The following is a 45,509-nucleotide window of genomic DNA, read 5'->3' on the forward strand; positions in this document are numbered from 1 at the left end:
TCGTCCGGAACTGACGAGCGCGCACATCATCGTGTCGGGTGGCCGTGGTCTGGGCAGCGGCGAGAACTACACGAAGACGCTAGAACCGCTCGCCGACAAACTCGGCGCGGCGCTGGGCGCATCGCGCGCGGCAGTCGATGCCGGCTATGTCCCGAACGACTTTCAGGTCGGTCAAACCGGCAAGATCGTCGCGCCGCAACTGTACGTTGCAGTCGGCATCTCGGGCGCGATTCAGCACTTGGCCGGCATGAAAGACTCGAAGGTCATCGTCGCCATCAACAAAGACCCCGAAGCGCCGATCTTCAGCGTCGCCGATTACGGTCTCGTCGGCGATCTGTTCTCCGTCGTGCCGGATCTCGCGAGCACGCTGTGACGATGGATCGCGTGCCGCTGCACACGCGCCAGATCACGCTGCAAGGCTTCAGACGCGCGGATGGCCTCTACGACATCGAAGGCCATCTGCGCGACACGAAGTCATACGATCGCGATTCCCATGGCGTGATCGTCAAGGCGGGCGATCCGGTGCACGAGATGATGCTGCGCATGACCATCGGCGTCGATTTCGTCATCCGCGAGGCGAAGGCCGAATCGATCATCGTGCCGTATGTCGGCCATTGCGAAACGATCGCGCCCGACTATCGCAAGCTCGAAGGCATGAAGCTCGCGCCGGGCTTCATGCGCGAAATCAGAAACGTGTTCGGCGGCTTGCGCGGCTGCACGCATCTGACCGAACTCATCGGCGCGGTGGCCACCGCCGCATTTCAGACGATGAGCGAGGAAATCAACGCGAGCGGCACCATGCGGCCGTTCCAGCTCGACGGATGTCACGCGCTTCGTACGGATGGTCCGCTCGTGAAGGCATTTCATCCGAAGTGGTACGAGGCGCCGAAGCGCCTTTGACGCATCGGCGTGCGAGCCGTGGCTAGCGCGCGTTGCCAGCAAATGTGTATTCTCTCGAAGTCGTTCCTCGAGAGGAGCATCCGTGAAATACCCCTTGCTTCTGGGCTTCGGCATCGTCGCAATCGACGTGATCGTGTGGCGCGCGCGATTGCCCGACAATGACCTGGCCCGGCTCTTCATACGGCTCGCGCTTTTTTTTCTATTGAGCTGGGTGCTCTTTGCATCGGGTCTGAGTCCGTTCACGCAGGCGCCGTTCGCCGACGTCGTCGAATTGCACTGGGCGGGGCAAATTCTCGAAATCATCTGGTGGTTGATGGGCGCGCGCCTGCTCACGCTCTCACTCGACACGCTGCTGCTTCCACGCGCCTGGAGAAAACAGCGGCTGTTCTCGGACGTTTTCGGTGCCGTGGTGTTTCTCGCGGCGGCCGTGGCGGCGCTTGGCTTCGTGCTCGAACTGCCGGTACGCGGCCTCGTTGCGACATCGGGCGCACTGGCGATCGTGCTGGGCCTCGCTATCCAGAGCACGCTCAGCGATGTATTCGCGGGCATCGTCATCAACACGACGGAACCCTACGCGATAGGTGACTGGGTGACGATCGACGACGTCGAGGGCAAGGTCGTCGAGATGAACTGGCGCGCGACACATCTGTTGACGGGGCAAGGCAATACGCTCATCGTGCCTAACGCTGTCGCGGCGAAGGCGAAAATCACCAATAACAGCAGACCGGGCGACGTCCACGGCATATCGATCGTCCTCGAGATCGAACCCGAGGCGCGGCCGAAGACCGTGCTGGACGCACTCGGGCGCGCGCTTACCGGTTGTAATCTGATTCTCGCGACGCCGGCCCCATACGCCCGCATGAAGCGCACGACGACGAACTCGGTCCAGTATGAAGTGGTGGCCTTCGTCGACGACATGAACAAAAAGCTCGCCGTATGCAACGAGCTCTTCGACCTCTGCTACCGCCATCTCACCGCGGCTGGCGTGGCATGGCGCGCGCTGGGCGTAGCGGCGCCCGCGCTTGCATCGAGAGATGAAAAAGAAGCCTTGTTAAGACGCGTCGACTTGTTCGACAGCCTTTCAGGCGAGGAAATAACGCGGCTCGCGAAGCGTTTGTCGCGACACGAATATCAGGCGAATCATCAGATCCTGGCGCCCGACACCGTGCCCGATAGCTTGTCGATCGTGCATTCGGGCGTGCTCTCGGTCGCGGTCGTCGAAGCGGCAGGCGCTCGCGAGGTTGCTCGCATCGGGCCGGGCGAAGCATTCGGGGAAGCGGGATTGCTCGCCGGAATCGCGATGCAAGTATCGATCTCGACGCTCACGCCATCGGTTCTATTTCAGCTGGCCAAGGACGACATGACGTCGTTTCTCAAAGATCATCCGGAAGTAGCGAAGCAAATGTGCGAGCTTCTGGCGTATCGGCAGGATAAGCTCGGCAAGCTCGCGACTCCGATGCCCGCCGAGCACGAACAAGGCCACTCGCTGTTCCAGTGGTTGATCGGGAAAGTATGGAACGCGCATTCGCTGAATCACGACTCCCGAAGCGATTGAGCATACGGCTCAAGCTGCTTCAGCGGAGATGGGTCGCGCGGCCGGATCGATCACATTCTCGTCAGTCACCGACGCAAAAGCCTGAACGGCCGCGCGTGCCGCCGCTTTCCTCGTCTTGCCCGCACGCGACGGCGGCTGGCAGGCGCCGCACACGACGCCGTGCTGCAAGTCATGCTTGTGCGCGACGAACTTGCCGGTGCAGCGGCAGCAGGGCGTCAATTGCAGCATCTCCGCCTCGAAGAAACGCACGAGCGTCCAGGCGCGCGTCAGGTCGAGCACCGGTTCGGCGTCGTTGCGCGTGCAGTGCTCCAGATACAGCCGATATCCTTTGGTCAGCGCATCGAGGTGCGAGCAGCTCGCTTCGTTCTTGAGGAACAGATAAGTGTTGAAGAATAGCGACGCGTGAATGTTCGAAAGCCACGGCATGTACCAGTCCGCGGAGAAAGGCAGCATTCCCTTTGGCGGCGACACGCCTCGCACTTCACGATAAAGACGGATGAGACGTTCGCGCGAGAGCGTGAGTTCGCTTTCGAGGACCTGCATGCGCGCACCGAGTTCGATGAGCGCGACTGCGCGAAACACCTCTTGCGCTTCTTCGGTCAGGCTTTTCTTTGCAATGAGGTTCATGGAGGACGGCGCCTTAGATCAGCAGTTTGACGGGCTGACCTGCCAATAGAACGGCAGCATGCGTCGAAGCGATGTCGGCGTGCTTCGGAGGTTGCGTCAGCGCGGAGAGCAGCATGTGATCGTTGAAGCGGAACGCGCATAACAGCTGATCGGAAGAGGCGAGCTTCACGACTTGGGGCAGCGAGAGGCTCATCAGCAGATCGGCAACCTCGGCGGATAGCCCGAGGCGAAACATGCCGATCGCGCGGTCCTCGCGCAAGATTCGCTGCGCCAGGATGAGATAGGAAAGATTGATCTCTCGAATGCTTTCTTGGATTTCGAAGGTGCTCATCTTTTTAGGCCTTGATGTCTCCAAGGCTTTCGTTGCCTTCAATGATTTCAGTCTAGGCGCGCGTCTCCACCGGATCAATCGTCAGAAGATTGATTTTAATTAATCGATTAGCAACACCGTTAAAGGATTGTTATCCCGTTCTCCGGGAACGGAATATGCGCTGCGGGGCGGCCTTGTCGGGACAGGAAAGCGGCTTTGCCACGATGATCGAGCGGCAGTCGATACCGGCGGCGCTTCAGTATTCAACTATCCGGCGAGTGGCCGCCTACCGAACCTCGACCATTTTCGCGCCACAATCCCGACATGCTTCCACACGGACAGGCTATGGAACGTCGCGCACTGCTTCCCCCGTTGAATCCGACCCGGGCGTTCGAGGCGACCGGACGCCTGCTGAGTATTTCCAAGGCCGCCGACGAATTGGCCGTGACGCCCGCCGCCGTCAGCCGGCAGGTACGCACGCTCGAAGCCTATCTGGGCGTCGATCTGTTCGAGCGTGTGAAAGGACGGCTTGAGCTGACCTCGGCGGGTGCGCGGTATCTGGCGGAGTTGATGCCGCTCTTCGCAGCGCTGCGCGAAGCCACCGACAGTTTGCGTTCGTCGGAACGGCGCGCCCGCGTGCTCAAGATCCGCTCGCCCGCCACATTCGCGGTGCGCTGGCTGATTCCGCGTCTCGCGAGCTTTCATCGGCTGCATGAAAACATCGACGTGCAACTGACGACATCACCGGCTCCGCTCAATTTCGCGCGTGAGGATATCGACGCCGGCATTCAGCTAGGCGACGGCAAGTGGCCCGGTCTGCGCGTGCAACGTCTGATCGCGAACGAACTGGTGCCTGTCGCCGCGCCGTCGAGACAGGTCAAGGCGCGCTCGCAGTTACAGGGCGAAACGCTTCTGCACACGCTCGCACGCCCTGAAGACTGGACCTTGTGGCTGAAGGCTGCGGGCCTTCCATTGAGCGGGCGACGCCGCGAGATGCGCTACGAAACGTCGCTGCTCGCGTATCAGGCAGCGATCGAAGGGCACGGCGTCGCGATCGCGCAGAAGGCGCTGGTGCGCAGCGAACTCGAAAGCGGTCTGCTCGTCGCTCCGTTTTCATTCGAGCTGGACCGCGGCAATCACACATACTACTTCGCGTGGCCGACGGCGCGTCCGCAATCCGATGCACTGAAGATTTTCCGCCGATGGCTGCACTCGTTGCTCAACGAATAGCGCTCACGAATCGCCGACCCTTTAACAAAAAGTCAAAGGCTCGTTTCTAAATTGTCGATTGTCCGGAAGGCCGGTGAGTACCTATTCTCGTCGGCATGATTCGTCGCAGTGACGAGTCACGAGACAGGACAATCACAAATGCCAAGAGACAGCCTCAACGGCGTGCGGGTGATCGATTTCTCGCATGTCCTCGCCGGTCCGGTCTGCTCGATGACACTCGCCGATCTCGGCGCGCACGTCGTCAAGATCGAGCCGCCCGACGGCGAGATCGGGCGGCGCATCGGCCCGCCGTGGATCAGCGGTGAAAGCCCGGCCTTCATCAGCGTCAACCGCAACAAGTACAGCGTCGCGATCGATCTGAAAACCGACGCGGGGCGCGAAGCCGTTCGCCGCATGTTGCGCGAGGCCGACGTGCTCGTCGAAAACTTTCGGCCGGGCGTGATGGCATCGATGGGACTCGACTTCGACGCACTGCGTCAGTTGAATCCCCGGCTCGTCTACTGCTCGATCTCCGCCTTCGGTCAGACGGGCGCGAATCGCAAGCGGCCGGGCGTCGATGGCGTGATCCAGGCTGTCAGCGGTCTGATGAGCACGCTCGGCACGACGAACGCCGAGCCGCTGAAAGTCCCGATTCCCGTTGCCGACATGATGGGCGGCTATCTCGCATCGATCGCGATTCTCGGCGCGCTGCATCAGGTTCGCGCGGGCGGCGGTGCCCAGCATCTCGACGTGAGTCTCTACAACGCGACGCTGATGCTGCAGCAGATCGGCTTCGCTGCGTATTTCGCGTCCGGCCGCGAGCCGGAAAAAACCGGCAGCGCCGCGCCTTATGCATGCCCGAACGAAGCGTTCCCGACGCAGGACGGCTGGATGATGGTCGTCGCCTATCATCCGGAACGATGGCGCGCGCTGTGCGAGGTGCTCGCATCGTCCGCACTCGCAGCGGATCCGCGCTTCGCCACCAATGACGATCGCGTGCGCCATCGCAAGGCGCTGCATCACATGCTCGCGGCGCGTTTCGTCGAACGCCCGACCGCGGAGTGGATGGAACGGCTCGCAGCGCGGGACATTCTGTGTTCGCCCGTCGCAACCTACGGCGATGTCATCGAAACGGCGGAATACGCCGAATGCGGACTGGCGCAGACGATCGATCATCCGGTCGCGGGAATCATGCGTACGCACGGCTTCGCGCTCGGTCCATCCGACCGCGCAAGCGTGCCCGACGTGCCAGCGCCGCTGACGGGCCAGCACACGCTGCAGATGCTGGAGCGATACGGCTTCGCCCAAAGCGAGATCGCGGAACTGCTGAACGCGGGCGTGATCCGCCTGGGCCGCGCAACGCGCGAGACCTGCGATGAAGACCGCAAGGTGAGCGCATGAGCGCCGCGATGATACGGAGCGAACGACGCGGCCAGGTCGCGCTCGTGCGTCTCGCGTCGGATAACCCGCTCAATCCGCTGACCGACGCGTTGATGGATCAGCTCATCGACGTCCTGCTGCGCAACGAAGCCGATCCGCAAATTCACGCAATCGTTCTGACAGGGTCCGACAAGGCCTTCGCCGCCGGCGCCGACATCGTCGCGATGTCGAAGCTCGATTACGCGAGCGCATTCTCGGATGACTACATCGGACGAAGCTGGGACCGCATCCGCATGGCCCGCAAGCCGATCATCGCTGCGGTAGGCGGCTATGCGCTCGGCGGCGGCTGCGAACTGGCGATGATGTGCGACATCGTCATCGCCGCGGACGATGCGCTCTTCGGCCAGCCCGAAATCAAGCTCGGCATCGTGCCGGGCGCGGGCGGCACGCAGCGTCTGCCGCGCGCGGTAGGCAAATCGACCGCGATGCTCGCGTGCCTGACCGGCGAATCCTTCAACGCAAGCGAGGCATTGGCATATGGACTCGTGTCGATGGTCGTCGCTCGCGAGCGCTTGATCGACGAAGCGATGCGCGTCGGCGAGCAGATCGCGCGTCATTCGCTGCCGGTGATCGTCGCGATCAAGGAAGCCGTCAATCGTGCGTTCGAGTCCTCGCTGTCGGAAGGTCTGTTGTTCGAGCGAAGGCTATTTCATGCGGGCTTTGCGCTCGCCGATCAGAAAGAAGGCATGGCCGCGTTTCTCGAACGTCGTCAGGCCGCATTCCAGAACCGGTAGTTGCCGGCGAAACTATCAGGAGACTATGTCGTGTCAGCTTATTCAAACGATGCGGGTTCGCTGGTCGAGTCATCCCTCGACGACGGCGTGCTCGTGCTCACGCTCAACAGCGCAAGCGACGGCAACGCGCTGAACGTCGCGATGACAGAGGCGCTGTCGGATGCGCTCGAAGAGATCAACGACCGGCGCGACATGCATTGCGTCCTGCTGCGTTCGTCGTCGCGGCATTTCTGCACGGGTGGCAACGTGAAGGACATGCAAAGCGGCAGCGATCTGATGAGCGGCAGCGTCGAAGACGTGCGCGACCGCTTGCATCGCAGCTTGCACCGGATCACGCGCGCATTGAGCGGTCTCGATGTGCCTTCGGTATGCGCGGTCAATGGCGCCGCAGTCGGAGCGGGCTGCGATCTCGCGTTGATGTGCGATATCCGCGTGGCGAGCACGAAAGCCGTTTTCGCAGAGAGCTTCTTGCGGCTGGGACTTGTATCGGGCATCGGCGGATCGTGGTTTCTCGCGCGCATCGTCGGCTATGCGAAGGCGCTCGAACTGACGCTGACCAGCGAGTTCATCGATGCGGAAGCGGCGCTCAAGCTCGGCATCGTCTCGAAGGTCGTGCCGGAGGATGCGCTCGACACCGAAGCGTTGTCGCTGGCGAAACGCATCGCGCACAGCCCGCCGACTGCACTGCGCATGGCGAAGCGGCTCGTGCGCGAAGCGGCCGATGCATCGCTTGAAACGACGCTCGAAATGGCGGCGAGCATGCAGGCCATTCTGTTGTGCGGCCGCGAGCACAAGGAGGCTGTCGACCGGTTTCTCGCGCAGCAAGCGGCGAAGAAGCGCACGCACATGTGATGCGCCTTACGGCCACTGCGTCGATCGCGCGGGGCCTCACGAACTGAATCACAGGAGACGACCATGTCCACGACTTCCGGCGCGCGACATTCAAAGCCCGGCATGCTGCGGATCATCGCGACATCGAGCCTCGGCACGATGCTCGAGTACTACGATTTCTTCGTCTACGTCGCGCTGACATCGACGCTGACGCACTTGTTCCTGCCATCGACGGATCGCACGGTCGCCGCGATGGCGGGCGTCGCCACGTTCGGCATCGCGTATGTCGCGCGGCCGCTCGGCACGATCATCTTCAGCCCGATGGCCGACCGCATCGGACGCAAGAAGACCTTCGTCATCACGCTCGCGATCATGGGTATCGCGACGGTGGGCATCGGCTGTCTGCCGACCTACGCGATGGCCGGCCTGCTTGCGCCGATCGGCCTCATCGCGCTGCGCGTGGTGCAGGGCATCGCGCTCGGCGGCGAATATGGCTCCGCGGTCGTCTACGTCATGGAGCATGCGCCCGCGGGCCGCAAAGGCATGGCGACGAGCGTGCTGCAAAGCACCGCGAGCCTCGGCCTTTTGCTCGCGCTCGCTATCGTGTCAGCGCTGAAGTTCGCGCTCGATGCAGCCGCATTCGAATCGTGGGGCTGGCGCGTCCCGTTCCTGATCTCGGCGCCGATCGTCGCGGTGGCGACATGGATCCGGCTCGGCATGAAGGAAACGCCCGTGTTCGCGGAGATGAAAGAGGCGGGCCGTCTGTCGAAATCGCCGCTGCAGGACACGTTGTCGAGCGCGACGTCGTGGAAGGCGATTCTCGTCGCGATGTTCGGCGCGCAAGGCGGAACGTCGGTATCGCTTTATACGTCGATCGTCTACATGCTGTACTTCCTGCAGAACGTGTTGAAGGTCGATCCGTCGCGCGCGAATCTCTGCCTTGGCGTCGCTATCGTCGTGGCCGCGCCGCTTTATCCGGCGTTCGGCCGTCTGTCCGATGCGATCGGCCGGGCGCGCGTGATGCTGATCGGCATCGTGCTCTGGATACTCGCAGCGTATCCGGCATTCGCGGGCATCAGGACGAATGCGCTCGCGGGCGGCTGGGTCACGGTGACGCTGCTCGTCGCGCTGCTCGCCGTGTTGACCGCGATGATCATGGCGCCGCTGCCCGCGTTTATCGCCGAATGTTTTCCACCGCAAAGCAGGACCACGGGCTTCGGATTGTCGCAACAACTCGGCAATGTGCTGTTCGGCGGGTTTCTTCCGTTGATCAGTCTTTCGCTCGTCAATCTGACGGGCAACCCGCTTGCGGGCGTCGGGTATTCGATCGTTTCGCTGTTGCCCTGCCTTGCCGTTACCTATTTTTGGGGACTGCGGCAGGATCGGCTCATTCGTCAGCGTCATTACGAAGTGCAGTGCGCGAGCCCTGCCGACACGGCTCAATTGCCGGTACGTTGAATCGGCGATGACACGAAGCGCGGCATCGCGATGCCGCGCTTCGCGTGGTTCAGGCGAGACCGGCCATCAGCGTGTATTTCACATGCACATATTCCTCGATTCCATGATGACTGCCTTCGCGTCCGTAACCGGATTGCTTCACGCCGCCGAACGGCACCGAAGCCGTGCCGACCGAGCCGGAATTCAGAATCACCATGCCCGCCTCGAGGTTGCGCGACAGCCGGAACGAGCGGCCCAGATCGCGCGTGAACGCATAGGCGACGAGTCCATATTCGCTGTCGTTGCTGCGTGCGATGACTTCTGCTTCGGTCGAGAAGCGATAGATCGGAAAGACAGGACCGAAGATTTCGGTCGATGCGATCGGCATATCGTCCGCGACATCGACGAGAATCGTGGGCGCATAGAAGAGTCCGCCTTTCGCGTGCGCATGTCCGCCGAGCACGGCCTTGGCGCCGCGTTCGCGCGAATCGTCGACGAGCTTGCCGACCTTGTCGATGGCCGCACGATTGATCAGCGGACCGACGACGAACCGGTCCTGCAGCCCTTGATCGACCGGGATCGCTTCGACGAGCGCCTTGACGCGCTGAACGAACGCATCGTGGATGCTCGCCTGCACATACACGCGGTTCGGCGAAATGCAGACCTGTCCGCTGTTGCGCAGCTTCGCGGACACGAGCGCTTTCGCGGCTTCGTCGAGATCGGCATCGTCGAAAACGATGAAGGGCGCGTTGCCGCCGAGTTCCATCGTCATTGTCTTCAGCGTGCCGGCGCACTGCGCGGCGAGCAGCTTGCCGACCGCGGTCGAACCCGTGAACGAGATCTTGCGAATGCGCGGATCGTCGGTGATGAGTTTGCCGATCTGAACGGGGTCGCCCGTCACCATTTCGAACACGCCTTCCGGAATGCCGGCGCGGCGCGCATATTCGAGCAGCTTGTATGCGGTCAGCGGCGTTTCCTCGGCAGGCTTCAAGAGGATCGTGCAACCTGCCGCGAGCGCGGTCGCGACCTTGCGCGTAATCATCATGAACGGGAAGTTCCACGGCGTGATCGACGCAACCGGCCCGACAGGCTCTTTCGTGACGATCACCGCTGCGTCTTTCGCGTGCGTGGGGATGGTATCGCCGTACACGCGTTTCGCTTCCTCCGCGTACCATTCGACGAAGCCCAGGCCATAGTCGATTTCGCCGAAGGCTTCCGACATGCACTTGCCGTTCTCGCGGCACATCAGTTCGGCGAATGCGGTCTTGTCGGCGCTGACGAGGTCGAACCATGCGCGCAGCAGTGCGCTTCGTTCGCGTGCCAATGTGCGCGACCACGCCGGAAAGGCCGCGCATGTGCGGTCGATGGCGGCGCGCACCTGCGCTTCCGTATGATGTTCGACTTGCCCGACGAGCGTGCCGTCGGCGGGATTGAGTACATCGATCATGCTTGTTCTCCGAGGTGAGTTGACTTGCATGATCGAATGTTAGGCATATGGCAATGCGACGAGAACGCGTGATCGTCTGCAAAGCTTGCCCGATTCTATGAACACGCCTTTATCGAACTCGACGCATGAAAACGCACCGCCCGCCCAAATTGCCGACGATGGAAACCGAAGCCGCCGCACTCGCTCGCGTGCACGCTTCGATGGTGAGCCGGCTGCTGGAACTCGCGCCGAACGAAGGCTATAACGCGACGCCGATGCCGGACATTCGCCTGTTGCGATCGAACCGTCCGCTCACGCGTACGCCGGTGCTGTACGAGCCGGGTATCGTCGTCATCGCGCAAGGCCGCAAGCGCGGCTATCTCGGCAGCAAGGTGTATGTCTACGATGCGCAGCACTATCTGGCTGTCGCGTTGCCGCTGCCGTTCTCGATGGAAACCGACGCCACCGCCGACGAACCGTTGCTCGCGGTGTACGTGCGTCTCGATGCGACGCTCGCCGCCGATGTATTGCTGCAGATCGACGAGCGCAATGGCGTGGTGCCCGGCGAGCCGGGCGGCATGGCCACGACGCGGCTCGATCTCGCGCTCGGCGAAACCATGCTGCGCTTTCTCGACGCAATGCGCGATCCGCTCGAAGCCGCGCTATTGGGGCCGACGCTGGTGCGCGAGATTTACTTTCGCGTGTTTATCGGCGAGCAGGGCGCTTCGATGCGCGCCGCGCTTGACCTCGATGGACATTTCGGGCGCATTTCCAAGGTGCTGCGCAAGATCCATTCGAGCTATGCCGAGGCGCTGACGATCGAAACGCTCGCAAGGGAAGCGGCCATGAGCGTGCCGTCCTTTCATACGCACTTCAAGGCGGCCACCAATACTTCTCCGCTGCAGTACATCAAGTCGACGCGACTGCATCAGGCGAGGCTATTGATGGCGCGGCAAGGCATGACGGCTGCGGCGGCGAGCGCGCGAGTCGGCTATGAGAGCGCATCGCAGTTCAGCCGCGAATTCAAGCGGCTTTTCGGCGGCACGCCTTCGGAAGAATTACGACGAATGAAGCGGCATTTCGCGGTGCCGGAGGCGGGGCCGTCGCCTTATGTGTCGTCGCATTGAACCGACGTTCCTCGTTAAAGCTCATTGCGTCGAAGCTGCTCGTCGCGCTTCTCTTTGCATAACTCGATGAACCTCTGCACCGGCGCCGTCGGCGTAGCGCCGCGACGCGTTGCGATCCCGTACGGCGCGCCACGTCGCTCGATACGGATCGGCAGCACCGCCATCATGCCGTGCGCCTGAAAGTATTGCGCGACCTTCAGCGGCATCAGCGCAACGGTCCCCGCGCTGGCGCGCAATAACGACAACGTCGCGAACGTCGATGACGTTTCGATCGCGTATCGCGGAAAAGGAACCTCCGCGTCGTCGAAAAGCTGTTCGAGCAGCGAGCGCATCGGCAGGGCGGCTTGCGGCACGATCCACGGATTGTCCGCAAGCGCTTCGAGCGTCAGGCGCTGCACGCTCGCGAGCGGATCGGCGCCATCGACCACGAGACACACTTCCTCCACTTCGAGCGGAATGAAATCGTAAGCCTCAGGGTGAACGCTGATGCTCGGCCGCCCGATGACGAGATCGAGCAGACGCTGATCGAGCATCGACAGCAAACGCGCGCTGTTGTCCTCCCAGACCTCGACGGACACGTCCGGCTGCACTTGCCGCAGCGCACGCAGGATGGGCGCGAGCCACTCGGGCATCGAACCCATCACCGCGCCGATGGCAAGCATCCCTCCGCCGCCGCGCATGATGGCCGCAAGCTCGTCGCGCAGCGCGCCGATCTCCGAACGCACCGCGCGCGCGTGACGAATCACGCAGCGCCCGAGTTCGTTCGGCACGATGCCGCGCGGCGAACGGGCAAACAGTTCAGTGCCGAACATCGCCTCGATTTCGCGCAGCGACTTGGTCGTCGCGGGCTGCGAGAGCGACACCTGTTGCGCCGCCTTGCGCAGCGAGCCATGGTCGTCGAGCGCGATCAAAAGCGCGACGTGATTGCCGCGCAGCCGCCTCAATATCGCATCGATACTGGTTATCACCGATATAACTCCAACGTCTCACCTGATCGGAACGTTTCATTATCTGGCCGCGCCGATGCCTCTTTAAACTGGCTCGGTCGATGTTCGTCACAGCCGGGCGCTCGACGGCGCGGCTCGATCATGCCGGAACTCACGCGGCCTCGGCAAGCGCAGCAGAAATCACGCATCCACAGGAGAGAGGCAAATTGAAAAGAATCGGACTCGATGTCGGCGGCACCTTCACCGATGTCGTGATGGTGGACGACGAAGCAGGGCGCATCTGGTCGACCAAGGTGCCGACGACGCCGAAGGATCGCGTCATCGGCACGATTGAAGGCTTTCGCAAGATTCTCGAACTCTCGGGCACCGACAGCGCCGACGTATCGTTCATCGGCCACGGCACGACGATGGCGACCAACATGGTCGTCGAGGGCACCGGCGCGAAGACCGCGCTCGTCACCACGCGCGGCTTTCGCGACATCCTCGAACTAAGGCGCGTGTCGCGTCACGACCGCGCCGATCTTTACGATCTGCTGTTCGAGAATCCGCGTCCGCTCGTCGAGCGCCGCTGGCGGCTCGAAGTGAACGAGCGCCTGCGCCATGACGGCAGCATCGAAACGCCGCTCGATCACGCGCAGCTCGAAGCGCTCGCCGAAGAGATTCGCGCGTCGGATATCGAAGCCGTCGCCGTGTGCTTTCTGCACGCGCACGTCAATCCGCGGCACGAACGCGAAGCCGTCGAAACGCTGCGCCGTCTGCTGCCGGAGCGCTTCGTGTGTGCATCGCACGAAGTGAATCCCGAATCGATGGAATACGAGCGCGCGAGCTCGACGGTCATCAACGCGATGCTCGGTCCGGTCTGCGGGCGCTACATCGGCCGGCTCATCAGCGCGCTGGCGCAGCATGGCTTCGCGGGCAAGTTCCTTTTCATGCAGTCGAACGGCGGGCTCGCGAGTCCGGCCATGGTCGCCGACAAGCCGATCGTGCTGCTCGAATCCGGCCCGGCGGGCGGCGTCTCGGCGGCGATCCGCAACTGCGAGAAGAGCGAGCTGAAGAACGCGATTCTCGGCGACATGGGCGGCACGACCTTCGATGTTTCGCTGATCCGCGACTCGCGCCCCGAACTCCGCAACAAGAGCCTGCTGCACACGTACACCGTGCGCTCGCCCAGCATCGACATCGATTCGGTCGGCGCGGGCGGCGGCTCCATCGTGTGGATCGACGCGGGCGGCGGCGTGCGCATCGGACCGGAGAGCGCGGGCGCCGATCCCGGACCGGCGTGCTACGGGCGCGGTGGCACGCGCCCGACCGTCACGGACTGCAATCTGGTTCTCGGCTATATCGATCCCGACAGCTTCCTCGGCGGCGAATTCAAGCTCGATGCGCAGGCGGCATGGCGCGTCGTCGATGAAGTCATCGCGCAGCCGCTCGGCGTCTCCGTGCCCGAAGCCGCGCAGGTCGTGCGCTCGGTCGCGAACGCGTTGATGGCGCAGGCCATCCGCATCATGACAGTCGAGCGCGGCTACGACCCGCGCGAGTTCTCGTACATCTGCTACGGCGGCGCGGGGCCGGTGCACGCGGTCGATCTCGCCCACGAAATGGGTATCCGGCGCGTGGTGATTCCGCCGCTGCCGGGTCTTTTCAGCGCGTTCGGCATGACGGTCGCGGATCAGCAATACGACTATCAGCGTCCGCTGGAAAGCGATCTCGCGATGATCGACGACGCGACTCTGAACGCCGCGCTCGATGAACTGGCAGCGCTTGGCATGGAAGAGCTTCAGCGTCACGGCGTCGAAGCGCAGGGCGTGAACGTCGTGCGTCTCGCCGATTGCCGCTACGCCGGCCAGCCCGATGTCATCACGGTCGAAGTGCAGGCAGACGCAGTGGGCATCCGCGCGGCGCTCGCGCAAGCCTTCGAGGACGCGCATCTGCGGCAATGGAACTTCATCAGCAAGGACAAGCCGGTCGTGGTCGCCAACGTGCGTCTGCAACTCGTGACGACGACCGGCTGGCGCGGCTCGGTCGCGAGCGCCGATGGTGGCGCGCTGCCGCAGCCGGTTCGCACCCGCGAAGTGTATTTCGATGGCCACGCGCGCACGCTGCCGGTGTTCGCGCGCACGCAGATTCCGGTCGGCGCGACGATCGAAGGGCCGGCGGTCATCGAAGAACACAGCAGTTGCGCGGTGCTGAAGGCGTCGCATGTCGCGCGCGTCGATCCCGATCTCAATCTCGTCATCGAACTGGCAGCCTGAATTCATGGACATCGTTACTTACGAAATCATCCGCAGCAGTCTCTTCGCGATCGCCCGTGAAATGAAGATCGCGATGATGCGCACCGCCGGCAGCCCGCTCATGCACGCGAGCGGCGATTCGTCGGCGGCCATTTTCGACGCCGACATGCAGCTCGTCGCGCAAGGCAACGACATCCCGACGATGCTCGGCTCGGCCGTCATCTCGACGCGCGTGTCGGTGGAAGCGGTCGGGCGCGAGAACCTGCGTCCCGGCGACGTCATCGTCAGCAACGACGCCTATGTGGGCGGCGGCAATCATCAGCCGGACGTGCAGTTCACGCGGCCCGTTTTCGCGGGCGGCAGGATCGTCGCCTTCGTGATGACGCGCGGCCACTGGACCGACATCGGCGGACAGTCGCCGGGCAGCTATACCGTCACGACGTGGGACGTGTTCGCCGAAGGCATCCGCATTCCGCCGGTGTTTCTGTATCGTAACGACGAGCCGGTGCAGGACATGCTCAACCTGCTCACGCGAAACAGCCGCAACGCGCACGAACTGCTGCTCGACATTCAGGCGCAATACGCGGGCACGTTCGTCGGCGACCGGCGCATCGGCGAACTGGTGGCGAAGTATGGCGCCGATGCATTGCGCGACGTGATGAGCCAGAGTCTCGATCACTCGGAGAAGCTCATTCGCGCGGAGATCGCACGCATTCCGGACGGCGTGTACGAAGCGCAGGAGTATCTCGATCCGATCGAGGCGCCGGGCTGGAAACAGGAGCGGCCGCTGCTCAAGGTGAAGATCACGAAGACGGGCGATCACATCACGTTCGATTACACCGGCACCGGGCCGCAGGCGCGCGGCGGCATCAACTGTCCGCTTTCGGTGACGTGCAACAGCACCTGGTTCACCGTGAAAGCGCTGACCGATCCGGGCATTCCGACCAACCAGGGCTGCTATCGGCCGGTGACGATCATCGCGCCCGAGGGCAGCGTGCTGAACTGCCGCTATCCGGCGTCGGTGGTGTCGGGCAACACGGAGACCTCGCCGCGCGTGATCGATCTGCTGCTCAAGGCGCTTGCGCCCGCGGTGCCGGAGCGCATCACCGGACAAAGCAACTGCGCGTCGTGCGCGGGCATTTTCAGCGGACGCGATACCGATGCCGCGCGCATCGCCCGAACCGGTCAGGAGTTCGTCACCATGCACGACGTTCACGCGGGCGGCATGGGCGCGCGCGCGCAGAAGGACGGCGTGAGCGGCGTGCGCGTCTACGTGGGCAACGCGGGCAGTCAGTCGATCGAAATGATCGAAGCGACTTCGCCGCTGATGGTCGAGGAATGGTCGCTCGTCACCGACAGCGGCGGCGCGGGCCGACAGCGCGGCGGGCTGACATCGCGGCGCGTGTATCGCGTGGAATACGACGAAGCCACCTTCACCGTGTCCGGCGAACGCGGACGTTCCGCGCCCGAAGGTCACTTCGGCGGGCAGGCCGGCACGCGCTTTCTGTGCGTCGTCGAACGCGCGGACGGCAGCACGCAGGAGGTCGCGGCGAAGGGCGGACAGACGGTCGTGTATCGCGGCGATCGCGTGACCGTGCAGCCCGCGGGCAGCGGCGGCTATGGCGATCCGCGCGAACGCGATGAGAAGCGCGTCGATGCCGATGTCGCCGATGGCTACATCAGCGCCGATGCCGCCGCGCAAGTCTACGGCCGCACGCGCGAAACCATCGACGCACCGCTCGAAGTCACCGCCGAATGAGCGCGAGCGAAGCCATGAACCAGCCTTTGCCGCTCGCGGGCGTGTGCGTGATCGAGATCGGCCACAGTCTCGCCGCGCCGTATGCGGGCATGATCCTCGGGTCGCTCGGCGCGGACGTCATCAAGATCGAAAGCGCGGAACACGGCGACTACGCGCGCGATTGGGGCCCGCCTTTCGTCGATGGCGCGGCCGCGTTGTTTCATGCGGTGAATCACGGCAAAAAAAGCATCGCGATGTCGCTGTCGAATCCGGACGAAGCACAGGCGTTGCGCGAGCTGATCTCGCAACGCGCCGATGTCGTGCTGCAAAACCTGAAGGCGGGCGGCACGGAGAAATACGGTCTCGGCGGCGAGGCGATGCTGCGCATGAAGCCGTCGCTCGTCTATTGCAATCTCGGCGCGTTCGGCACGGCCGGGCCGCTGCGCGACAAGCCCGGCTACGATCCGCTTGTGCAGGCGCTTTCGGGCCTGATGAGCTTTCTCGGTCAGCCGGGCGAGCCGCTGTCGCGCATTCCGGTTTCGGTGAACGACATGGGCACCGGACTCTGGGCCGCGATCGGCGTGCTCGCCGCGCTCCTCCGGCGCCAGACGACGGGCGCGGGCGAGATCGTGTCCGTGTCGCTGTACGAGACGGCGATCAGTTGGGCGGGCATCCAGATCGCCGACTATCTCGCGTCGGGCGTGCTGCCGGGACGCTGGGGATCGGGGACGGCCGCGATCGTGCCGCATCAGGCCTTCGAATGCGCGGACGGCACCATCATGGTCGCCGCGGGCAACGACCGCCTGTTCCGCCGCTTGTGCGACGTGCTCGATATCGCCGCGCTCGCCGACGACGCGCGCTTCGTCACCAACGGCGCGCGCGTGACCAATCGCGTCGCGCTGATCGACTTGCTGCATATCGAGTTCCGCAAGCGGGGCACCGCGCACTGGCTGGAAGCGCTCGATACGGCGGGCATTCCGTGCGGACCGATTCAGACCGTCGATCAGGTCGTCGAACACGAGCAGACCAAGGCGCTCGATCTGCTGCGCATCACCGACGACGGCGCGGCGACGGTCGTCGGCGTGCCGATTTCATTCGGCGGCGTGCGGCCTGCGCGCACCGGCGTCACGCCGAAACTCGGCGAACACAATCATCTGCTGGCGAAGAAAACACTGGAGACATCGTGAAACTTGCATCGCAACTGGTCGGCGCGCTCGACACGCTGACGCTCGAAGAAATCGACGAACAGATTCTCATCGTCAAGCTGAATCGTCCGGAAGTCTCGAACGCGATCAGCACGACGATGGGCGACGAGATCATCCGCGTATTCGGTGCGCTCGAAGCGAACCCCGCGCTGTATCGCTGCGTGATCCTGACGGGCGCGGGCGAACGCGCGTTCTGCGGCGGCGCGGACCTCAAGCAGCGCGAAGGCATGACCGACGAGCAGTTCGGCGTGCAGCACTATCTGTTCGAGCGCATGAACCGCGCGCTCACGTATTGCCCGGTGCCGGTCATCTGCGCGGCCAACGGCGCGGCGGTCGCGGGCGGACTCGAACTGCTGCTCGCGTGCGACTTCGCTTATGCCGTCAGCCACGCGACGTTCGGCTTCACCGAAGTGAAGCGCGGCATCATGCCGGGCGGCGGCGGCACGCAGCAACTGCCGCGCGCGATCGGCGTGCGGCGCGCGAAAGAGCTGATCCTGCGCGGCGGCAAGTTCACGGCGCAGGAAGCGCTCGCGTGGGGCGTAGTCAACCGGCTGTGCGAGCCGGGGCGCGTGCTCGCCGACGCCATCGACGCCGCGCGCGACATCTGCACGAGCGCGCCGCTTTCGGTCGCGCAGGCGAAGAAGGCGATCGACCTCGGCATGCAGGGCGATCTGCGCACCGGGCTCTATCTGGAAATCGAAGCGTATAACCGGCTGATTCCGACCGAGGATCGTCTCGAAGGCATCAGCGCTTACAACGAGAAGCGCGCGCCGCGATTCAAAGGCCGCTAGATCAAAACCCGGACTCACCGGAGGAGACAGACATGACACCCGACATCGGCAGCTTCGACAGGCCCAAGGCCGAAGCGACCTACGGCAAGATCACGCGCAGGCTCATCCCCTTTTTGTTCCTGTGCTATGTGTTTGCGTTTCTCGATCGCATCAACATCGGCATCGCGCAACTCGACATGAAGCACGACGTGGGCTTCAGCGATCTCACTTACAGCATCGGCGCGGGCATCTTCTTTCTCGGCTACGTGCTGATGGAAGTGCCGAGCAATCTGCTGCTCGCGCGTATCGGCGTGAAGCGCACGTTCTCGCGCATCATGATTCTGTGGGGCTTGATCGCGGCGGGCACGGCGTTCGTCACGCTGCCATCGCATCTCTATACCGTGCGCTTCTTTCTCGGGCTCGCGGAAGCGGGGCTTTATCCCGGCGTGATCTTCTATCTCACGCGCTGGTATCCGGTCGAGCGGCGCGCGAAGGTCATCGCCATCTTCACTTGCGCGACGGGCATCGCGGGCCTGTTCGGCGGGCCGCTGTCGGGCGCGCTGATGACTTACTTCGACGGCTATGGCGGCCTGCACGGCTGGCAGTGGATGTTCATCGTGCAAGGCTTGCCCGCGAGCGTGCTCGGCGTGATCGCGTTCTTCTTTCTCGATGACGGCCCGCAGCAGGCGAAGTGGCTCACCGAGAACGAAAAGGCGATCGTGCTCGACGACATCCGCAAGAGTTCGAGCGTCTCGACGAAGCACGCGGAGCATACGTTCGGCCGCGCGCTGAAGGACTTTCGCGTCTACGTGATGGGCTTCGTGTGGTTCACGCAGATCGCCGGCGTATTCGCGATCGGCTTCTGGCTGCCGACGCTCATCAAGAGCGCGGGCGTGTCGGGCGCGTTGCAGATCGGCTGCTATTCGGCGATCCCGTACTTCGTGAGCTGGATCGCGCTCATCGCGCTGAACCGTCATTCGGATCGCACGATGGAGCGGCGCTGGCACTGCGCGATCGCGATGGTGTTCGGCGCGGCCGGTCTCGTCGTCGCGGCGTTCACGACGGGCAACCTTGCGCTGTCGCTCGCGGCGTTGTCGGTGGCCACCGCCGGCATCCTCGCGCCGAATCCGCTGATCTGGGCGATCTCGACCGATTACATTCGCGGCAGCGGCGCGGCGGGCGGCGTCGCGGTGATCAACTGCGTCGGCCTGCTCGGCGGCTTCGTGAGCCCGATGATCATCGGCTCGATCAAGACGATGACGAACAGCATGGCGGGCGGACTCGGCGCGATCGCGCTTCTGATGGTGCTCGGCGCAATTGCAGCCGTGGTGCTTGCGCCGTCGACATCGGCGGTCGCAAGCGGCGCAGGACATACGGATGAAGGCAGCGATGCCGTCGCGGACGCGACCATCTGAAACCGGAGCAGACATGAAAGAAAGAGACGTGCAGATTCGCGAAGTGGGCTTGCGCGATGGCTTGCAGATGGTGCGAACGATCCTCACGAGCGGGCAAAAGCTCGAATGGTGCGCGCGCATGGTCGATGCGGGCGTGGTCGATATCGAAGTGACGTCGTTCGTGCCGCCGAAAGTCGTGCCGCAATTCGCGGATGCGGTCGAGGTCGCGGCAGGCGCGCTTGCCATCGACGGTCTTCATGCAGCGGCACTGGTGCCGAATCTGAAAGGCGCGCAACGTGCATTCGATGTGGGGCTGAACAAGGTGCATTACGTGCTCTCCGCGAGCAACGAGCACAACCTGAAGAACGTGCGGCGCAGCACGGCGGAATCGGTCGCGGACTTCGAGCGCATCGCGGCGGCGCGTGACGAACTGAATCGCGATGTCGTGCTCGGCGCGGGCGTGGCGACCGCGTTCGGCTGCACGATCGCGGGCAAGGTCGATGAACGCACGGTGCTCGGACTCGTCGAGACGCTCATCGATGCGGGCGCGCAGGAGATCACCATCGCCGATACGGTCGGCTATGCGAATCCCGCGCAAGTGCGCGGGCTGATGCGGCAGGTCATGTCGCTTGCGGGAGCGGTGCCCGTCGCCTGTCACTTCCACGATACGCGCGGGCTGGGCCTCGCCAATGTCATGGCTGCGCTCGATGCAGGCGTGCGTGCTTTCGATGCATCGCTCGGCGGGCTCGGCGGCTGTCCGTTCGCGCCCAACGCGACGGGCAACATCAATACCGAGGACACGGTGTTCATGCTCGAAGCGCAGGGCTTGCGCACGGGCATCGACATAAACAAGCTGCTGGCGATACGCGAGACGATCGCCGCATGGTTGCCGGGCGAGCCGTTCACGGGCGCGATCGCCCGCGCGGGACTACCCGCGACCTTCGTCGCTCGCGAGGCCGTCGCCGCGTAACTTCAGTCAGCGGCTCAGGATGCCGCCGCGAGCCGTTCCAGCAGATCGGCGAGCAGGCCGGGCGCGAGCACCATCGCGTCATGGCCGGTGTCGATGCGCTCCCAGCCCCAATCCGGGCATTGCGATTTGACATGCTCGCGCACCGGCGCGAGCGTGTCGTATGAAGGATTCGCGCAGTGCACGTAAGTGCAGGGCAGGCCATTGCCGAGCGGCGATTGGAGTTGAAGCGGCGTGGTGTAGGTCGCGAGCGGATGGGGCGTGAGCCGCCGTTGAACCCACTCGGCAAGCGGATGATCATCCGGAATGCCGGTGCCTTTCAGTCCGTTGACGGGCATCGCGATTGCCTGGCCGCTTGCGCCGACCGATGCCATGCGCTCATCGACGACGCTTGCGGGCAGCACATCGAACGCGGACTGGCCGCTTTGCGCGAGCAGGCTGTCGAGGAAGACGATGGTGCGCAGCGTGTGCGCGATGCGATCGGCGACGCCCGACGCGACGAGTCCGCCATAACTATGGCCGACCAGCACGACGCCGTTCAATTCCTCCGCCTCGATGACGTTGACGATATCCTCGATGTTCACATCGAGCGACGTGACCGACTCAATCAGATGATGGCGCTCGCCGAGTCCGGTCATGGTCGGCGCGACGACGCGATGACCACGCGCGATCAGTTCATCCGCGACGAAGCGCCAGACCCAGCCGCCATGCCATGCGCCGTGAATCAGGACGAAGTTGAACTGCGTGTCGTTCCGTGGACTGCTCTTCAAGTCGGTCTCCTGATCGATGTGCACGAATGCACAAATCGTCTCAGAGATAGCGCGGCCACGCAACCGGTTACGCATGCAACTATCACCGCTGCTTACTGGTTATCACCGATATAACCCGCGCGTCTCACCTGATCTGATCTTTTCACTATCCGCGTCTATCGATGTTTCTTAGACTGGCTCCATTGCTCGAATCGTGGCCCACGCCGTCAATCATGGAGAGCGCGAGTGAACCCGTCCGTTGTGGAATCCGATCCGGCGTCAGCCGATTCTTCGCAAGTTCCTTCCACCGCACTCGCGCATGAGCGGGCGCTCTACTGGCGCGTCACGCTGCGCATCGTGCCCTTGCTATTCGTGTGCTACGTCGTCGCGTTTCTGGATCGCATCAATGTCGGCTTTGCGAAGCTGCAGATGCAGGACGCGCTCGGTTTCAGCGACAGCGTGTACGGCCTCGGCGCAGGCATCTTCTTTCTCTCGTACTGTCTGCTCGAAGTGCCGAGCGCGATGCTGCTCCGGCGCATGGGCGCGAAGAAGACGATCGCGCGCATCATGATCTGCTGGGGCATCGTCGGGGCATGCTCCGCGTTCGTCACGAACGTCACGCAGTTTTATATCGTGCGTCTGCTGCTCGGCGTGTTCGAAGCGGGCTTCTTTCCCGGCGTCATCTTCTATCTGAGCTCGTGGTTTCCGGAGAGACGGCGCGGTGTCATCATCGCGTGCTTCATGGTCGGATTTCCGGTCGCGGGTCTTGTCGGCGGTCCGGTCTCCGGTTGGGCGATGACGAGTCTCGCGAACGTCGCCCATCTCGCCGGATGGCAATGGCTTTATATCGTCGAGGCATTGCCGGCGGTCGTGCTCGGTCTCGTCACGCTGATGCTGCTGGACGACAACATCGACAAAGCGAAATGGCTCACCGAAGCGGAGAAGGGCGTGCTTCGCCAAGGTTTCGATGTCGAGATGGAACGAAAGCGAAGGGCAGGGCAACACGGTCACGCGAAGCTCGCCGAGGCGCTCGCGGATCCGAAAGTCTATATGCTCGCGTTCATCGATTTTGCCTTCGTTTGCGGCACGTATTCAGTGACGTTCTGGCTTCCGACCGTCATGAAAGACTCGGGCATTACGAATCTTTCGCTGCTCGGATGGCTTTCCGTCATACCGTACGGAATGGGCGCGATCGGGATGGTCACGATAAGCCGAAGCTCGGATCGCATGCTCGAACGCCGTTGGCATGCGGCGATCTCGGGTTTCATCGGCGCTGCCGCGTTGTTGATGGTTTCGCATCCGACCAACTCGCCCGCGTTGACCGTTGCGTTGCTGACGGTGGCCTGCGTCGGCATCTTCGCGACCAACGTGCTGATCTGGTCGCTCGCAGCGGATTATCTGAACGGATCGCCGGCGGCGGCGACGAGCATCGCGTTCGTCAATTGCATCGGCTTGTTGAGCGGCTTTTGCAGTCCCTTCGTCATCGGATGGCTGAAGACCGCGACGGGAACGCTCGTCAGCGGCCTCTACGTGATGACGGCGATACTCGTCGCGGGCATTCTCGTGATGCTGCTCGGCTTCAAACGTCATACCGAAACGCAGGCGCGCGCCGCGCTGACGGCAGGAACAGAGTGAACCCTATGCATAACATCGCCATTCTCGATGACTTCCAGAACACCGCGCTTCGCTTCGGCGAGTGGAACAGCTTGCGCGAACACGCGGACATTACCGTTTTCACGGACCCTATCCGCGACGAGAACGAACTGGTCGAACGTCTTCGACCCTACGACATTCTTTGCGTGATGCGCGAGCGCACATGGTTCACGCGCAGCGTGCTTTCGCGATTGCCGAATCTGAAATTGCTGGCAAGCACGGGGCCGTGGAATGCAGCCATCGATATCGAAGCCGCCGATGAACTCGGCATTGCCGTATGCGGCACCGCATCGTCGCCGACGGCCGCCGCCGAGCTTGCATGGGCGCTCATTCTCGCCGCGACGCGGCACATCCCGAGCGAAGTGGCATCGTTCAGAAGGGGAGGCTGGCAGGTGTCGGTGGGCGGCGATCTGCACGGCAAGACCATCGGACTGATAGGACTCGGCTATACCGGCGGCGCGACCGCGCGAGTCGCGCAGGCTTTCGGGATGCACGCCATCGCATGGAGTCAGAACATGACGCAGGAGTCCGCCGCGAAATTCGGCGCGCGCTACGTGTCGAAGGAAGAATTGCTCGCATCGAGCGATATCGTTTCGATTCATGTGCGGCTATCGGAGCGCACGCGCGATCTCATCAGCGAGAAGGAGCTCGCGACGATGCAATCGCACGCGCTGCTCGTGAACACGGCACGCGGACCGATCGTCAACGAACGCGCGCTGATCGATGCGTTGACCGCGAAACGAATCGCGGCCGCCGCGCTCGATGTTTTCGATCAGGAGCCGTTGCCCGCCGATCATCCGTTCCGATTGATGGATAACGTGATCGCGACATCGCACATCGGTTATGTCACCGATGACTCTTATCGCATCTACTACGGCGAGTCTGTCGAAAACATTCGCGCATGGATCGCGGGCACGCCCATTCGCGTGCTGACGTCCCAGAAACGCGAGATCAGTTACGTCAGCGGGGTCGCATAGCGGTCGCTAGAACCGATACAACTCAGCGGGATTATCGACGAGTATCTTGCGGCGAACCGCGTCGCTTTCCACGAGCCGCATCGTCCAGTCGAACATGCGCGCGTCGTCCGGAACGGGCTTGACGTTCGGATGCGGCCAGTTCGACGCCCACACGCCGCGCTCGGGAAAACGCGCCGATATCGCGCGCACGAGCCAGGACACGTCGTCGAAATCGGGCGCGCCGGTGCGCGAGCTTTCATACGGCGCGGACAGCTTGATCCAGCAACGCGGCCCGTCGAGCAGGCGGCACAGCGACGCGAATCCATCGCTTTGCGATGTGACCGGCGCAAGGAACTTGCCGAGATGATCGATGACGAGATTCGACGGCAAACGCGCGAGCATCGCTTCGTGCTGCGGCAGCGTGTGGCCGTCGAGCTGAAGGTTGATGTTCCAGCCGAGCGGTGCAATGCGCGCCGAGATGTCCGCGAGTGCGTCCCACGGCAGCACGCCGCCCGGCAGCATCATGAAGCGCACGCCGCGAATGCCCGCATCGTGCAGACGCTGCAGTTCGTCATCGCCGATATCCGGCGGGACCACCGCGATGCCGCGCGCGCCGTCGCCCAGTTGCGCGATGGCCGCGAGCGTGCAGCGATTGTCGAAGCCATACCCGGTCGGCTGCACGACGATCGCGCGCGAAAAGCCCAGCGTGCGCTGCACGTCCCGATACGCCGATGCGGGCGCGGGCGGCGGCGCGAACGTCGCGGTCTTGGCGAGCGGATAGCCTGCTTCGTAGACGTGAATGTGGCAGTCGCAAGCGCCTTCGAGTTTCATCGCGCGTGCTCCTGCACATCGAAACCGGCGAGACGGAACGCTTGCGCCGCGTTCACCGCGCCCGCGGGCACGCGGCCTTCGAACAGCGCTTGCGTTTGTGCGACCGTTTCCATCGATTGATGCTCGATCGCGCCCGGCGTCAGCCCGCCGACATGCGGCGCCGCGATCACGCGCGGATGCGCCGCGAGCACCGGCGCGGGCATCTGATCGGCCGCGCGTCCGACATCGAGCGCGCATCCCGCGAGATGGCCGCGCTCGAGCGCATCGAGCAGCGCGTCATCATCGACGAGTTCACCGCGCGCGGCGTTGATGAAGTACGCGCCGCGCTTCATCGCGGCGAAGGCGCGCGCGTTCATCAGATTCGCCGTCTGCGCATTGGCCGGCGCGAGGCACACGACGAAGTCCGACTGCGCGAGCAAGTCATCGAAGCCGGTTTGATGAAGCCGCGTATCGTCGATCGTCGCGTAAGGATCGGACACGACGACACGCATGCCGAATGCCAGCGCCAGATCGCAAAGATAGCGCGAAATCTGTCCATAGCCGATCACACCGAACGTGCTGCCGCGCAACTCGCGGCCCATCATCGGCGCGGGCGCTTCGTGGCGATGATAAGCCTCCGCATACGCGGTCGTGCCGCGCGCGAGATCGAGCATGGCGCCGATCACCCACTCCGACACGGACGGCACGAAGCCCGCGCTTGCCTGCGTGACGAGCACGCCCAGCTCGCTGGCGGCATCGACATCGACGGTGCGAATATCCACCGCGCAGCGCACGAACGCGGCGAGCTTCGGCAGCGCCTCGAACAAGGCGCGCGGCGCGGGCGTTTGCCGGTACGCGATGATGACATCGGCATCGCGCGCGGCATCGGCGAGTTCGGCGGTCGTCAGCTCGCGATCCTCGGTGTTGTACGCGACGTCCGCGAACGCCGCGAGCGCAGCCGAAGCGCGTGCGCCGAAGTAATGATCCAGCATGTGCCGGGGATGACTCACGAATACCTTGTTCATGTCCTCGTCCTGATTCGTTTCGCGGGCGCGGCGACCGACTCGCGCTCCACCAGCGTGATATCCGTGAACAGCGCCTGCTCCGATGCCGGCATGGGTTCGTCGTGTGGACGCATCGCGCGCTCGACCATCGCGGCGGCCATGGCGGGCACGGGAAGCTGCACGGTCGTGAGCGCGGGATTCGAGATCGCCGCCAGAAAATGTCCGTCCATGCCGACGATCGACACGTCTTCCGGCACGCGCAAGCCGCACTCGCGCAAACCCGCCATCAGGCCGAGCGCCATCAGATCGTTGACGGCGACGATGCCGGTCGGGCGCGCATCGTCCTGCGCGAGCAGACGCGCGAGCGCGCGGCCGTTTTCGGCGATCATCGAATCGCCGTATTCGTTCACCGGGCCGCTATCGAGCACGCGCGCCGTCTGCGCGAGACCTGCATCGTTTGCGGCGGACAGAAAGCCGTTGATCTTGTCGCGCCGGCTCATCGTCACGCCGGTCAGCGTGGCGAAGGCGAGCCGCGTATGGCCATGTTCGATGAGATGCCGCGTCGCGGTGCGCGCCGCTTCGAAGTTGTCGGGCGTGACGTGCTCGACGCGCGTCGCTTCGCCTTCGGTCGCGCGCCGGTCGTAGCTCACGACGACCATGCCGCGCTCGACGGCGGTTTCCAGATGCCGCTCGTTCGCGAGCGACGAGATCACGATCACGCGCCGCACGCCTTGCGAGAGCAAGTCCTCGAAGAACGACGCTTCCTTCGCCGGATCGCGATACGTGTTGCCGATCATCACGCGATAGCCGTAGCGCTCCTGCGCATACGTTTCCACTTCGCGCGCGATATAGCCGTACATCGGATTGGCGATCGATGGCACCAGCAGTCCGATGATCGGCGTCTGCCCTGTCTTCAACTGACGCGCAAGCGTGCTCGGACGGTATTGCAGCGCGTTCATCGCGGCCTGCACGCGTGCGAGCGTTTCCTGGCGCATCTGGTCGGTGCGGCCGTTCAGCACGTTGGATACGGTGCTTACGGACACACCGGCCTCGCGGGCGACATCCTGAATGGTGCTCATAAGGTTTGACATCTGCCGGCTACAGGCCGAGCCGGGTCGGCAACCACAACGAAAACGACGGCACCAGAATCAGCGCAACCAGTGCGATGAACAGCACCAGCAGATATTTGAGCATAGGACGCGCGACGGCTTTCATTTCCGTGCCGGTGATGGCGCAGGTCGCGAAGAGCCCGAGCCCGACCGGCGGCGAGAAGAGACCGAGGCCCATTGCGACGACGATCACCGTGCCGAAGTGCAGCGGGTTGATGCCGAGCTGCGTCGCGATCGGCGTGAGCAGCGGCCCGAAGATGATGAGCGCGGGCGCGCCTTCCAGCACCGCGCCGAACACGATCATGATGAGCACGGACAGCAGCAGGAACATCGTCGGGCCGTATTGATGCGCGAAGGCGATCATCGAATCGGACACGAGCGCGGGAATCTGCTCGATGGTCAGCGCGAAAGACACGCTCGAAGCCGCCGCCACGATGAACAGAATGCTGCTCGCCATCGACGCGGAGCGCACGAACACGCGCGCCACCGACTTCGGCGTGAGCTCGCGAAACGCGATCCAGCCGACGATCAACGCATACACGACGGCGAAAGCCGACACTTCCGTCGATGTCGCGATGCCCGAGGTCACGCCTTTGCCGATCATCGTGATCATGACGAGCGCGACCAGCGCGCCGCCGGCGAGCGGCAGCCACTTGCGCGGGTTCGTGAGCGCATCGGCGAGATTGATGCGCCGGCCGCAGATCACCGCGACGATCGCGAGCGCCACCGCCAACACCGCCGCCGGAACGACGCCCGCGAGAAACAGCCCCGCGATCGAAATGTTGGCGACAAAGCCCATGATGATCATGTTCACGCATGGGGGAATGGTCTCCGCCATCACGGCGCTGCACGCGAGGAGCGCCGCCGCTTCGTTCGGATCTTCCTTGCTCTGGCGCACGGCAGGCATGACGACGCCGCCGACCGCCGCGATATCCGCGAGCTTGGAGCCGGATACGCCGGAGAAGAACGCCGTCGCCATGATCGTGATGAGGCCGAGTCCGCCGCGCACGCGCCCGAAGATGCGCAGCAGCAATTCGATCAGGCGCGACGACATGCCGTTGGTTTCCATCAGCAAGCCCGCCAGCACGAAGAACGGAATCGCGAGCAGCACGAAGTGGTCGGTGCCGGCCATCACTTGCTGCGAGTAGACGAGCATCGGCAGGGTCGGTTCGGCGAGGAAGTAGAGCAGGGCCGAGAACGCGAGCACGAAGCCGATCGGCACGCCGAGCACGAGTCCGCCGACGAAACCGGCCATCAGCAGAAAGCCGGGCTTGAGCGCGTGAGCGGGCACGAATGCGTTCCACGCGAACACGGCTGCCGCGAGCAGCACGCAGCCGGCGAGGGTGCCGAGCACGGTCTTGCGCGCACCGTTCAGCGCGTTGGCGAGCGCGAAGACCGTCATGAAGACGCTGCCGATCACGAGCGGATAGACGTTGATCCACGCGGGCAGGCCGCTCGGCGTCATCTGGCCGTAGGAATCGACGAGCAGCAGACACGACGACACGCACAGATTGCCCGCGACGCCCGCGATCACCCAATGTCCGACGTGCACGAGCGCGGGTTGCCAGCGCCTCGGCAACATGCCGCGAAACAGGTCGACGCCGACGTGCTGGCTGCGTCCGAGCACGGTGGCCGCGCCGAAGAACACGAGCACGATCATCAGCGCGCCGGCGACTTCCTCGGCCCAGTCGAACGGATCGTGCAAGAAATAGCGGTAGATCACCGAAAGGAACACCACGATCACATCGGCCGCGAGCACGGCCGCGCAGAAGTATTCGATCCAGTGCATGAGGCGCGCGAGGCCGCGCGCGAGCACGGTCTCATGGCCGAAGCCGGGCGCGGCGAGTTGCGCCTCGGGTCCGGGCGTCGCGGAGAAGGTGGTCATGGTGTCGGCCTCTTTGGCGTCGTTGGCTGCGCTCAAGCGCGCGCGGCGGCGATGGCGGTGAACAGCGGCGCGGTCGCCGGATACTGCTTCGCGAAACTCGCATACAGCTGCGACTGCATTTCAGCGCGCGCGGTGTCGCGATCGGCCTTCGACATCGGGTAGAAGGTCATGCCTTTCTTCTTCAGTTCCTGCTCGGCGGCGGCGGCGGTCTGAATGGCGGCGGCGCGCTGCTTCGCGGTCGCGTCCTGCGCCGCTTTCTGAAACGCGGGACGCAGGTTTTCCGGAATCTTCGCGAGCGCGCGGCGGCCCGTCACGACGACGAGCGGGCTGAACACGTGCTGCGTCTGCCAGCACGACTTCACGACTTCGTCGTACTTGCTTGCGAGGACCGTTGCGCAATCGTGTTCGAAGCCATCGACGACACCGGTCTGCGCGGCCATATACAGCTCGCCGATGGGAATCGGCGTGGGCACCGCGCCCATCAGCTTGAAGGTTTCCATGAAGGCGGGTGTGGGCAGCACGCGCAGCTTCACGCCTTTGATATCGGCGAGCGACTGCGTGGGCTTCTTGGTGAACACGTTGCGCGCGCCGAAGGAATAGCCCCACGTGAGCACCGAGCAGCCCGCGCGCTGTTGCAGCAGCGTATCGAACGATTTGCCGACGGTGCCGTCCATCGCGCGGCCGACGTGATCGAAGTTGTCGAACACATAGCCGAGATCGAGCATGCCGAGCTCGGGCAGCGCGGTTGCCCAGATCGACGAGCCCGTCACCATCATGTCGACCGCGCCGACTTTCACCTGCTGGACGACGTCGCTTTCCTTGCCGAGCTGGTTGTTCGGGAAATAGTCGATGCGAATCTGATCGCCGACGCTCGCCTTCAGGTTCGCGGCGAGGTTCTGATACCAGACGTAGTGGGCGGCGTTTTCGTTCGGCGGCATCGATGACGACAGCCGCAACGTGGCCGCGGGCTGCGCGCGCACGATCGCGGGAAAGCCCGCGCCCGCCGCCGCGAGCGTTGCCGCCGAGGCCGTCTGAAGGAACCGTCGGCGGGAAATGCCTGAACCGAATTGCATGGTGTTGTCTCCTGGATGCCGCTCTGGGCGCGGGCGGAAATAGGCAGCCCGACACGATAGGCGTGGCGCGACTGTATCGATTTAGTGTATCGATACAGTAAAGGGAAGCGTGGGTGGGTCATATGGGCGTATACCCGCGGGCAATCACGCGCCGAGGTGGGTTCGAAGAGGGAGAAAGCGCTGAAACTCGACTGCCGCGGCAACCGCACTCCACCGCATCCTTTCGCGGCAGCGCTTCTAACCCCCCAACACCTCCTTCTCCGCCACCAGTTCGTTTCGCAACAGCCGCGCCCCGGGCGACAGCGGCGCACCTCGCGTGGTCACGAGCTCATACGGCTCGCTGCGCGAGGTGAACGACAGCGGCAAAATGCGCGTGGCTTCGTGCCTGACGAAGAACTGAGCCACGTCGATGGACACCAGCGCCACGAACGAAGGATTGTCCTGAAGCAGGCTCAGCGTCGCGAAGGCCGACGTCGTCTCCAGCAGGCTCGACGGAAAACGAATCGCGGCTTGCTGAAATTCGCGCTCCAGCAGCACGCGCATGGGCATGTTCGCGCGATAGACCACCCAACGGTACGCGGCCAGATCCTTGAGCGTCACTTTCTTCGCCTTGCGTAACGGATGCTGCACGTTCGCCACGACCGCGAGCGTTTCATCCTGCAGCTTGATGCTCTCGTACATCTCCGGATGCTGGCTGACCGAGGTCCGGCAGATAGCCAGGTCCAGCCGTCCCGCATCGATGAGACTCAACAGCGTCTCGCTGGCGTCCTCGATGATCTCGACAGACATTTCAGGCTGCCGCGCGATCAGCGCGGACACGGCCCGGGTCAGCAAAGGCACGGCGCCCATGATGACGCCGACCGCGACACGTCCGCCATGTCCCCGCAGGATGCCCGCGATCTCTTCCCGCATGTGCGACAGATCGGTGTAGATCAGCCGCGCATACCGGATCGCGCAATGGCCCGCGTCATTCGCTTCGAGCCCGCGCCGCGTGCGCGTGAACAGCGCTGTTCCAAAGGTGGTTTCGATTTCCTGAAGCGCCTTGCTCGCGCCCGGTTGCGTCAAGCCGACTTGATTGGCCGCTTTCAGAAGCGAACCATGATCGCCCAGCGCAACAAGCAACCTGAGTTGCCTGACGTGGAGGCGCGAGGCGATCGAATTCACGTTGGGTGTCATGAGACTTGAGAGAGAGTTATATCAGCATGAGAACTTCTCAATTTTGCTCCGATGCGCCGCTCTCTATACTTCGCCGAAAGAACGCATGAAAACAGCGCGCCTCGATCATTTCCGGAAGATGGGCAGCGCAAACCGACAGCGCGTCGAGTATCGGAAACTATAACGGAAGGTCATCATCATGTCTCTCATCAACTACGTTACGCAGATCCAGTTCGACTTCGGCGCGGTGAACCTGCTGAAGAGCGAATGCGAACGCCTTTCGATCCGGCGGCCGCTGATCGTCACGGACCGGGGCATTCGTGCCGCGGGCATTCTCGACACGGTGCTGAAGGTGCTGGAGCGCGCCGACGGCGAAATGATCTACGACGCCACCCCGCCGAATCCCAACGAAGCCGCGGTGCGCGAAGCGGTCGCGCTGTACAGGCAAGCGGAATGCGACGGCATCATCGCAGTGGGCGGCGGCTCGTCGATCGATCTTGCAAAGGGCGTGGCCGTCTGCGCGACGCACGAAGGCCCGCTCCAGAGCTTCGCCGTCATCGAGGGCGGCGCGAGCCGGATCACCGCGAAAACCGCGCCGGTGATCGCGGTGCCGACCACGGCGGGCACCGGCAGCGAAGTCGGACGCGGCGCCATCCTGATCCTGGACGACGGCCGCAAGGTGGGCGTGATCTCGCCGCATGTCGTGCCGAAGGTCGCGATCTGCGATCCCGGCCTGACGGTCGGCCTGCCGCCGCAACTCACCGCCGCCACCGGCATGGATGCGATCGCGCACTGTCTGGAAACCTTCATGTCGCCGATGCGCAATCCGCCGGCCGACGGCATCGCGCTGGACGGCTTGCGCCGCGCCTGGGCGCATATCGAACGGGCCACGAAAGAGCCGACCGACCAAACCGCGCGGGAAAACATGATGATGGCTTCGATGGAAGGCGCACTCGCTTTCCAGAAGGGACTGGGCTGCGTCCATAGCCTGAGCCATTCGCTCGGCGGAATCGACCCGCGACTGCATCACGGCACGCTCAACGCCATCTTTCTGCCGGCGGTCGTGGAGTTCAACCGAAGCGCTCCGTCCATGCGCGACGAAGAAAAGATGGAGCGCATGGCGAGCGCCATGCAGTTGCGTCAGGACACGGAGATTTCGTCGGCGCTGCGCGACATGACGGCACGCCTCGGCTTGCCGACCGGCCTTCGGGCGCTGGGCGTCACGCGCGAGATGTTTCCGCGCATCGTGTCGGGCGCGCTCAAGGATCACAGTCACAAGACCAATCCGCGCGAAGCATCGGAAGCGGATTACCTCGGCTTGCTGGAAGCGTCGTATTGACGAAGAGACGGACGCCCGGCCAACGAGGCGTCCGCGCATGACACGGACGGAGACACCGCATGAACAAGAGCAAACGGATCGTACGGATCCAGCGCATTTCGATCTTCTTTCTGACCCTCGCCGGCAGCATCAACTATCTGGATCGCAGCGCGCTCTCCATTGCGAATAGCGTGATTCGCGGCGAGATGGGTCTGAGCGCGTCGCAGATGGGCCTGCTGCTGTCGGCCTTCTCGCTCGCCTATGCGTTCGCGCAACTACCGGTCGGCGCGATGCTCGACCGTTTCGGCGCGCGCGTGATGCTGGGCTGGGGCATGATCCTGTGGTCGGTCGCGCAGGCCTGCTGCGGGCTCGTCGGCAATATCCAGCAGTTCTTCCTGGCGCGCGTGTGTCTCGGCATCGGCGAGGCGCCGCAGTTTCCGGCCGGCGCGAAGGTCATCGGCGAGTGGTTCGCGGTGCGCGACCGCGGCACGCCGACCGGCATCTTCGTCGCGTCGACGACCGTGGGCCCGGCGATCGCGCCGCCGATCCTCACCGCCATGATGCTCGCGCTCGGCTGGCGCAACATGTTCTTCGCGACGGGCGTGTTCGGCGTCATCGTGGCGATCGGCTGGTATGTCGCCTATCGCAATCGCGACGAAGTGAAGCTCGCGGCGGAGGAGACCGCCTATCTGAACCAGGACTCGCAGGAAGACGAAAACAGCAAGCCGCTCAGCGGCGCGCAATGGCGCAGCCTGTTCCGGCAGAAGACGACGTGGGGCATCTTCTTCGGCTTCATGGGCGTCATCTATACCGTGTGGCTCTACCTCACATGGCTGCCGGCGTATCTCGAACACGAACGCGGCCTGAGCATCGCGAAGGCGGGCTGGGTCGTCTCGATTCCCTATGTCTTCGGCACGCTCGGCATGCTGAGCAGCGGCTTCACGGCAGACCGCCTGTACCGCAGAGGCCTGCAGGCGATCACGAGCCGCAAGTGGCCGATCTGCATCGGTCTCGAGGGCGCGGCGGCGTTCACCGTTCCGGCGGCGCTGACGCCGTCCACCACGCTCGCCGTGATCTACATCTCGGGCGCCATGTTCTTCATCAATCTGGCATCGGGCGGCGCGTGGTCGCTGATCTCGATCGCCGCGCCGCGTCAGGCGGTGGCCTCGCTCGGCGGCATCCAGAACTTCGGCGGCTTCCTGGCCGGCTCGGCCGCGCCGATCGTCACCGGCATCGTCGTGGATCGGACGCATTCGTTCGTCGCCTCGCTGATCGTGAGCGCGGTCATCGCGCTGCTCTCGGCGGTGGCGTATCTGCTGCTCGTGCACCGGCCAGTCGCGGTATCGGAAGACGTCGGGGAAACGGCCGTCGGCGCGCTTTCCTGATTCGCTCGCCATGCCGGCGTTGCGTGTGGTTTGAAAAGATCTTCTGTCGGAGTTCGAGCTTCAATGCAAACAGTAACGTGTGTCGAAGACCTTCGCCTCATGGCGAAAAAGCGGGTGCCCAAGGCGTTCTACGATTACGTCGATAGTGGCTCGTACACCGAATCGACTTATCGCGAGAACGGTCGCGCGTTCGCCCGGCTGACGCTCAAGCAACGCGTGGGCGTGAACGTGGAAGGGCGCAGCACCGCAAGCACGATGCTCGGACAGCGGGTCGCAATGCCCGTGGCCATCGCACCGACCGGACTGACGGGCATGCAATGGGCCAACGGCGAGATCCTGGGTGCGCGCGCGGCCGAGCGCTTCGGCGTGCCGTTCACGCTCTCGACCGTGAGCATCTGTTCGATCGAGGACGTTGCGGCTCATACGAAGGCGCCGTTCTGGTTTCAGCTCTACGTCATGCGCGACCGTGGCTTCAACCAGTCGCTGATCGAGCGCGCGAAGGCCGCCGGTTGTTCGGCGCTGGTGGTCACGCTCGATCTGCAGATCAACGGGCAGCGTCACAAGGATCTCAAGAACGGCATGACCGTGCCGCCTCGCCTGACGGCGGCGAACCTGCTTGATTTTCTGCGCAAGCCGGGCTGGGTGATGCGCGCCGCTTCGGGCAGACGCAACTTCGGCAATCTCGCTGGCTTCATCAAGGGCGGTGACGATGTGATCGCGATCAGCAAGTGGGTCGCATCGCAATTCGATCCGAGCCTCGACTGGAACGACATCGCGCATATCCGCAGTCTCTGGCCCGGCAAGCTGGTGCTCAAGGGCATCATGTGCGCCGAGGATGCGCGCATGGCGGCTTCGCTGGGCGCCGATGCCATCGTCGTCAGCAATCATGGCGGACGGCAGCTCGACGGCGCGCCGTCGACGGTCGAGGCCTTGCCCGCCGTGGTGGATGCCGTGGGCGACGCCACTGAAGTGTGGGTCGATGGCGGCATCCGCACCGGCCAGGATGTGATGAAGGCGCTCGCGCTGGGCGCGAAGGGCACGATGGTCGGCCGAGCCTTCATGTATGCCCTCGGCGCGATGGGCGAACCCGGCGTCGCGCGCATGCTCGAGATTGTGCGGAACGAACTCGACGTGACGATGGCGCTGACCGGCGCCCGGTCGATCGGCGAGATCGGGCCGCACAACTTTCACGAGCCGCGTGTTGCACAGGCTTTCCGCGCGCACACGGCCGGGGCCATGACTCAACGAGAAGAATCTGTCATTTGATTGGAGGTTGGACGCGCAATGGATCTGCAAATCGAGGGTAAATGGGCGCTCGTTTGCGCCGCGAGCAAGGGGCTGGGTAAGGGCTGCGCCGAAGCGCTGGTCGCTGAAGGCGTCAACGTCGTGGTGACGGCGCGCGGCGAGGACGCGCTCGAATCGACGGCCGCCGGGCTTCGGCAACTGAATCCCCGCGTTCAGGTGATCGCGGTGGCAGGCGATATCACGACGAGCGCCGGTCGGGAGCGGGCACTGAGCGCGGCGCCTCGCATCGACATCCTGATCAACAATGCGGGCGGCCCGCCGCCGGGCGATTTTCGCGACTGGACCCGAGACGACTGGATCGCGGCGCTGGATGCGAACATGCTGACGGCCATCGAACTGATGCGCGCCACCGTCGATGCAATGGCCGAGCGAGGCTTCGGCCGGATCGTCAACATCACGTCGGGTGCGGTGAAGGCGCCCATCGATGTGCTCGGGCTGTCCAACGGCGCGCGTTCCGGCCTGACCGGCTTCGTCGCGGGTCTGGCCCGGCAGAAACGGATTGCGGAGCATAACGTGACCATCAACAATCTGCTGCCGGGCTTGTTCGATACCGACCGCCTGAAGCAGTCCACCCAAGCGGCCGCTACCGCGCAGGGCAAGGCGTATGACGCTGTGCTCGAAGCGAAACGTCAGGCAATACCGGTAGGGAGATTCGGCACGGCGCAGGAGTTCGGCGCGATGTGCGCTTTCCTGTGCAGCGGACACGCGGGCTACCTGACCGGTCAAAACATCCTGATGGATGGGGGCTCGTTTCCCGGGACGTTCTGACGGTTCGTTTCATCGCGGCCGTCAGTCACGAGGGGCTTTCTTCTCCGAGCGCCAAAATCAGGCGGCGTTACCGGCGTGCAACGCGTCGTCCAGTCGCCGCCTTTTTCGGCATTGATAACGTTTGAACATCAATGCTTCGAAAAATTGCACTTCTTGTTTCAGCCTTCTTGCGCAAGTATCTGGTCTCAAGACGTTCATAAAAGAGAACGCGTCGGAGACAGGCACGAAGCGCAGCACAGCGTTTCGCTGCATCCCGGTGCACGCCCGTTCAGGGCTGCCGTCAAGAGTCATCGACGCCTATCTCGCGTAACCCACCTCGCTACTTGAATCCTGCCGCCGCTTTCGAGCGCGTCTACGGCAGCGGTGCATCTCGCGCCTGCCGCAGCGAGTCGATGCACTTCCAGTATCCGCTTCATTCGTCATTGCTCAAATCAGGAGACACGTCACATGCAGATCACCGGAATGTTGCACGGCTCGCGCCTGCTGCAATTCGTCGGCTTTCCGTCCAGCGAAGTGCTGGGCCCGGGCGCCAGCGAAGAAGAGATCAAGTCGCTCATCGACCGTCACGGGCAGATATTCATCAAGCCGGTGTTCAAGGGCGGTGTGGGCAAGAAGGGCAAAGCGGGCTTGCTCGGCCGCGCCACGGATCTCAAGACGGCGCTCGCCGAAAAGGAACGACTGTACTTCGCCGAACACGCCGTAGGCCATGTGAAAGCCAAGGCGAACGGCGTGACGTTCGAAGCGGGCGTGCCGGCCAAGCACGAGGTCTACTTTTCGATCACCGATTCCACGCGTTTCCGCGCGCCGACGATGACGCTTTCGCACATGGGCGGCATGGACATCGAGGAAGTCGATCCGAAGCACGTCGCGATGGTGCCGTTCGATGCCCTGACCGGATTGAAGGCGTTCGTCGTGGCGAATGCGCTGAGCGAGATCGGCGCGCCGCGCGAAATCATCTCGCCGCTCGTGCAGCAGTTGCCGAAGCTCTGGGAGTTGTTCCACGACTTCGGGATGACGACGCTCGAACTCAACCCGATCCGCATGCGCGAGGACAAGAAGGGACGTCTCACGCCCGTCGCATGCGACTTCAAGTGCGGATTCGATCGCGACGATCCGCGCTTCTCGCGGCTCGGCCTGCCCCCGCATCTGTTCGCCGCCGACTACTCGGATTTCGAACAGGAGATCAACCAGTTGCGCACCCACCAGGGTCAAAGCGATGTCTACGTGATCAACGACAAGGGCACGATCCTCGCGCCCACCTTCGGCGGCGGCGCGAACTCGCTCGTCACGGAAATGCTCGGCGATGCGGCCATCATCTCGTCGGACTTCGGCGGCAATCCGCCCTACGAAAAGATGAAGGAAGTGGCGCGCATCTGCTTCCGGCACTGGCTGAAGCAGTCGAATGTGCTGTTCATCATCGGCGGCAAGTCCAACAACACCGACATCTTCGAAACCCTGCGCGCGATGGCCGATGCGCTGCGCGAGCACTTCAGCGAGCACGGACCGACGCCGCTCTATGTCGTCCTCGGACGCGGCGGCCCGAACCTCGTGCGCGGCATGTCCGCGCTGCGCGACACCTGCGACTCGCTCGGCCTGCCGTATCGCCTTTTCGGTTTCGACTCCGACATCAGCGAGGTGATCCAGTACGCGCGCCGTGCGGATACATGGATGCAATCGGGCGGACGCGCGCAAGTTGCGGCGCGCATCGGCGCGCGCGACGCGCAATCGCATACGGCATCGGCTTGAGGAGATCGGACATGCACAAGCAAGGCAATAGTCGTTTCAAATACTTCGTCGGCATACAGTCGCTGGCGGATATCGCGACGCGCGAAGACCGCGTCTGCGTGCTCAACATCCTGGGCGGCGAATCATCGGACGTGACGCCGGTGAGCCACGCTTTCTCGGGCGCGAATGTCGTCTTCGGCACGGCGCCCGGCAAAGGCGGACAGATGCTTGCGACGCCCGCGGGCGACATTCCGGTCTTCAACAACGTGCGAGAAGGGCTGGAAGCCGGACATCGGTTCAACTGCGGCGTCGTCTATCTGCCGCCTTCGGCCGCGCGCGACGGCGTGGCCGAACTGATCCGCGTGAATCCGGATCTGCGCAAGATCTTCATCATCACGGAGAAGATCGCCGTGCACGATGCGCGTGAGATTCGCGCGATGGGTCAGCAGGCGGGCATCGACATCTTCGGCGCGAACGGGCTGGGCGTCGCGGACTCGTGGCAACGCGTACGCATCGGCGGCGCGCTCGGCGGCGACGATCCGGGCGCGACCTTGCGCCAGGGATCGATCGCGATCTTCTCGAATTCCGGCGGCTTCAGCACAACGATTGCGCAATACCTGCGCATGAGCGGCTGGGGCACCTCGACGGTCATTTCCAGCGGGAAGGATGTCTACATCCACTATGCCGCGCCGGAATTCGCCTTCGCGCTCGCAAACGATGCGCGCAGCAAGGCTGCCGTGCTGTACTGCGAGCCCGGCGGCTATTACGAAGCCGACGCGGACTTCACGAAGCCCGTGGTCGCGTGCGTGGTGGGCCGCTGGAAAAGCCGTCTGACGCGCGCGGTGGGACATGCTGGCGCGATGGCGGGCGGCGCCGACGATGCGCTCGCGAAGGAACGCTGGTTCAAGGAGAAATTCGGCGTCGAAAGGCTTTTCACGCCCGGCGATCCATGCTGCTCGGCGAAGGGTGCGGTGCTGACGAACATCGCGCATATTCCCGCCGCGCTCACGGCGGTGATGCGCGCGAACGCGACGATGCCCGACTTCGAGCCCGAAGGCAGCCTCGCGCTCAAGCCGTGGTTCGGCTCCGATCAGGGGCTCGATTTGCCCGACGATCTCGCGCTTGCGGTCGTGAAAGCCGTCGCGCCCTATGACGAACAAGTCGCGCGGGTGAACGACCAGATCGGCGCGATTCCGCCGCGGCAGCCGTTGAAGGACGCATCGGGCGCCTCGCAGATGGATGCGAAGACTCAGGTGAGCAGCCTGCACGGTGTATCGATGCTCGACGCGTCGACGCATTCCTTCGAAGCGAACGTGTGCCTCGCGCTGCTGCACGAGTTCGGCGGCGCGAACGATGAGAAACTGATCGACGTCGCGGTCGGCGCGGCGGTCAACCTGTACGGCACGCCCGAACTGACGGCGGCGCAGGCGGCGCGCGAGGCCGGCAATGCGCCCAATGCCGTGCTCGCGGCTGCTGCCGCCATCGTCGGGCCGAATCGCCAGCGCGCGGCGCGCGAGGCGGCCAAGCTGATGATCGACCGGTTCGCCGCAGCAAGACTCGTCGACGCATTCGATCGCGATTTCGACATCGACGCGATCGACACCGAGGGCAGCGCGGCACTGTTCTGCGAGGAACCGGATCCGAAGGCCGAAGCCATGCTCGCCGGTCTCGCCGCCCGTGGCGTGAATTCCGTATTCGTGCGATGGATTGCCAGCGGCCCGGGCCATCCGCGCGCGGACGCCGTGCTCGCGGCGATCACGACGACACTCGCCTGGGGCCCGCTCATGCGCAAGCGCATCTCGCGTCTGACGGCGGAGAGTCTGCCGTGGTGGACGAAGCTGTTCGGCACGCTGATCGGCGCTTCGGCGGACGCGTCGCGCCATCGTCCCGACAGCTTCTGCGATGTTTCCACCGAGGCGTTGCTCGGCGAGCGCTCGCTGACGGAGATTGCGTTCGCGGCGCTGCTCGGCCTCGAACCGTCCGCCGACGACCTGTTCGCTTTCAGGACGCTGACCGGATTGCTGCTCACGAACGGACCGGGTGCGATCTCGGCGCAAGGCGCGAAGGGTGCGGTATCCGCCGATGGCCCCGAATCACCCGAACGCGTGCAACTGAACAAGGCGTTGACGGGTTTTCTGACGCACACCGGCTATACGCACGGCGGCAATGGCTACGAAGGCATCGCCTTTCTCAACGATGCGTTTCGCGACAGCGCCCTCGACGATCCCGCGGACCCGCATCACGGCGTCGATCTCGACGCGCTCGCGCGCCGTTCCGTCGAGCATTACGCGCGCTACAAGGCGAGCCAGAAGCAGGCCGGCAGCCTCGACATCGCCAAGCTGCCGGGCGTCAATCACCCGGTTTTCAAGGACAAGCCGGTGAATCACGATCCGCGCGAGGTGTTCATCGCCGATCTGTACGAGGCGCGAGGCGAGTACAACGCGTTTCATGCGTATTACCGCGCGCTGGTGCAGGCCTTGTTCGACGCGGGCGTCTCGCGCAACGTGTACTGCGTCAATGTCGATGCCGTGATCGCCGCGCTGCTGCTGAAAATGCTGTGGCAACCGCTCAAACGCGGCGCATTCAGCGAGGCGGATCTCGAAACCGCTGCGTTCACGATCTTTCTGTATCCGCGCATGCTCGGTTGCGCCGCGGAAATCGACGATCACCTGAACCGCGGTCGAAACATGGACACGCGCACGCCCGCTTCACAGTGCCGTTTCATGGCCTGAGCGCCGACATCCGGGAGGTCGGCCGAGCCGACCGTTTCCGGCGATTGATAACCATAGGACATCAATCGTTGAGAACATTGCACTTATCGTTTTGATGGCGACGCGCCATCATTCCCGAAAGACAAGAGCGGACACTCCGCAAATTTCGGGACTTCAGGAGACACATCGATGCATCCCTCACCTTCCACCCTTTCGCCGGGACATTCCAAGGCTGCGGCGGTTTTCCGCGTAACGGCCGGCAATTTCCTGGAGCAGTTCGACTTCTTTCTGTTCGGCTTCTACGCGACGCAAATCGCCGGCGTGTTCTTTCCGGCATCGAGTGAATTCGCTTCGCTGATGATGACGTTCGCGGTCTTCGGCGCCGGATTCCTGATGCGTCCGCTGGGCGCGATCGTGCTCGGCGCGTACATCGACGATGTCGGCCGCCGCAAGGGCCTGATCGTCACGCTTTCCATCATGGCGAGCGGCACCATCCTGATCGCATTCGTGCCGGGATACGCGACGATCGGTCTTCTGGCCCCCGCGCTCGTGCTCGTCGGACGTCTGCTGCAGGGGTTCTCCGCGGGCGCCGAACTGGGTGGCGTATCGGTCTATCTCGCCGAGATGGCCACGCCCGGCCGCAAGGGCTTCTTCACGAGCTGGCAGTCCGCGAGCCAGCAGGTCGCGATCGTCGTGGCCGCGGCGCTCGGCTTCGCGCTCAACCAATTCCTCGACACCACGGCCATCGCGAGTTGGGGATGGCGTGTGCCGTTCTTCGTCGGCTGCATGATCGTGCCGTTCATCTTCATGCTGCGTCGCAATCTGGAAGAAACGCAGGAATTCAAGGCACGTCAGCATCGCCCGAGCATGAAGGAAGTGTTCCGCACGCTGGCCCAGAACTGGGCCGTCGTGATCGCCGGCATGATGCTGGTGGCGATGACCACCTCGAGCTTCTATCTCATCACGGTCTATGCGCCGACTTTCGGCAAGACGGTCCTGCATCTGAGCACGGCGGATAGTCTGCTCGTGACCTTGTGCGTGGCCGTGTCGAACTTCGTGTGGCTGCCGATCGGCGGGGCGCTCTCGGACAAGATCGGCCGCAGGCCGCTGCTCGTCGGCATGACGGTGCTCGCTATCGCAACCGCATACCCCGCGCTGTCGATACTCGCCCACGCGCCGAGCTTTATCAACATGCTGCTCGTGCTGCTTTGGCTCTCGTTCATGTACGGCATGTATAACGGCGCGATGGTCGTCGCGCTGACCGAGGTGATGCCGGTTCAGGTGCGCGTGGCGGGTTTCTCGCTTGCTTACAGCCTTGCGACGGCGGTGTTCGGCGGCTTCACGCCGGCCATCTCGACGGCGCTCATTCACATGACCGGCGACAAGGCCGCGCCCGGATACTGGATGAGCTTCGCCGCCGGCTGCGCGCTTCTGGCGACGTTCGCGCTCTATCGCCGGCGTGCGGCGACGCTGACTCCGGCGCACTGACGCGTCGCTCGTTGCGCCAAGCGTCTATCGAACCCTACACGACTCCGATCATGAAAAATCTGCTTCCGAAACTATGCGCGGCTGCGCTCATCGCCACCTCGGCCGTTGCGTTCAGCGTGCAGGCCGCCGACCTGCACGTCATGAGCTCGGGTGGCTTTACCGCGGCGTACAGGGTGCTCGGTCCGAGGTTCGCGTCCGAGACGGGCAACACGCTCGACACGGCGCTGGGTCCGTCGATGGGCAAATCGCCCGAAGCCATTCCCAACCGTCTCGAACGGGGCGAGCCGGCCGACGCCGTCATCATGGTCGGATACGCGCTCGACGAGCTGATCAAGCAGGGCAAGGTCGTGCCCGGATCGCGCGTGGAACTGGCGGACTCGCGCATCGGCATGGTCGTGCGCGACGGTGCGGCCAAGCCCGACATCAGCTCGGCGGAAGGCCTCCGGCAGACGCTGCTGCATGCCAAGTCGATCGCCTACTCGGACAGCGCGAGCGGTGTCTATATCGAGCGGGAGCTGTTCACGAAGCTCGGCATCGAGGAGCAGGTCAAGCCCAAGGCGAAGATGATCCCGCGCATACCAGTGGCCTCGGTCGTCGCGAACGGCGATTACGAGATCGGCTTTCAGCAGGTGAGCGAGTTGCTGCCGGTCAAGGGCGCGACCTTCGTCGGAAAGATTCCCGAGTCTTTGCAGTCCGTCACGCGTTTTGCCGCTGGCATTCCCGTGAGCGCACAGCATCCGAAGGAAGCGAAGGCGCTCCTCGACTATCTGGCATCGCCCGGCGTTCAGGCAGATGTGAAATCGACGGGACTCGATAGCGTCGCCGCGCATTGATACAGCCTTCGCCGTCAACTTCTCGAGGTGCTGCTCGCGTGGTCCTCTGCGCCGTCGGCGTCGCCCGGCGCCGGCGCGCGCAGCATCCGGGCGAGGCGCGCGCGATCGCAAGCGCCTTCCCACATCGAAACGAAGATCACCGCGCACGCGTTGCTGATGACGCTCGTGAGCGCGCGCGCTTCGGACATGAAGCGGTCGATGCCCACCAATAGCGCCACGCCGGCGACGGGAAGATCCGGAATCACCGTCAGCGTCGCGACGAGCGCCACCAGGCCGCTCCCGGACACGCCCGCCGCGCCTTTGGACGTGAGCAGCATGACCGCGAGCATCATCGCGATCTGCGGCGCGGAGAGCGACACGTCGCACGCCTGCGCGATGAACATGGAAGCAAGCGTCAGATAGATCGCGGTGCCGTCGAGATTGAACGAATAGCCCGCGGGCAGCACGAGTCCGACAACGCCCTTGTCGCAGCCGAGCATCTCCAGCTTGGTGATGAGGCGCGGCAACACCGGTTCCGTCGACGAAGTCGCCAGTACGATGAGCAATTCCTCGCGCAGATAACGCAAGAGCCGCCAAAGCGCGAAGCCGTGCAAGCGCGCAAGCGTAGCGAGGACGAGCGTGACGAACAGCACGCATGCCACGTAGAACGACACCATCAACATGCCGAGGGAGCCGACCGAGTGAATCCCGAAGCGGCCCACCGTGAAAGCCATCGCGCCGAATGCGCCGAGCGGCGCGAGCCGCATGATCATCGCGAGGATGCGAAACAGCGCCTGGGCGATGCCATCGATGAGCGCGAGCACGGGCCTGCCTGCGCCCGGATGCAGATTCAGTGCGAAGCCGAATAGCAGCGAGAGCAGCAGCACCGGCAGCACCTCGCCCTTCTCGAAGGCGCCGAGCATCGTTTCGGGGATGACGTTCAGTGCAAAGGCGACGAGACCATCCGGATGCGCCTGCTTCACATACTGCGCGAGGATCGTCGTATCGAGACTTCGGGCGTCGATATGCATGCCCGCGCCGGGCCGCATCAGAAAGGCCGTGACGAGTCCCAGCGCGAGCGCCACGGCAGTCAGAAAATAGAAGAGTCCCAACGCCCGGAAGATTGCGCGCCCGATGGCCTTTCCGCTCGCGACAGACGTGATCCCGGATACGATCGTGCAGAAGACGATCGGCGTGATCATCATCCTGACGAGGCCGACGAAACCGTCGCTGACAGGCTTGAGAAGCGAGCCGGCTTGCGGCCAGAAGTGCCCGAGCGCCATGCCGAGCAACATGCCGAGCACGACCTGCACATAGAGCAAACGGAGCGTTCTCGCCACCCTCACGACGCGGGCTTCCTGCTCGGGCGCGCTTTTGGAGCGACGTCGTCGGTTAATGTGCCGCTGCTCCTGACATCGCCTCTCATATCCAGAATCGTTTGATGAAACTCCTGCGCGGCCGGCGTCAGCGTACGCCCGCGGCGTCTCACGATTCCCACTCGTCGCTTCACGACGGGGTCGACCAGCGGCACACTCGTGAGGATGTGATGATTGCGTCCGGGCATGGCCATCGACGGTACGGCGGCGACGCCGAGGCCCGCTTCGACGAGACCGAGCATGGTCGTGACGTGACGTGTTTCGCACACGCTGGGCGCGCGCGGCGATACGGCCGAAAGAGCCTGATCGAGCAACAGGCGATTGCCGGACGTCTTGTCCACGGAAACGTATTCGTGTTCGTAGAGCTCGTTCCAGGTCACGCGTTTCTTGCGCGCGAGCGGGTGGTCGCGACGGCAAGCCGCAACGAACTGCTCCTGCAGCAGCACTTTGAAGTCGACCTCGGACTCCTGGCTTCCCATGAAGCTGACGCCGAAATCGGCCTCGCCGCTGATGACGGCGGAGAGCACTTCGTTCGCGCTCGCATCGAGCAGTTTCACCCGGATGCGCGGAAAACGGCGATGGAAGCTCGCAACCGCGCTTGGCAGAAAGTAGTAGGCCACGGATGGCACACAGGCAATGGTTACGTGACCCAATCGGCTCGATGAGACATCGCGGATGCCGAGCAGGGCGACATCGAGATCGTCCAGCAGCTGCTCCGCGCTCGGCGCGAAGGCGCGGCCGACAGTCGTGAGCGTCACGCTGCGCGTGGTGCGTTCGAAGAGACGCACGCCGAGCGCTTCCTCCAGCTTGTCGATCCGGCGGCTCAAAGCCGGCTGGGATATGTTCACCGCCTCGGCTGCCTTTCGGAAGCTGCCCAGTTCCACCACGGCTCTGAATGCCTGCAAGTCGTTGAGGTCGAAGTTGACGCCCACGGGCCATTCTCCGCGTTCTTAGATGCCGATATTGTGCATTACGCGGAGGGGGGCGGCTAATTGTGGGGGCGGGTTGTGATCTTGGTCTGGTCGGACGAGGGCGGCGGTGGGGCTTCGCGAAGCCGTGAGCCGGGGATGATGGCGAGCGGATAACGATTGATGCGTTCGATGCTATTTTCCGGTTGTCGATCGGCGCGCGTTTTCAAGCGGCAGGGAGCGGGTGGGCGGGTCTCTCGGCACTAGACGTCGATCGTTACAACCCCGACCGCACGGCGGAGGTTTGGGCAAAAAAGCGTGCAGTGAGCAAGCGGGTCGATCAGAGTCGGAAGTTGGTTCGAAGGGGGCTTATCGGCCATGAAGGGCCTTCGCTCGCAGAAGCGGCGAGACATTCCAGCGTCCGAAATACATCGACTAGCGACATCAAGCCAGGGCGATGGAGCCCGCTTA

General features: G+C 63.8%; 38 protein-coding genes. 25 read left to right on the plus strand and 13 right to left on the minus strand.

Annotation, left to right across the window (positions count from 1 at the left end; genetic code table 11):
* The 3 genes from QCE58_RS32755 to QCE58_RS32765 form a co-directional block, all read left to right on the plus strand.
* Window positions 1–373, plus strand: a 373-nt coding sequence (locus QCE58_RS32755) for an FAD-binding protein (RefSeq protein ID WP_309781068.1), incomplete at its 5' end; no start/stop codon positions are given.
* Between the two features lie 2 nt (window positions 374–375).
* Window positions 376–900 (plus strand): DUF2889 domain-containing protein, encoded by a 525-nt coding sequence (locus QCE58_RS32760; protein WP_008346878.1) that lies wholly within the window; start codon window positions 376–378, stop codon window positions 898–900.
* Between the two features lie 82 nt (window positions 901–982).
* On the plus strand, window positions 983–2,455 hold the full coding sequence (locus tag QCE58_RS32765; RefSeq protein WP_250522320.1) for a mechanosensitive ion channel family protein: 1,473 nt from the start codon (window positions 983–985) through the stop codon (window positions 2,453–2,455).
* 9 nt (window positions 2,456–2,464) lie between these two features.
* On the opposite strand, the gene flhC is transcribed toward QCE58_RS32765, so the two are convergent.
* Both flhC and flhD read right to left on the minus strand, forming a co-directional pair.
* Window positions 2,465–3,073 carry a flagellar transcriptional regulator FlhC gene (gene flhC / locus QCE58_RS32770; protein WP_175981699.1) on the minus strand — a complete coding sequence of 203 codons (609 nt, stop codon included), beginning with the start codon at window positions 3,071–3,073 and terminating at the stop codon, window positions 2,465–2,467.
* Window positions 3,074–3,095: 22 nt separating this feature from the next.
* Window positions 3,096–3,413: a flagellar transcriptional regulator FlhD gene (gene flhD / locus QCE58_RS32775; protein WP_008346874.1), complete on the minus strand. Its 318-nt coding sequence runs from the start codon at window positions 3,411–3,413 to the stop codon at window positions 3,096–3,098.
* Between the two features lie 324 nt (window positions 3,414–3,737).
* Here flhD and QCE58_RS32780 point away from each other — a divergent pair, with 324 nt between their 5' ends.
* The 5 genes from QCE58_RS32780 to QCE58_RS32800 all read left to right on the plus strand — a co-directional run bounded on the left by QCE58_RS32780 (window position 3,738) and on the right by QCE58_RS32800 (window position 9,064).
* The gene (locus QCE58_RS32780) at window positions 3,738–4,622 is read left to right on the plus strand and encodes a LysR substrate-binding domain-containing protein (protein WP_008346873.1); all 885 of its coding nucleotides are present in this window, start codon (window positions 3,738–3,740) and stop codon (window positions 4,620–4,622) included.
* Window positions 4,623–4,760: 138 nt separating this feature from the next.
* On the plus strand, window positions 4,761–6,002 hold the full coding sequence (locus tag QCE58_RS32785; RefSeq protein WP_175981521.1) for a CaiB/BaiF CoA-transferase family protein: 1,242 nt from the start codon (window positions 4,761–4,763) through the stop codon (window positions 6,000–6,002).
* Window positions 5,999–6,775: an enoyl-CoA hydratase-related protein gene (locus QCE58_RS32790; RefSeq protein ID WP_008346871.1), complete on the plus strand. Its 777-nt coding sequence runs from the start codon at window positions 5,999–6,001 to the stop codon at window positions 6,773–6,775. The genes QCE58_RS32785 and QCE58_RS32790 overlap by 4 nt, the downstream gene beginning before the upstream one ends.
* A 30-nt stretch (window positions 6,776–6,805) precedes the next feature.
* Window positions 6,806–7,627: an enoyl-CoA hydratase-related protein gene (locus QCE58_RS32795; RefSeq protein ID WP_250522319.1), complete on the plus strand. Its 822-nt coding sequence runs from the start codon at window positions 6,806–6,808 to the stop codon at window positions 7,625–7,627.
* Between the two features lie 63 nt (window positions 7,628–7,690).
* Window positions 7,691–9,064, plus strand: a complete 1,374-nt coding sequence (locus tag QCE58_RS32800) for an MFS transporter (RefSeq protein WP_250503679.1) — start codon at window positions 7,691–7,693, stop codon at window positions 9,062–9,064.
* Window positions 9,065–9,113: 49 nt separating this feature from the next.
* On the opposite strand, the gene QCE58_RS32805 is transcribed toward QCE58_RS32800, so the two are convergent.
* Window positions 9,114–10,490 carry an NAD-dependent succinate-semialdehyde dehydrogenase gene (locus QCE58_RS32805; RefSeq protein WP_250522318.1) on the minus strand — a complete coding sequence of 459 codons (1,377 nt, stop codon included), beginning with the start codon at window positions 10,488–10,490 and terminating at the stop codon, window positions 9,114–9,116.
* A gap of 125 nt (window positions 10,491–10,615) precedes the next feature.
* Between QCE58_RS32805 and QCE58_RS32810 the strand changes: the two genes are divergently transcribed.
* Window positions 10,616–11,596, plus strand: a complete 981-nt coding sequence (locus QCE58_RS32810) for an AraC family transcriptional regulator (RefSeq protein WP_250522317.1) — start codon at window positions 10,616–10,618, stop codon at window positions 11,594–11,596.
* 14 nt (window positions 11,597–11,610) lie between these two features.
* On the opposite strand, the gene QCE58_RS32815 is transcribed toward QCE58_RS32810, so the two are convergent.
* Window positions 11,611–12,564, minus strand: a complete 954-nt coding sequence (locus tag QCE58_RS32815) for a LysR family transcriptional regulator (protein WP_033535810.1) — start codon at window positions 12,562–12,564, stop codon at window positions 11,611–11,613.
* A 185-nt stretch (window positions 12,565–12,749) separates the two neighbouring features.
* Between QCE58_RS32815 and QCE58_RS32820 the strand changes: the two genes are divergently transcribed.
* Genes QCE58_RS32820 through QCE58_RS32845 form a run of 6 tightly spaced genes read left to right on the plus strand, consistent with a single transcriptional unit; the run spans window position 12,750 to window position 20,851 of the window.
* Window positions 12,750–14,795, plus strand: a complete 2,046-nt coding sequence (locus QCE58_RS32820) for a hydantoinase/oxoprolinase family protein (protein WP_250522316.1) — start codon at window positions 12,750–12,752, stop codon at window positions 14,793–14,795.
* 4 nt (window positions 14,796–14,799) lie between these two features.
* On the plus strand, window positions 14,800–16,533 hold the full coding sequence (locus QCE58_RS32825) for a hydantoinase B/oxoprolinase family protein (RefSeq protein ID WP_175981530.1): 1,734 nt from the start codon (window positions 14,800–14,802) through the stop codon (window positions 16,531–16,533).
* On the plus strand, window positions 16,530–17,699 hold the full coding sequence (locus tag QCE58_RS32830) for a CaiB/BaiF CoA-transferase family protein (RefSeq protein WP_250522315.1): 1,170 nt from the start codon (window positions 16,530–16,532) through the stop codon (window positions 17,697–17,699). The genes QCE58_RS32825 and QCE58_RS32830 overlap by 4 nt, the downstream gene beginning before the upstream one ends.
* Window positions 17,696–18,508: an enoyl-CoA hydratase-related protein gene (locus tag QCE58_RS32835; RefSeq protein ID WP_008346858.1), complete on the plus strand. Its 813-nt coding sequence runs from the start codon at window positions 17,696–17,698 to the stop codon at window positions 18,506–18,508. Before QCE58_RS32830 ends, QCE58_RS32835 begins: the two co-directional genes overlap by 4 nt.
* A 32-nt stretch (window positions 18,509–18,540) precedes the next feature.
* Entirely contained in the window at window positions 18,541–19,902 is a 1,362-nt protein-coding gene (locus QCE58_RS32840) for an MFS transporter (RefSeq protein WP_008346855.1), read from the plus strand.
* 13 nt (window positions 19,903–19,915) lie between these two features.
* The gene (locus QCE58_RS32845) at window positions 19,916–20,851 is read left to right on the plus strand and encodes a hydroxymethylglutaryl-CoA lyase (protein WP_250479246.1); all 936 of its coding nucleotides are present in this window, start codon (window positions 19,916–19,918) and stop codon (window positions 20,849–20,851) included.
* 14 nt (window positions 20,852–20,865) lie between these two features.
* On the opposite strand, the gene QCE58_RS32850 is transcribed toward QCE58_RS32845, so the two are convergent.
* A complete protein-coding gene (locus tag QCE58_RS32850; protein ID WP_051996399.1) occupies window positions 20,866–21,618 on the minus strand; it encodes an alpha/beta fold hydrolase in 753 nt (250 codons plus the stop codon).
* Window positions 21,619–21,843: 225 nt separating this feature from the next.
* Between QCE58_RS32850 and QCE58_RS32855 the strand changes: the two genes are divergently transcribed.
* Both QCE58_RS32855 and QCE58_RS32860 read left to right on the plus strand, forming a co-directional pair.
* On the plus strand, window positions 21,844–23,232 hold the full coding sequence (locus tag QCE58_RS32855; protein WP_008346849.1) for an MFS transporter: 1,389 nt from the start codon (window positions 21,844–21,846) through the stop codon (window positions 23,230–23,232).
* A 5-nt stretch (window positions 23,233–23,237) separates the two neighbouring features.
* On the plus strand, window positions 23,238–24,227 hold the full coding sequence (locus tag QCE58_RS32860; protein ID WP_250437345.1) for a D-2-hydroxyacid dehydrogenase family protein: 990 nt from the start codon (window positions 23,238–23,240) through the stop codon (window positions 24,225–24,227).
* Between the two features lie 6 nt (window positions 24,228–24,233).
* Here QCE58_RS32860 and QCE58_RS32865 read toward each other — a convergent pair whose 3' ends face one another.
* The 6 genes from QCE58_RS32865 to QCE58_RS32890 form a co-directional block, all read right to left on the minus strand.
* Complete coding sequence (locus tag QCE58_RS32865) at window positions 24,234–25,037, minus strand: amidohydrolase (RefSeq protein WP_250441499.1); 804 nt, start codon at window positions 25,035–25,037, stop codon at window positions 24,234–24,236.
* The gene (locus QCE58_RS32870) at window positions 25,034–26,041 is read right to left on the minus strand and encodes a hydroxyacid dehydrogenase (protein ID WP_008346842.1); all 1,008 of its coding nucleotides are present in this window, start codon (window positions 26,039–26,041) and stop codon (window positions 25,034–25,036) included. The genes QCE58_RS32865 and QCE58_RS32870 overlap by 4 nt, the downstream gene beginning before the upstream one ends.
* Window positions 26,038–27,099 carry a LacI family DNA-binding transcriptional regulator gene (locus QCE58_RS32875; RefSeq protein WP_250522314.1) on the minus strand — a complete coding sequence of 354 codons (1,062 nt, stop codon included), beginning with the start codon at window positions 27,097–27,099 and terminating at the stop codon, window positions 26,038–26,040. The genes QCE58_RS32870 and QCE58_RS32875 overlap by 4 nt, the downstream gene beginning before the upstream one ends.
* A gap of 19 nt (window positions 27,100–27,118) precedes the next feature.
* On the minus strand, window positions 27,119–29,014 hold the full coding sequence (locus QCE58_RS32880; RefSeq protein ID WP_250522313.1) for a TRAP transporter large permease subunit: 1,896 nt from the start codon (window positions 29,012–29,014) through the stop codon (window positions 27,119–27,121).
* A 32-nt stretch (window positions 29,015–29,046) separates the two neighbouring features.
* The gene (locus tag QCE58_RS32885; RefSeq protein WP_250503668.1) at window positions 29,047–30,087 is read right to left on the minus strand and encodes a TRAP transporter substrate-binding protein; all 1,041 of its coding nucleotides are present in this window, start codon (window positions 30,085–30,087) and stop codon (window positions 29,047–29,049) included.
* A gap of 237 nt (window positions 30,088–30,324) precedes the next feature.
* Window positions 30,325–31,263, minus strand: a complete 939-nt coding sequence (locus tag QCE58_RS32890; RefSeq protein WP_033535808.1) for a LysR family transcriptional regulator — start codon at window positions 31,261–31,263, stop codon at window positions 30,325–30,327.
* 178 nt (window positions 31,264–31,441) lie between these two features.
* Between QCE58_RS32890 and QCE58_RS32895 the strand changes: the two genes are divergently transcribed.
* The 8 genes from QCE58_RS32895 to QCE58_RS32930 all read left to right on the plus strand — a co-directional run bounded on the left by QCE58_RS32895 (window position 31,442) and on the right by QCE58_RS32930 (window position 42,775).
* On the plus strand, window positions 31,442–32,581 hold the full coding sequence (locus QCE58_RS32895; RefSeq protein WP_008346832.1) for an iron-containing alcohol dehydrogenase: 1,140 nt from the start codon (window positions 31,442–31,444) through the stop codon (window positions 32,579–32,581).
* Between the two features lie 59 nt (window positions 32,582–32,640).
* A complete protein-coding gene (locus tag QCE58_RS32900; protein WP_309781079.1) occupies window positions 32,641–33,945 on the plus strand; it encodes an MFS transporter in 1,305 nt (434 codons plus the stop codon).
* Between the two features lie 63 nt (window positions 33,946–34,008).
* Entirely contained in the window at window positions 34,009–35,211 is a 1,203-nt protein-coding gene (locus QCE58_RS32905; RefSeq protein ID WP_250522312.1) for an alpha-hydroxy acid oxidase, read from the plus strand.
* An 18-nt stretch (window positions 35,212–35,229) separates the two neighbouring features.
* Window positions 35,230–36,018, plus strand: a complete 789-nt coding sequence (locus QCE58_RS32910; RefSeq protein ID WP_250437338.1) for an SDR family oxidoreductase — start codon at window positions 35,230–35,232, stop codon at window positions 36,016–36,018.
* A gap of 447 nt (window positions 36,019–36,465) precedes the next feature.
* Window positions 36,466–37,764, plus strand: coding sequence for an ATP citrate lyase citrate-binding domain-containing protein (locus QCE58_RS32915; protein ID WP_175943170.1), 1,299 nt, complete (start codon window positions 36,466–36,468; stop codon window positions 37,762–37,764).
* Between the two features lie 11 nt (window positions 37,765–37,775).
* Entirely contained in the window at window positions 37,776–40,475 is a 2,700-nt protein-coding gene (locus tag QCE58_RS32920) for a CoA-binding protein (protein WP_250522311.1), read from the plus strand.
* A gap of 168 nt (window positions 40,476–40,643) precedes the next feature.
* Complete coding sequence (locus QCE58_RS32925) at window positions 40,644–41,942, plus strand: MFS transporter (protein WP_008346820.1); 1,299 nt, start codon at window positions 40,644–40,646, stop codon at window positions 41,940–41,942.
* A gap of 50 nt (window positions 41,943–41,992) precedes the next feature.
* The gene (locus QCE58_RS32930) at window positions 41,993–42,775 is read left to right on the plus strand and encodes a substrate-binding domain-containing protein (RefSeq protein WP_250522310.1); all 783 of its coding nucleotides are present in this window, start codon (window positions 41,993–41,995) and stop codon (window positions 42,773–42,775) included.
* Window positions 42,776–42,789: 14 nt separating this feature from the next.
* On the opposite strand, the gene dctA is transcribed toward QCE58_RS32930, so the two are convergent.
* Window positions 42,790–44,100: a C4-dicarboxylate transporter DctA gene (dctA, locus tag QCE58_RS32935; protein ID WP_250522309.1), complete on the minus strand. Its 1,311-nt coding sequence runs from the start codon at window positions 44,098–44,100 to the stop codon at window positions 42,790–42,792.
* Complete coding sequence (locus QCE58_RS32940) at window positions 44,097–45,062, minus strand: LysR family transcriptional regulator (protein ID WP_008346814.1); 966 nt, start codon at window positions 45,060–45,062, stop codon at window positions 44,097–44,099. The genes dctA and QCE58_RS32940 overlap by 4 nt, the downstream gene beginning before the upstream one ends.
* Window positions 45,063–45,509 lie beyond the last annotated feature (447 nt).

Source organism: Caballeronia sp. LZ028, assembly GCF_031451415.1.
In the GTDB taxonomy this organism is placed as follows: Bacteria; Pseudomonadota; Gammaproteobacteria; order Burkholderiales; family Burkholderiaceae; genus Caballeronia; species Caballeronia zhejiangensis.

Excerpts from the sequence above, each read along its gene's own strand:
- QCE58_RS32930 (WP_250522310.1), top strand. The coding sequence starts at position 41,993 with ATGAAAAATCTGCTTCCGAAACTATGCGCGGCTGCGCTCATCGCCACC.
- QCE58_RS32785 (WP_175981521.1), top strand. The coding sequence starts at position 4,761 with ATGCCAAGAGACAGCCTCAACGGCGTGCGGGTGATCGATTTCTCGCAT.
- QCE58_RS32875 (WP_250522314.1), bottom strand. The coding sequence starts at position 27,099 with ATGAGCACCATTCAGGATGTCGCCCGCGAGGCCGGTGTGTCCGTAAGC.
- QCE58_RS32830 (WP_250522315.1), top strand. The coding sequence starts at position 16,530 with ATGAGCGCGAGCGAAGCCATGAACCAGCCTTTGCCGCTCGCGGGCGTG.
- QCE58_RS32890 (WP_033535808.1), bottom strand. The coding sequence starts at position 31,263 with ATGACACCCAACGTGAATTCGATCGCCTCGCGCCTCCACGTCAGGCAA.
- QCE58_RS32865 (WP_250441499.1), bottom strand. The coding sequence starts at position 25,037 with ATGAAACTCGAAGGCGCTTGCGACTGCCACATTCACGTCTACGAAGCA.
- QCE58_RS32825 (WP_175981530.1), top strand. The coding sequence starts at position 14,800 with ATGGACATCGTTACTTACGAAATCATCCGCAGCAGTCTCTTCGCGATC.
- QCE58_RS32900 (WP_309781079.1), top strand. The coding sequence starts at position 32,641 with ATGAACAAGAGCAAACGGATCGTACGGATCCAGCGCATTTCGATCTTC.
- QCE58_RS32925 (WP_008346820.1), top strand. The coding sequence starts at position 40,644 with ATGCATCCCTCACCTTCCACCCTTTCGCCGGGACATTCCAAGGCTGCG.
- QCE58_RS32905 (WP_250522312.1), top strand. The coding sequence starts at position 34,009 with ATGCAAACAGTAACGTGTGTCGAAGACCTTCGCCTCATGGCGAAAAAG.
- QCE58_RS32895 (WP_008346832.1), top strand. The coding sequence starts at position 31,442 with ATGTCTCTCATCAACTACGTTACGCAGATCCAGTTCGACTTCGGCGCG.
- QCE58_RS32920 (WP_250522311.1), top strand. The coding sequence starts at position 37,776 with ATGCACAAGCAAGGCAATAGTCGTTTCAAATACTTCGTCGGCATACAG.
- flhD (WP_008346874.1), bottom strand. The coding sequence starts at position 3,413 with ATGAGCACCTTCGAAATCCAAGAAAGCATTCGAGAGATCAATCTTTCC.
- QCE58_RS32845 (WP_250479246.1), top strand. The coding sequence starts at position 19,916 with ATGAAAGAAAGAGACGTGCAGATTCGCGAAGTGGGCTTGCGCGATGGC.
- QCE58_RS32910 (WP_250437338.1), top strand. The coding sequence starts at position 35,230 with ATGGATCTGCAAATCGAGGGTAAATGGGCGCTCGTTTGCGCCGCGAGC.
- QCE58_RS32800 (WP_250503679.1), top strand. The coding sequence starts at position 7,691 with ATGTCCACGACTTCCGGCGCGCGACATTCAAAGCCCGGCATGCTGCGG.
- QCE58_RS32790 (WP_008346871.1), top strand. The coding sequence starts at position 5,999 with ATGAGCGCCGCGATGATACGGAGCGAACGACGCGGCCAGGTCGCGCTC.
- QCE58_RS32810 (WP_250522317.1), top strand. The coding sequence starts at position 10,616 with ATGAAAACGCACCGCCCGCCCAAATTGCCGACGATGGAAACCGAAGCC.
- QCE58_RS32870 (WP_008346842.1), bottom strand. The coding sequence starts at position 26,041 with ATGAACAAGGTATTCGTGAGTCATCCCCGGCACATGCTGGATCATTAC.
- QCE58_RS32880 (WP_250522313.1), bottom strand. The coding sequence starts at position 29,014 with ATGACCACCTTCTCCGCGACGCCCGGACCCGAGGCGCAACTCGCCGCG.
- QCE58_RS32760 (WP_008346878.1), top strand. The coding sequence starts at position 376 with ATGGATCGCGTGCCGCTGCACACGCGCCAGATCACGCTGCAAGGCTTC.
- QCE58_RS32805 (WP_250522318.1), bottom strand. The coding sequence starts at position 10,490 with ATGATCGATGTACTCAATCCCGCCGACGGCACGCTCGTCGGGCAAGTC.
- QCE58_RS32860 (WP_250437345.1), top strand. The coding sequence starts at position 23,238 with ATGCATAACATCGCCATTCTCGATGACTTCCAGAACACCGCGCTTCGC.
- QCE58_RS32915 (WP_175943170.1), top strand. The coding sequence starts at position 36,466 with ATGCAGATCACCGGAATGTTGCACGGCTCGCGCCTGCTGCAATTCGTC.
- QCE58_RS32780 (WP_008346873.1), top strand. The coding sequence starts at position 3,738 with ATGGAACGTCGCGCACTGCTTCCCCCGTTGAATCCGACCCGGGCGTTC.
- QCE58_RS32885 (WP_250503668.1), bottom strand. The coding sequence starts at position 30,087 with ATGCAATTCGGTTCAGGCATTTCCCGCCGACGGTTCCTTCAGACGGCC.
- QCE58_RS32840 (WP_008346855.1), top strand. The coding sequence starts at position 18,541 with ATGACACCCGACATCGGCAGCTTCGACAGGCCCAAGGCCGAAGCGACC.